Source organism: Pseudomonas paralactis (assembly GCF_001439735.1).
Lineage (GTDB): Bacteria > Pseudomonadota > Gammaproteobacteria > Pseudomonadales > Pseudomonadaceae > Aquipseudomonas > Aquipseudomonas paralactis.
The window spans coordinates 115344-171677 of sequence record NZ_JYLN01000001.1; the positions used below are offsets into that span (position 1 = coordinate 115344).

The window sequence follows — 56334 nt, forward strand, 5'->3', positions numbered from 1 at the left end:
TCGCGCAATTGCTGGAGAAACGCCCCATGTCGTCTGATCACAAACCCTCGCGCAAGCGTCTAATGCTGATGGGTGTCGGCGGCTTGACCCTGGCCGCCCTGCTGGTCGCCAGCGGCTTGCACGCCCGCACGCTGCACGAACGATCCGTCGCTGCCTGGACCGAAACGGCGGCCATTCCCCAAGTGATGGTGTTCCAACCCCAACAGAACACGGCCGGCGATACCCTGCGCTTGCCGGCACATCTGGAAGCCTGGAGCACGGCGCCGATCCATGCGCGGGTCAGCGGATACTTGAAAGACTGGAAAGTGGATATGGGCACGCAGGTCAAGGCCGGGCAAACCCTCGCCGAAATCGACAGCCCTGACCTCGACCAGCAACTGGCGCAGACCCACGCACGGCTGATCCAGCAACAGGCCAATGCGCGCCTGGCCGCCACCACCGCCACGCGCTGGCAGCACCTGCTGGCGAGCCATTCGGTGTCGCGTCAGGAGGCCGATGAAAAAACCTCGAATGCCGCTGCTGCCACCGCCAATGCCGAGGCTGCCGCCGCTGATTACGCGCGCTTGTCAGCATTGGAAGGCTACAAGACCTTGCGCGCGCCTTTCACCGGCACCATCACTGCGCGGCATACCGATATCGGTCAGTTGATCAAGGCCGACACCGACAGCGATCTGGCGCTGTTCACCCTTGCCGACACCCACCAGTTGCGCCTGTATGTGCCGGTGCCGCAGAACTACGCGGCGGTGATTCATCCAGGCCTGGAAGCCGAGTTGACCGTGCCCGAGCACCCCGGCAAACACTTCAAGGCGCGCCTGATCGGTGACTCCACCGCTATCGACCGCCGCTCCGGCACCCTGCTCGCCCAGTTCGTCGTCGACAACCCCAGCGGCGAACTGCTGCCGGGTGACTACGCCGAAGCCAGCCTGCCGATTCCGGCCGATACCCACGGCGTGAGCATCCCGGCCAGCGCTTTGATCTTCCGCGCCCAGGGCACGCAAGTGGCGGTATTGGATGGGCAGAATCACGTGCACCTACAAGCTATCCATATCGGCCTGGACCTGGGCGAGCGCCTGGTGATCGACCAGGGTTTGAAAGCCGCCGACCAGATCATCGACAACCCGCCCGATGCCCTGCGCGAAGGCGACCCGGTGCAACTGGCCGACGCCGCCGGAGGTGCCCATGCGCCCAAGGCTTAAACCGCTTGCGGTGGTGATGCTGCTGGCGTTGCAGGGTTGCTCCATGGCACCGACCTACACCGCGCCGGCGATTGGCCTGCCCGCTCACTACCGCGAGCAGACCAGCGACGGCCCATGGCACAGCGCGCAACCGTCGGATCAACTGGCGCCCCAATGGTGGCAGCTCTATAACGATCCAACCTTGGATAAGCTGCAACAGCAACTGCTCAACGACAACCCGGACCTGGCTGCAGCACTGGCGCACTTCGATGCGTCCCAGGCGTATGCCAGTCAGTTGCACGCTGGGCTGTTCCCGCAGATCAGCGCCAGCGCACAACCACTGCGCCAGCGCCAATCGGACGCGAGACCCTTGCGCGGTACGACGCAGCCGTCGGTTTACAACAGCAATACCGCCGGGTTTTCGTTGAGCTACGACCTGGACCTGTGGGGCAAGATCCGCAATCAGGTCGCAGCCGGCGACGCCCAGGCACAGGCGTCCAGCGATGATTTGGCGGTGGCGCGCCTGAGCCTGCAACGGCAGTTGGCGACGTTGTATGTGCAGCTCAATGGCCTGGATGCGCAGAGCCGGATACTCGACAGCTCACTGGCGGACTTCAGCCAGGCGCTGCAACTGACGCGCAGTCGCTACGAAGGCCAGATTGCCTCGGAGCTGGACCTGACCCGTGCACAAAATCAACTGGCAGAGGCAAAGGCGCAACTGGATGAAGTGCGCGGGCAACGCAACCTGACCGAGCACGCAATCGGCGCGTTGGTGGGCGTGGCGGCCAGCGATTTTTCATTGCCGCCCAGCCCGCAGTTGCTGGCCTTGCCCAGGATTCCCTCGCAGTTGCCAAGCCACTTGCTGCAACGTCGCCCGGACGTTGCCGCGGCTGAACGCCGGGTGTTTGCCGCCAACGCAAATATCGGCGTAGCCAAGGCAGCGTGGTACCCGGATTTCAGCCTGACCGGGTTGATAGGAGGGCAGACGCAAGGCGCAGGTAATCTGCTGTCAGCGAGTAATCGCTATTGGGCGTTGGGGCCGTTGGTGAACTTGCCGATCTTTGATGGCGGGCGGTTGAGTGCCAATGAGCGCCAAGCCAAGGCCGAGTTTGAAGAGGCGTCCGCGCAGTACCGTAGCCATGTGTTGCAAGCCGTGCGAGAGGTAGAAGACAACCTGGCGCAACTGAGGGACTTGCAGCAGCAAGCCCAGGATGAACAGGCGGCAGCGCAGGCGGCGCAACATACCCAGGCGTTGGCAATGAACAGCTACCAGGCGGGGGCGGTGAGTTATCTGGATGTGGTCACCGCACAGACAGCGGCGCTACAGGCGCAGCGGACATTACAGGCCGTGCAGACGCGGCAGTTGCTGGCGAGTGTGGGGCTTGTGACCGCACTCGGCGGTGGCTGGCAACCTGGCGCCTGAGCTCACCACCGCCATCGGGGGCAAGCCCCCTCCCACATTGGTTCTGCGCTAGACACATAATGTATGAACAACGCGGCCCCCTGTGGGAGGGGGCTTGCTCCCGATAGCGGCGGGTCAGCTACAGATAAATTGACTGACACACCGTCATCGGGAGCAAGCCCCCTCCCACATTTCAACCGCTGGCGATAGCTGCTGAAGCTGCCACCATGGCACGCAACAACACCGCACACCCCGCCGCCAGATCATCCGGCGCGGCATTTTCGATCTCGTTATGGCTGATGCCACCTTCACACGGCACGAAGATCATCCCCGCCGGGCCAAGCTCGGCGACGAAGATTGCGTCGTGCCCTGCCCCGCTGACAATATCCATGTTCGACAGGCCCAACCCATTGGCCGCATCGCGCACGGCGTCGACGCAGCCTTTGTCAAAGTACAGCGGCGGAAAGTCGGCGGTGGGTTCCATTTCGTAACTCAGGCCATGCTTGGCGCAGGTGTCTTCAATCACCTGGCGCACCTGGGCAATCATCGAGTCCAGTCGAGCCGGCTCCAAATGGCGGAAATCCAGGGTCATGCGTACCTCACCCGGAATCACGTTGCGCGATCCTGGATACGCCTGCAGGCAACCCACCGTGCCACAGGCGTGCGGCTGATGCCCCAGCGCCGCCGCATTCACCGCCGCCACCACAGCTGCCGCGCCCACCAGGGCATCCTTGCGCAGGTGCATAGGCGTTGGGCCTGCATGGGCTTCAACGCCGCGCAGTTTCAGGTCGAACCATTTCTGCCCGAGGGCGCCGAGGACCACGCCGATGGTTTTCTTTTCATCCTCAAGAATCGGCCCTTGCTCGATGTGCGCCTCGAAATAGGCGCCAACCTTATGCCCACTCTCGGGGCGCGTCCCGGCATAGCCGATGGCATTCAACGCATCACCGACGCTGACGCCGTCCGCATCGACCTTGGCCAGGGTATCGGCCAGGCTGAATTTTTCGGCGAACACCCCGGAACCCATCATGCACGGTGGAAACCGCGAGCCTTCTTCGTTGGTCCACACCACCACTTCCAGCGGCGCCTCGGTTTCAATCTTGAGATCGTTAAGGGTGCGCAGCACTTCCACACCGGCCAGTACACCGAAGCAACCGTCGAACTTGCCGCCGGTGGGCTGGGTATCGATATGACTGCCGGTCATCACCGGCGGCAGCTCCGCATTACGCCCGGGGCGACGGGCGAAGATATTGCCGATACCGTCGATGGTCACGGTGCAGCCGGCGTCCTCGCACCACTGCACGAAGAGATCACGGGCCTTGCGGTCAAGGTCGGTAAGCGCCAGGCGACACACCCCGCCCTTGGGGGTGGCGCCGAGCTTGGCCAGGTCCATCAGCGACTGCCACAGGCGGTCGCGGTTGATGTGCTGATGGGTCGATTGCAGAACGTCGAGGGCAGCGTTCATGGGGATCTCCTCAGGCTGTATTTCTTATGATTGGACTGTGTTCACAAGGATGATTTGGCAGCGACCGGGTTGATACCGCGCTTGGCATTGAGCCCGTAATACAACACCCCACCCAACGCCGAACCGGTAAACCAGCCATAGCTGTAGAACCAACTGAACGCATCGCTGCCCAGCGACAACAGGGTCAGTACCACCGGTACGCCAAAGGCGATAAACCCGCTCCAGTTCCACGCCGGGTACACGTCATCACGGTAAAGTCCTGCCAGGTCCAGTTGCTGTTTGCGGGTGATGAAGTAGTCCACCACCATGATCCCGGCAATCGGGCCCAGCAGGCTCGAATAGCCGAGCAACCAGTTGGAGTAGACGGTCTCCAGGCTGACATCGGAGACGATCAACCCAAGTTTTTTCAGCAGTTCATGGGCCATCAGCGCCAGCCCTACCAGGCCGGTCAGGATCACCGCGGTGGTGCGATTGATCAGCTTGGGCGCGATGTTCTGGAAATCGTTTGTGGGCGAAACGATGTTCGCCGCCGTATTGGTGGACAGGGTGGCGACGATGATCAGCGCCATCGCCACAGCTACCCACACCGGGCTCTGGATATGGCCAATGAGGGTCACCGGGTCGGAGACGCTGACGCCCACCAACTTCACCGAGGCGGCGGTCATGATCACGCCGAGGGCGGCGAACAAAAACATGGTCAACGGCAGGCCGAAGATCTGCCCCAGGATCTGATCTTTCTGGCTCTTGGCGTAGCGGCTGAAGTCGGGAATGTTCAGCGACAAGGTGGCCCAGAAGCCCACCATTGCGGTCAGGCCGGCCATGAAGTAGCCGGTGAGGCTTGCGCCTTCGGGGCGTTTGGGCGGGATCGCCATCAGTTCGCTGAGAGATACATTCGGCATCGCCCATACCAGCAGGCCAATGCCTACCGCCACCAACAACGGCGCCGACAGGGTTTCCAGGCGCTTGATCGACTCGGCACCGCGCAGCACCACCCACAGGTTCAGGCACCAGAAAATCATGAAGCCAATCACTTCACCGGTGCCGCCCAGCGACTTCCAGCCTTCGAAAATGGAGCCGAGAAACAGGTGAATCGCCAACCCGCCAAACATCGTCTGGATGCCAAACCAGCCGCAGGCCACCAGCGCGCGAATCAGGCACGGCACGTTGGAACCAAGAATGCCGAATGACGAGCGCAACAGCACCGGAAACGGGATGCCGTACTTGGTGCCGGGAAACGCGTTGAGCGTCAGCGGGATCAACACCACGATATTGGCCAGCAGGATCGCCATCAGCGCCTCGCCCACCGATAAGCCGAAATACGCGGTGAGTACCCCGCCCAGCGTGTAGGTCGGCACGCAGATCGACATGCCGACCCACAAGGCGGTGATGTGCCATTTGTTCCAGGTGCGCTCGTGCACCTTGGTGGGTGCCATGTCGTGGTTGTAGCGAGGGCTGTCGAGGACGTCGGGGCCGGCGTCGAGTTCGTACAGGCCGTTGCGCTCGATGACTTGCGATCTGTTCTGTTGCATGGCCGCTCCACGGTTTTTTAAAATTATTTTGCTCACCTGCACGCGGTGTGCAGGAGGCCGGAGTACCGCATAAACAACATGACATCTCGGGTTCCGACCCGTCGCCTTTGCACTCAATTACCGTGCCGACAACGGCGGCTGAACCCGCACCGCTTTTATAACGTGCTGATGTTTATCAGCTTTCCAAGTGAGCCTGAGTTAATGGCCGCGTTATTCAGGCGACCCATTGCGCAAGTTGCCTGAACCCTCAGGTCTCAATCTGGTGCAACACAATTATTTTTATTTTTCAGCGCCGTCAAGAGGCATATCTCAAGCGTCTGATTTGCAATAAGAAATGTTGCTCAAAAAGCGAAGCTGTCAAGTGCGTCAAAATGGTGAGCTACCGCTACATTTTGGTGATTTTGTTATTTTTACCTTTAAAATCAATAACTTGATTTAATTCAAAGCTTGAAAAAAATCTACTTGCCCAATCGAAAAACTCGGGCTAGTTTCTATTCCTGTCACCGATGACAGGAATTAATCAATCATCGACTGGCGGTATTACAACTTAGAACTGGCATAAGCCGGTCAAGCCTGTGAGGAACTCGACATGTCGCTGTTGATCCGTGGCGCAACCGTTATTACCCATGATGAAAGTTACCGCGCCGACGTGTTATGCGCAGGCGGTCTAATCCGGGCCATTGGCACGAATCTGGATATTCCCGCAGGCACTGAACTACTCGATGGCAGCGGCCAATACTTGATGCCGGGCGGCATCGATCCCCACACCCACATGCAACTGCCCTTCATGGGTACCGTGGCCAGCGAAGACTTTTTCAGTGGTACGGCCGCGGGCCTGGCCGGTGGTACCACTTCAATCATCGATTTTGTGATTCCCAACCCGCAGCAATCCTTGATGGAAGCCTTCCACCAGTGGCGCGGCTGGGCCGAAAAGTCCGCATCCGATTATGGCTTCCATGTGGCGATCACCTGGTGGAGCGAGCAGGTGCGCGAGGAAATGGCCGAGCTGGTCAGCCATCACGGCATCAACAGCTTCAAGCATTTCATGGCTTACAAGAACGCGATCATGGCCGCCGACGATACCCTGGTGGCCAGCTTCGAACGCTGCCTGGAACTGGGCGCGGTGCCCACCGTCCATGCGGAAAACGGCGAACTGGTGTATCACCTGCAACGCAAGCTGATGGCCCAGGGCATCACCGGGCCGGAAGCCCACCCGCTGTCGCGTCCGTCTCAGGTGGAAGGCGAAGCGGCCAGCCGCGCAATACGAATTGCCGAGACCATCGGCACGCCGCTGTACCTGGTGCATGTGTCGACCAAAGAAGCGCTGGATGAAATCACCTACGCCCGGGGCAAGGGCCAGGCGGTGTACGGTGAAGTACTCGCCGGCCACTTGCTGCTCGACGACAGTGTCTACCAGCATCCGGACTGGCAGACCGCCGCCGGCTACGTCATGAGCCCGCCGTTCCGTCCGCGCGGGCACCAGGAGGCCCTGTGGCACGGCCTGCAATCGGGCAACCTGCACACCACCGCCACCGACCACTGCTGCTTCTGCGCCGAGCAAAAAGCCGCCGGGCGTGACGACTTCAGCAAAATCCCCAACGGCACCGCCGGTATCGAAGACCGCATGGCGCTGCTGTGGCACGAAGGCGTCAACACCGGGCGCCTGTCGATGCAAGCGTTCGTTGCGCTGACCTCCACCAACACCGCGAAAATCTTCAACCTCTACCCCCGTAAAGGTGCGATTCGCGTCGGCGCCGATGCCGACCTGGTGCTCTGGGACCCTGACGGCACGCGAACCATTTCGGCCAAGACCCACCACCAGCAAGTCGACTTCAACATCTTTGAAGGCAAGACCGTACGCGGCGTGCCCAGCCACACCATCAGCCAGGGCAAGCTGGTCTGGGCCGATGGCGACCTGCGCGCCGAGCGAGGGGCCGGACGGTATGTGGAGCGGCCGGCGTATCCGTCGGTGTTCGAGCAGTTGAGCAAGCGGGCAGCGCTTTGCAAGCCAGTTGCCGTGAACAGGTAAAAAAAACCAATGCCCATCAGAGGCAGCCCCTCAATAACCGTGAGGCCAATACCGTGATCCAGACCCTGACCCACCTCCCCCACCCCCGTGATGATGCGGCCACCCTCGCCAGCCAGTTCACTGACCTGGCACCGCCGCTCAACGCCCGGCAAGCGCACCTGGAAGCCTCGCGCTGCCTGTACTGCTACGACGCGCCATGCGTGAATGCATGCCCCAGCGATATCGACATCCCATCGTTCATCCGCAATATCCACACCGAGAACGTGCAAGGCGCCGCGCAGAAAATCCTCTCGGCCAACATCCTCGGCGGCAGTTGCGCACGGGTTTGCCCCACGGAGATCCTGTGCCAGCAAGCTTGCGTGCGTAACAACGCCGAAGAATGCGCGCCGGTACTGATTGGCCTGTTGCAACGCTACGCCATCGACAACGCGCACTTCAGCGAACACCCGTTCCAGCGCGCCGCGCCCACCGGCAAACGCATCGCCGTGGTCGGCGCTGGGCCTGCGGGGTTGGCCTGCGCCCACCGCGCCGCCTTGCACGGCCATGACGTGGTGATTTTCGAAGCCCGGGAAAAAGCCGGCGGCCTGAATGAATACGGGATCGCCAAGTACAAGCTGGTGGATGATTTTGCCCAGCAGGAACTGGATTTCCTTTTGCAAATCGGCGGTATCGAAATCCGCCACGGCGAGCGCCTGGGCCACAACCTGACCTTGAGCGAACTGCACCAGCAATTCGATTCGGTGTTCCTCGGCCTCGGTCTGGCGGCCAGCAAACAACTGGGTCTGGCGCACGAAGACGCCCCCGGCCTGCTCGCCGCCACCGACTACATCCGCGAACTGCGCCAGGCCGATGACCTCACCCAATTGCCCCTGGCCGACCGCTGCATCGTGCTCGGCGCTGGCAATACCGCCATCGACATGGCCGTGCAAATGGCTCGCCTCGGTGCCCGCGATGTAAACCTTGTGTACCGCCGCGGCCTGACGGACATGGGCGCTACCCATCACGAACAAGACATTGCCAAGGCCAATCAAGTGCGGCTGCTGACCTGGGCCCAGCCCGACGAAGTGTTGCTCGATGAGCAGGGCCGTGTACGCGGTATGCGTTTCGCCCGCACCCACCTGGAACAGGGTCGTTTGCTACCGACGGGAGAAACCTTCGAACTGGCCGCCGATGCGATCTTCAAGGCCATCGGCCAAGGCTTCGGCAACGAGGCACTGCACGACCCGCTGGCTCAGCAACTGCACCGTGTGGGTGAGCGCATCTTTGTCGATGAACAGCTGCGCACCAGTATCCCCGGCGTGTATGCCGGCGGCGATTGCGTCAGCCTCGGCCAGGACCTCACCGTGCAAGCCGTGCAACATGGCAAGCTGGCCGCCGAGGCCATGCACGCCCAACTCATGCTGAATGTGGAGGCTGCGTAATGGCCGATCTCTCGATAGTCTTCGCCGGTATCAAAGCCCCCAACCCCTTCTGGCTGGCCTCCGCGCCGCCCACCGACAAAGCCTATAACGTGGTTCGCGCGTTCGAAGCCGGCTGGGGGGGCGTGGTGTGGAAAACCCTGGGTGAAGACCCGGCGGCAGTGAACGTGTCATCACGCTACTCTGCGCATTACGGGGCGAATCGTGAAGTGCTGGGCATCAACAATATCGAACTGATCACCGACCGCTCCCTGGAGATCAACCTGCGGGAAATCACCCAGGTGAAAAAGGACTGGCCCGACCGTGCCCTGATCGTATCGCTGATGGTGCCCTGCGTTGAGGAGTCCTGGAAAAACATCCTGCCCCTGGTGGAGGCGACCGGCTGCGATGGCATCGAGCTGAATTTCGGCTGCCCCCACGGGATGCCCGAACGTGGCATGGGCGCAGCGGTCGGCCAGGTACCGGAGTATGTGGAACAGGTGACACGCTGGTGCAAGACGTATTGCTCGCTGCCGGTGATCGTCAAGCTCACGCCCAACATCACCGACATCCGCGTGGCAGCAAGAGCAGCGTATCGCGGCGGTGCGGACGCAGTGTCGTTGATCAACACCATCAACTCCATCACCAGCGTAGACCTGGAGCGCATGGTCGCCCTGCCGGTGGTCGGCACTCAGAGCACCCACGGCGGTTACTGCGGTTCGGCGGTCAAGCCGATAGCACTGAACATGGTCGCCGAAATCGCCCGCGACCCACAGACCCAGGGCCTGCCGATTTGCGGCATCGGCGGTATCGGCAACTGGCGCGATGCCGCGGAATTCGTCGCCCTGGGCTGCGGCGCGGTGCAGGTGTGCACGGCGGCGATGCTGCATGGCTTCAGGATTGTGGACGAGATGAAGGACGGGCTGTCGCGTTGGATGGACAGCCAGGGTTACACCAGCCTGCAGGCATTTTCCGGGCGGGCTGTGGGTAACACCACAGACTGGAAGTACCTGGATATCAACTACCAGGTGATCGCCAGGATCGACCAGGCGGCGTGTATCGGCTGTGGGCGTTGCCACATTGCTTGTGAGGACACTTCGCACCAGGCGATCGCCAGTTTGAAGCAGGCGGATGGCACGCATAAGTACGAAGTAATTGATGATGAGTGCGTGGGCTGCAACCTGTGCCAGATCACCTGCCCGGTGGCGGACTGTATTGAGATGGTGCCGATGGACACGGGCAAGCCGTTTTTGAATTGGACGCAGGACCCACGCAATCCTTATCGCGAAGCTGTGTAGGCCTTTTAGACCGCCATCGCGGCATAGGTATCTAGCCGGACCTGTGGGAGGGGGCTTGCCCCCGATGGAGGCCTAAGAGCCGACCAGGATGCTGGATCAGACCGAGTACATATCCATTTCTGCGGTAACGGCCACTTAGGGTTCCGCTTTTACAGCGGGTCACTTTCGAAAGGCGCGAAAGTAACCAAAGCGCTCTTGCCCCACCACTCGGCACCTCGCTTAGGCTCGGTGTGCCCGTAATCCGCCATGGATCTGGGGGGCCGCCGCCCCGCGCCATCCATGGCGCGGGGCGGCTAAACCGGCATCCCTGCCGGTTTACCCCCCAAATCCCTGTCGAATTCCGGCCAGCGTGGTTTAACGGGGCGCCTAAGATCAAAAGCAGATCAAGAGCAAGAGCAAGAGCGGCTCGCTTCGCATCGTGGTTAGCGTCGGCAGTGGCTACAAAAGTTGTGTAGATACCCATGGCTATCGGGCGCAAGCCCCCTGCCACATTTGATCAGGTTCACATAGATCCACTGTGGGAGGGGGCTTGCCCCCGATGAGGCCCTCAGCCTCATTACAATATTCAAGGCTCCAACCCGATCCCCCGCAAAATCACACTGGTCACCGTCTGAATCGCTTTCTCGAACTGCATATCCGACAACGGCTGGTGATCATTCAAGATTTTCACCTGGTGATCAAAGTCGGCGTAGTGCTGGGTCGATGCCCAGATCATGTACAGCAGGCTCGACGGTTCCACCGGCAGGATGCGTTTGTCTTGCACCCATTGGCGAATCTTCGCTTCCTTCATCTTGGCCCAGTCGTACAGGCTTTCATCCAGGGCCTCACCGAGCGTGGGCGCGCCGTGGATGATTTCATTGGCCCAGACCTTCGAGCCGTAAGGGCGCGTGCGCGAGCGCTGCATCTTGGCGCGAATATAGCTGCTGAGCACCACCCGCGGGTCATCGAAGGTTTCGAAGCTCAAGGCGTCCTGCTTCCACAGCTCCAGCAGGTCGAACAGCACCGCGCTGTACAGCTCGCTTTTGGTGGTGAAGTAATAATGCAGGTTAGAGCGCGGCAGCTGCACCTCTTCGGCAATGTCGGCCATGGCGGTACTGCCATAGCCTTTTTCAGCGAAGACTTTTTCCGCGGCCAGCAGGATTTTTTCGACGTTGACCCGACGGATTCCGATCTTGTGATTGCCCATAAGGGCTCCCTGACAACAACACGGGTTAGAGACTACCACCAGCTCTAGATCGGGGCGACAGGCCGAGCCGAAACTTCGTACACTGCCGGTTCCTATCCTCTGATTGGTATTGAACAATGTTGATCAAGAAGTCCCTGACGGCTGCTGCCCTATTCACTGCCCTGCTTGGCGCCTCAACGGCGTTTGCCCATGCTCACCTCAAAAGTTCGACGCCTGCGCCTGACACCACCGTCGTTGCGCCCGCCGATCTGCGCCTGACCTTCAGCGAAGGTGTCGAAGCCACCTTCACCAAAGTCTCCCTGAGCAAGGACGGTACTGAAATCGCCATCAAGGGCCTGGAAACCCCGGACGCCGACAAGAAAGTCCTGGTTGTGACCCCTGCCGCACCGCTCGCGACCGGCAATTACAAGGTCGTGTGGAATGCGGTGTCGGTCGACACCCACAAGAGCAGCGGTGAATTCAACTTCAAGGTCGGCCAGTAACCCATGGCAACCCTGCTGGTGCTGTGCCGCTTCCTGCATTTTATCGTCGTACTGCTGATGTTCGGGGCTTGTGTGCTCAGGCCCTGGCTGCTCGGCGCCACAGTGCAGCCGGTGCTGGACCGGCAACTACTGCGCATCACCCGCGGCCTGGCCTGTGTGGGGCTGGTTTCCGGCGTAGTGTGGCTGCTGTTGATCACTGCCAGCATGGCCGGCAGCTGGGCCGCAGCACTGCAACCGGCCACCGTGCAATTGGTGCTGGGCAAGACCTTCTTCGGCCAGGTATGGGCCTGGCACCTGCTGCTGAATTTTCTGTTGGTGATCGTGCTGATCAAACCCTGGCCGGCCCTGCGCTTGCCGCTGACTGCCCTGCTGCTGGCGACCCTGGCGCCGGTAGGCCATGGCGCCATGCTCGACGGGCTGAATGGGCGATTGCTGATCCTCAACCAGGTAGTGCATCTGCTGTGCGTAGGGGCCTGGCTGGGTGGGTTGCTGGTGCTGGTTTTAATCCTGAGACACGCCCGGGAGCATCGCCTGGAGCCGATTCTGCGGCGCTTCAGCGGCGTAGGTTATGGCCTCGTCGCGGGCCTGCTGGTGACCGGCCTGATCAATGTGCGCGTGCTCACCGGGCAACTATGGCCTACGCCGCTGTTCGATGGGTTTGCCTTGATCCTGCTGATCAAGGTGGGGTTGGTGCTGGGTATGCTGGGGTTGGCATTGCTGAACCGGTTGCGTATCGAACGCTGCGAACAGCGCCTGGGCAGTTTGAAAGCCAGTGTGATGATGGAATGGCTGCTGGGTATTGCAGCCGTGGCCGCTGTGTCCCTGCTGGGCACCTTGCCACCAATGGTCATGGCTGGCTGAAAAGTACTTTGCAATTCAATTAATGTGGGAGAGGCCTTGCCCTCTGTAGGCGATGATCGCTTGACTGACTGGCATTAGGGCAAGCCCATACCCGGTCATCGTATAACTTATGCTTGACATGCCCGGAAAACCCCGCAAATATCCCGCTCAATGTTGTACGACGACGTATAACAAATAATAAAAACAACAAAAGAAAAGGGAGCCTCACTGTGAGTCAACTCGCCCGTCATTCCTGCTCGCGCCTTGGCCTTATCGGTCTAGGCAGCCTCGCCATCACCCTGCCTCTGGGCGCCAGCGCCGAAGGCTTTGTCGATGACGCCAAGGCCACGCTCAACTTGCGTAACGCCTATTTCAATCGAAACTTCACCAACCCCGCCAACTCCCAGGGCAAGGCCGAAGAGTGGACCCAGAACTTCATCCTCGACGCCAAATCCGGCTTTACCCAAGGCACCGTCGGGTTCGGGATTGATGTGTTGGGCCTGTATTCGCAAAAGCTCGATGGCGGTAAAGGCACGGCCGGCACCCAACTGCTGCCGGTGCATGACGACGGCCGCCCCGCCGACAATTTCGGACGCCTTGGGGTGGCGCTGAAAACCAGGCTGTCCAAGACCGAGCTGAAAGTTGGCGAGTGGATGCCGGTGCTGCCGATCTTGCGTTCCGACGATGGCCGCTCCCTGCCCCAGACCTTTCGCGGCGGTCAGGTCACGTCCAGCGAGATCGCCGGCCTGACCCTCTACGGCGGCCAGTTTCGCGGCAACAGCCCGCGCAACGATGCGAGCATGGAAGACATGTTCATGAACGGCAAAGCCGCATTCACGTCCGACCGGTTCAACTTCGGCGGGGGCGAATATACCTTCAACGACAAGCGCACCCAGGTCGGCCTGTGGTACGCCGAACTCACTGATATCTACCAGCAACAGTATCTGAACCTCACCCACAGCCAGCCGGTGGGCGACTGGACCCTGGGCGCCAACCTTGGTTTCTTCAACGGCAAGGAAGACGGCAGCGCCCTGGCCGGCGACCTCGACAACAAGACCCTGTTCGCCCTGCTCTCGGCCAAATACAACGGCCACACCTTTTACGTGGGCCTGCAAAAGCTCACCGGCGACAGTGTATGGATGCGCATCAACGGCACCAGCGGCGGCACGCTGGCCAACGACAGCTACAACTCCAGCTATGACAACGCCCGGGAAAAATCCTGGCAGGTGCGCCATGACTTCAACTTTGTGGTGCTCGGCGTTCCGGGGCTGACCCTGATGAACCGCTATATCAGCGGCAGTAACGTGCACACCGGCGCGATCACCGACGGCAAGGAATGGGGGCGTGAATCGGAATTGGCCTATACGGTGCAAAGCGGCGCACTGAAAAACCTCAATGTGAAGTGGCGCAACTCGACCATGCGCCGGGATTTCAGCAATAACGAGTTCGATGAGAACCGGATTTTTATCAGCTACCCGATTTCGTTGCTCTAAGTGTGGGAGGGCTTTTGTAGGAGCGAGCTTGCTCGCGAGAAACCCATGGGCGCCGCGTTTAATCAGGAACACGCGTTATCGTTGACGTTTTTCGCGAGCAAGCTCGCTCCTGCAGAGGAGCGGACGTTGACAACACAAGGAATCCCTAACACTATTTCTCTATAGTCATACGACAACCTACAACAAAAATCTGGAAAGCCCATGACCACTACTACCCCCGCTCCCTTCAACCGCCTGCTGCTCACTGGTGCCGCCGGCGGGCTGGGTAAAGTCTTGCGCGAACGTATGCGCCCTTACGCCAGGGTCCTGCGCCTGTCGGATATCGCCGACATGGCCCCCGCCATCGATACCCGCGAAGAAGTGCACACCTGTGACCTGTCCGACAAGCAAGCCGTGCACCAGTTGGTGGAAGGCGTCGACGCCATTCTGCATTTTGGCGGTGTGTCGGTAGAGCGCTCGTTTGAAGAAGTGCTCGGCGCCAACATCAGCGGCATCTTCCATATCTACGAGGCCGCCCGCCGCCATGGCGTAAAGCGTGTGATCTTCGCCAGCTCCAACCACGTGATTGGCTTCTATAAACAGGGTGAACAACTCGACGCCCACTCCCCGCGCCGTCCGGACAGCTACTACGGCCTGTCCAAGTCCTACGGCGAAGACATGGCAAGTTTTTACTTTGACCGTTATGGCATCCAGACCGTGAGCATCCGCATCGGCTCCTCGTTCCCGCAGCCGCAGAACCGCCGGATGATGCACACCTGGCTGAGTTTCGATGACCTGACCCAATTGCTCGAACGCGCGCTGTACACGCCCGACGTCGGCCATACCGTGGTCTACGGCATGTCGGCCAACCTCGACACCTGGTGGGATAACCGCTACGCCGCGCACCTGGGTTTTGCGCCCAAGGACAGCTCCGAAGTGTTCCGCGCCCAGGTCGAGGCCCAGCCGCCAGTCGCAGATGATGACCCGGCGAAGATTTATCAGGGCGGCGCGTTCTGCGCGGCAGGCCCATTCGGTGACTGAGTACAGCAACCCAAGGGAATGAGTGGCCATGACTGCAGAACTGATTGTCGATGCCCGCAACGCCGTGGGCGAATGCCCGGTGTGGGTGCCCGAAGAAAACGCCCTCTATTGGGTGGACATCCCCAACGGCGGCCTGCAACGTTGGGATGCCTCTACCGGGCACCTGAGCGCCTGGAAAGCCCCGCAGATGCTCGCCTGCATTGCACGCACCCAAGCAGGTAATTGGGTGGCCGGCATGCAAACCGGCTTCTTCCAACTCACACCCCACACTGACGGCAGCCTCGACACGACGCCCTTGGCCCACATCGAACACTCGCGCGCGGACATGCGTTTGAACGACGGCCGCTGCGATCGCCAGGGCCGCTTCTGGGCCGGCAGCATGGTGCTGAATATGGGTTTGAACGCGGCCGAAGGCGTGCTTTATCGCTATGCGTCTGGCGCCACGCCCCACGCGCAACTGGAGGGGTTTATGACCCTCAACGGCCTGGCCTTCAGCCCGGATGGCCGCACGATGTATGCCTCCGATTCCCACCCGTTGGTGCAGCAGATCTGGGCCTTCGACTACGACATCGACACCGGCACGCCGTCCAACCGTCGCGTGTTTGTCGACATGCATGACTTTCTCGGCAGGCCCGACGGTGCAGCGGTAGACGCCGATGGCTGCTACTGGATCTGCGCCAACGATGCCGGCCTGGTCCACCGCTTTACCCCGGACGGTCGACTCGACCAGTCCCTCACCGTACCGGTAAAAAAACCCACCATGTGCGCCTTTGGCGGCAGTCGCCTGGACACCCTGTACGTCACCTCCATTCGTGACGATCAGCGTGACAGTTCACTGTCCGGCGGCGTGTTTGCCCTCAACCCCGGCGTCAAGGGCTTGCCCGAACCCCAGTTCATCCTCTAGCTGCATCGCTGTGCCTTGAATACAACAATAACAAGACAGGAATACCGCCCATGGACTTCAAACGCACCTTGCTCGCCGCCACACTCGTGGCCCTCAGCAGCGCCGCCCACGCGCTGGAAATCAAGTTTGCCGACATCCACCCCGCCGGCTACCCCACCGTGGTCGCCGAAGAAAACATGGGCAAGGCCCTGACCCAGCAAAGCAACGGCGAACTGACCTTCAAGTACTTTCCCGGCGGTGTGCTCGGCTCCGAGAAAGAAGTCGTCGAACAGGCCCAGGTCGGCGCCGTGCAGATGACCCGCGTCAGCCTTGGCATCGTCGGCCCGGTGGTGCCGGATGTGAACGTGTTCAACCTGCCGTTCGTATTCCGCGATCAGGCGCATATGCGCAAGGTGATTGACGGCGAGATCGGCGATGAGATCCTCGCCAGGATCACTGATTCCGAATTCGGCCTGGTGGCCCTGGCCTGGATGGACGGCGGCACGCGTAACCTCTACACCAAGAAACCGGTGCGCAAGATCGAAGACCTCAAAGGCATGAAGATTCGCGTGCAAGGCAACCCGATCTTCATCGAAGCCTTCAACGCGATGGGCGCCAACGGCATCGCCATGGACACCGGTGAAATCTTCAGCGCCTTGCAGACCGGCGTGATCGACGGTGCAGAAAACAACCCGCCCACGCTTCTGGAACATAACCACTTCCAGAACGCCAAGTACTACACCCTCACCGAACACCTGATCCTGCCCGAGCCCATCGTGATGTCGAAAATCACCTGGAACAAGCTCAGCCCCGCGCAACAAGACATGGTCAAGAAAGCCGCCAAGGCCGCCCAGGCTGACGAGCGCGTGTTGTGGGATGCCAAGTCGGCCAGCAGTGAGGAGAAACTCAAAAAGGCCGGGGTCGAGTTCATCACCGTCGACAAAAAGCCCTTCTATGACGCCACCGCAGCGGTTCGCGCCAAGTACGGCGCACCTTACGCCGACATGATCAAGCGTATCGACGCCGTTCAATAACCTCCCCTGCTCCCTGCATAAGGCCCGGCGCGGTCGACATCGACGCGCCCGGTCACGGTGAACGCCATGAAGAATTTACTGCTGCGCTTCAATGACCGCCTGTACATGACTTGCATTTGGGTCGCCGGCCTTTCGGTATTGGGGGTGGCCCTGATCATTCCCTGGGGCATCTTCGCCCGGTACATCCTCGGCACCGGCGCAAGCTGGCCGGAGCCCACCGCCATCCTGCTGATGCTGGTGTTCACCTTCATCGGCGCGGCCGCCAGCTACCGCGCAGGGGCGCATATGTCAGTGGCGGCGGTAACCGATCGCTTGCCTGACGCTCAACGCCGCGTGGTCGGCATCGCCGCGCAACTGTTGATGGCGACCATCTGCCTGTTCATGGCCATCTGGGGCACCAGGCTGTGCCTGTCCACCTGGAACCAGTTCATGAGCGCCATCCCTACCCTGCGCGTGGGCATCACCTATATGCCGATCCCGATTGGCGGCTTGCTGACCCTGATATTCGTGCTGGAAAAACTCCTGCTGGGCGACCAGAGCCACCGGCGCGTGGTGCGTTTTGACCTGGTTGAAGAAAGCGAAGGGGCTGCCTGATATGGACGCATTGATTCTGCTGGGCAGCTTTATCGCCTTGATCCTGATCGGTATGCCGGTGGCCTACGCCCTGGGCTTGTCGGCGCTGATCGGCGCGTGGTGGATCGACATTCCGTTCCAGGCTCTGATGATCCAGGTGGCGGGCGGGGTGAACAAGTTTTCACTGATGGCGATTCCATTTTTCGTACTGGCCGGGGCGATCATGGCCGAGGGTGGCATGTCGCGGCGGCTGGTGGCATTTGCCGGTGTGCTGGTGGGCTTCGTGCGCGGCGGGCTGTCACTGGTCAACATCATGGCTTCGACGTTTTTCGGCGCGATCTCAGGCTCGTCGGTGGCCGATACCGCGTCCGTCGGTTCGGTGCTGATCCCGGAAATGGAACGCCGGGGTTACCCCCGCGAATTCGCCACCGCGGTCACCGTCAGCGGCTCGGTGCAGGCTTTGCTGACGCCACCGAGCCACAACTCCGTGCTCTACTCTCTGGCGGCCGGCGGCACGGTGTCCATCGCCTCGCTGTTCATGGCCGGCGTGGTGCCGGGCCTGTTGATGAGCGCCTGTTTGATGGTGCTGTGCCTGATCTTCGCGAAAAAACGCGACTACCCCAAAGGCGAAGTCATCCCCTTGAAGCAGGCCCTGAAGATCGCCGCTGATGCGCTCTGGGGCCTGATGGCCATGGTGATCATCCTCGGCGGCATTCTCTCGGGTATCTTCACCGCCACCGAATCCGCCGCGATCGCCGTGCTGTGGGCGTTTTTCGTGACGATGTTCATCTACCGCGACTACAAATGGCGCGAGCTGCCCAAGCTGATGCATCGTACGGTGCGCACCATTTCCATCGTGATGATCCTCATCGCCTTCGCTGCCAGCTTCGGCTACATCATGACCCTGATGCAGATCCCGGCGAAGATCACCACGCTGTTCCTGACCCTGTCGGACAACCGCTACGTGATCCTGATGTGCATCAACGTCATGCTGCTGTTGCTCGGCACGGTGATGGACATGGCGCCGCTGATTCTGATCCTGACGCCGATCCTGTTGCCGGTGGTTCTCGGCATCGGCGTCGACCCGGTGCACTTCGGCATGATCATGCTGGTCAATCTGGGCATCGGCCTGATCACCCCGCCGGTGGGTGCGGTACTGTTTGTGGGTGCGGCAGTGGGCAAGACCAGCATTGAGAAAACCGTGAAGGCGCTGCTGCCTTTTTATGCGGTGCTGTTTGTGGTGCTGATTGCCGTGACCTACATCCCGGCGTTGTCGCTGTGGTTGCCGAGCGTGGTGCTGTAAATCCAATTTCAGGAACAAATGCGCTTGAATGTGGGAGGGGGCAAGCCCCCTCCCACATTTTGCTCCCTGTTGTGTCAGTGTCAGGGCGGTGAGTTTTTCAGGCGCCCGGCAGTATCGATACTCACCACCACCGACAACCCCGGCCGCAACCGTTCGCTCTCGGCCTGGTTCGGATCCACGGTAATCCTCACCGGCACCCGCTGGGCAATCTTGACGAAGTTGCCGGTGGCGTTGTCCGCCTGCAACAGGCTGAACTCCGAGCCCGTTGCCGGAGAAATATGCTGCACCGTGCCATGAAATTTGCGGTGGTTCAGCGCGTCAACGGTGAAGGTCACCGGCTGGCCGACCTGCACATTAACCATCTGGGTTTCTTTCATATTGGCGATCACCCACAGTTGCTTGGGCACCAGGGCCATCAACTGTGCGCCGGAGTTAACGTACGCCCCCAGACGCACGCCGATCTGCCCCAACTGACCATCGCGGGGCGCGGTGATGCGGGTGTTGGACAAATCGATCCGCGCCAGCTCCACCGCGGCTTCGGCACTGGCGACCGCGGCTTCCAGAGAGCCGCGATTGACGATCACGGTTTGCAGGTCTTGCCGGGCAATTTCCAGGCTGGCCTGGGCCTGGGCCACGGCGGCGACCGTTTGGGCATTGGCGGCGCGGGTCACGTCCAGCTCACGCTTGGACACCGAGCCATCGCTGATCAGTTCTTCATTGCGGCGCAAGTCAGCGGTGCTTTTGCGCGCCTGGGCCTGGCTGTCGACCAACGCAGCCTGGCGCAGCTTGATGGTCGCTTCGGCGCTGTTGCGTTGCTGCACCACATTGGCCAGCGACGCTTTCTGCACCGCCAGTTGCGCCAGGGCCTGGTCCAGGCGCTGTTTGTAGATGCGGTCATCCAGGCGTACCAGCAGGTCGCCCGCTTTCACATACTGGAAGTCCTGTACCGGTACTTCGAACACATAGCCGCTAAGCTGCGGGCCGATAATCGTCACCTGCCCGCGCACCAGGGCGTTTTCGGTGGTTTCCACCGCACTGCTGAACGGCGGCAATTGCCAGGCGTACAACACGATCAGCACACCGATGATGGCAATCGCGGCAAAGCCCAGCGACGACATGATGCGTACGCGCAAAGGCCGCAACTCGGTCGGCACGGCGCCGGGTGGCGTGCTGCCTTCCGGCGTGGCGGCGATGGCGGTCGTGGTGGTGGTTGAAGGTTCAGTCATGAAGTTGCGCCGCTGGGTTGAACAGGAGGGATTGCCTTGGTGGTGCTCATCAACCACAGGCTGCGGGTAAAGATCCACAGCATGGTCAGAATCGCGATAATCGCGATCAGCATGAAGACATCGTTGTAAGCCATTACGTTCGCCTCTCGGGTCGCGGCCGTGGCCAGGCTACGAATACCCATGAGGTTGCGCAGTTCCGGGTCGGCGACGATCCCGCCATAGGCCGACCCGCCGCTCTGCACCCGCGCGGCCACGCGTGGGTCGATCAAGGTCAGGTGCTCGACGATCATGCTGGAGTGGTACTTCTCGCGCACGGTCTGGAAGGTGCCCAGCAACGCCGCGCCGATCAGGCCGCCGAGGTTCTGGCAAATGCCGAACATCACCGAGAAGCTCACCAGGTTGCGCGGGTTGGTCAACACGTTTTTGGTGCCCAGCACCATGGTCGGCCCGAGGAAGAACGTGCCGCCAAAGCCTAGCAGGAACTGGCTGATATAGAGGTTTTGCGGGCGGGTCAGGTTGCTGGAAAAACTGTCCATGACCGAACCGGTCGCCATCAGCGCCAGGGAAATCACCAGCGGCATCAACAGATGTGCCGGGTTGATCGTCAACGCGCTGACCACCAGCCCGGCAATCGCCCCGGCCAGCATCACCATGTACAGAGTGTGCATCTGCTGGTAGCTCATGTTCAGCATCTGCATGAACCCCACCGCCCCGGTGGATTGCTCCGACAGCACCATGCGAATCAGCACCACCGCCAAGGCCAGGCGAATCATCACGCCGCTGCCCAGCCAGCGCGTCATCAGCATCGGGTTGCTGCGGTTATGCTCGATGGCCAGCCCCGCCATGATCAGCACCAGCGAGCAGGCCGAGGCTACGCCGATCCACGGTGCTTCCAGCCACCAGTCGATACGCCCCAGAGACAGCACCGCACACAGTAAAGCCACGCCAGTGGCCAGGATGGCGAAGGTGAGGAAGTCGAGTTTTTCAAAGGTCTTGAAGCGATCACCGGGCGGCAGCTTGAGCAGGAACACGCAGCCCAGGCAGATCAGCGCCAGGCCCAGTTCAAACAGGTACAAGCCGCGCCACTCGGCAATTTGCAGCAAATCTTCGGAAAACAGCCGCGCCAGGGGCAGCGCCAATTGCGCGGTGCCCAGCCCCAGTACCAGGGCTTTCAAGCGCCACTTGGCCGGGAACGCCTGGATCATGTAGTACAAGCCCAGCGAACTCAGCGCCGCGCCGACCATGCCGTGGGCGGCCCTGACCGCGATGGCCGAGTTGAGGTCGTTGACGAACAAGTGGCCGAAGGTGACCAGCGCATATAACACCAGGAACACTTCGGTAAACGCACGCAGGCCGAACTGCTGGCGAAACTTCACCAGCAGCAGGTTCATGCACACGTTGGTCATGACATACGCGGCGGGCAGCCAGGCCATTTCCGCGGTGGTCGCGCCCAGGGCGCCTTGCAGGTATTGCAGGTTGGCGATGACCAGGGCATTGCCCAACCCGCCAGTGATTGCCACCAGCACCCCCACCAACGCGAACAGCCAGCGCTTGTGGGTGGGGTGCAATGGCGTCGACGGCGAACCGGGCAGGCTCGGCCGCTCGTGGGGCTGCCAGGTGTGAGGGGTGTATTTATCCATTCGGTGACCTTGATGAGCCGACGTGCAAGGCCGGTGAAGCCGTTACCCAGGGAACAGTAACCTGAGATACGCTTATCTCGCCATGTCTAAAGCGTACGCAGTCACAACTGTGGGAGGGGGCTTGCCCCCGATGGCGGTGGCTCATTCGACAAATATTCAAGTGTTTCATCGCCAAGCGCCCACTCCCACATAACTACCGCTTTGTATTGAGAGCGAAGTTCTTAAATTGACGATCCAGCCACCGGAAACTCACGAGCCAACGCCGCTTCGACTAATATCTGTGCCATTTCAACTGACTGCACCAGTGTCATCAATTGCTCGCGATGGAGCCCATGCATGTGTTCGGCCGCCTCATGTCCCGTTACGACAGCATTTTCAAGAATTTCACTAGCATTGCTCAGTGCCTCTTCGGTGCTTAGATCGGGACGAACGCAAAAGAGCGGATGACTGTGAGCCTGCTCAGGGGGATTTGGAGTAGGTTTTTTCATGTGAAGCTCCTGACATTAATGAAGCCATCACCCTCGTGACCAAACGAAAGGTGGTAGGCCGTACGCAGGTTGGTCAACCGGGATGTCAGGCACCCGGCGCACTCGAAAGTGCCCCGCGCACAGCCCACCATGAAGCATCCTTCCAAGCACAAAAAAGCGCCTGAAATACTTCGTTGGCGCTTGTGCGCCTGACATTGGACGGGTGACCAAACCCGGTCACTGATTTTGCAGTGACAGGGCGGATCATAGACGGAGGTATCAGGGTATGCAACTGATGTTTTTTGAGGCAAACGCTGAATAAACAGCTACCTTAATGGGATAAATTTCTAGTGCACTACCGGTACCAGCTAAAACTTATCACAGACACAAAGGAAAAAAGCAAATTGGAAAAAGTACATCGAACTCTGATACTCACAAACAACAAGGACAACTCCTTAATCTATGGTCACTGCATATCATGGACATTATCCGAACTCGACTATGTATTACCCGACTGGAAAACCTACAACACAGGAAACTTCTCAGCCCACTTTAAGGACTTAGAGAACATAGATGACCTGGAAAACAACTTAAATACCGGAACATTAGAAATAAACCTCGAAAGATTCATGCTAAAAGCAACACTACCTAACTTCGAAAACTTTTTTATTGAGCAAAGCCACGAAGAAAGCAATTTCAACCCTTTTATAAATTTATGTACTTTTAGCAAAGTCTATTTTGCCGACATCGGACAAAACGCTAAGAACCCAGTAGACTTCATAACAGCCTACCAGTCTGAATTTGAAGACTTTAAAGAAAAATTCCACGTCGACCTGTCACACAACCCGCACCTTATTGGAAGCTTTAGCTTTTTCACTCCAACTCGAATAGAAGAAAGCTTCAAGGGACACAACTCCCCAGAATTTTGCGGTTATGAAATCCACTTACATGACTATTTTCGCTCCTACACAGGCGCAACCGTACTGACAACTGCAGCTGCAGGTGAAAAAACCCACGAACAGTCATTCAACCTAGATGACAAATATAGAAAAATAGCTTGCGGGTTCGTTCCAGACAAGCAAACTACGATTGTAAAACTAGATGAAAACATCATTTATAAATCCAGCTTTTATTTATTAAAAAATATCAGCGTAAACACAAACATCGTAACTCATAAAAAAATCAAATCCAATGGCACAACAATAATCCAAGCAACATCTGACAAGAGCAAATTTGATGTCTAAATGGGCAGATCGAAGACAACAACTTAAGTCGGACTCGGATTACGACCCACTTACATCAATCCCGATGATGGAGCCAAATCAATTTGACATCACAAAGGCGAGACTTAGGATAACAAAAGCCTTCGACTCGGCAGGTGCAAAAAACATCACGATAATCGACCCATACTTACTAGAAAGTGACATTCAAACAATACTCCACTTATTTGCAACACAGTCAGAACGAAACATAACCGTAATCACATTCCTAAATAAATTTAAGACATGTGAGCAAAAATCAGCTCCTAAAATTGAAACCGCCAAAATTCTAAAATCAATCACTGACGATTTAAAAACAAAAGGAATATTTAGTTCATTCGAAATCATCGTAACTAACTTTGAGTTCCATGATAGATTCTTCATCTGCACGGATGATGACAAGGAAAGCATCGTAATCGCTTCAGGCGGGTCACTGAGCATGTTTTTAACCAAATACACCAGTCTAATAAGAGTAACAAACCGCACGTTCAAGCGTGCATTATTTGACTTCATCGGCTTAGCAAAATCAAAAGGAAGCAATTTGGCTGCGTACATCGGAGAAAAAGCATGAACTTTGAAGAAATGAAACAAGACGTCATAAAAAGAAGTTTTATAAAAAGCGACTCAACCTATTTCATTCCAACCGCTGACCCAAACAAGATTAACGCTTACATTGACTTAATAAAATACGGATCAGCACGAATAGCACATACCGTCATAACCACTAGCTTTCACGAGTCTTTCGCAAGCCTACAAATCGAACAAAAAGCTCAACTTTCAGAGCTTGACGAAGAATTAATTCTAGCCTCCTTAACAATTGAAAGCCTACTAGATGCAGGTTACAAAGATCATCTTCACAATAAAAACACTACGTTAAAAGACATGGCGACAGCCATCGCGATAGTATTTGAAGATGCGAACATACTCAAGGACGCCGACGAGAAAACACTTTACACTTATTTCGTCAACGCCAGAGTCCCACATGAAAACCTTGAACTCTTTTCAAACCCCCACTTCCTGTCGCTCACATTAGATAAACTCCTCAGTGAAGAGCGCGTCATATTCACCTGGATCATCCAAAACATCACACAAATGATTAGAGATTCCCTACTTGACCCAAGCGCACACAAAACATTCTTCAGCGAACTATTCAGAACTCAAAAGTACATCCAAGGAGAACATGCGACTCTATTTTTCGAGGCCATCACCGCATCACCCAAACTATTTGAAGACTTAGCGAAAACCAAGCTTGTCATTGACCCATTTAACAGACAGACAGACTTTTCACAATGGCTTCAGGACTCCGCCAAATTTTTATCATTAGCCAAACTGCGCGAAATAAGCAATATCAGAGAAACTAAAATCGTGCGAGCCTTTGACCAAAAGCTACGAGTTTTCCAAGAAATATATAAGCATGATCGCTCAATCATGCAAAGCTAATTATCAGCACAGAACTTGGCAACACTTAGACAACCACCTAGCATATAATCAGATACTCCGAAATCCAAACTCCTCGAAGCATCATCTTACGATGATGCTTTTACTCAGTTATTACTCATAAAGCCGATTCAGCATCCCTCGTGAAAACTAGCGTCTGCCGTAACAAGCAGGCCGCTGCACTTAAGGTGCAAGACCTGCCTTAAACAACATCCCGACAGCTACTACCATGCACAAACCGGCGAACCCCACTTGCAACACCCGAGCGGGGATGACCGAACATAGCCGTCTTCCCGCCAACATGCCGACGATACTTGCGCCGATAAACACCCAGCCCACCGGTTCGATGCTCACCCCTGCATGAAACGCCCCCACCACGCCGATCAGCGAAAGCAGGCTGACCACCATTAAGGACGTCGCGACGATCCCGCGCATTTGCACATCGGTCAGTTGCTTGAACGCCGGCACGATCAAGAAGCCGCCGCCCACGCCCAGCAAGCCCGATACAGCACCGGTCACGGCGCCCAATGCGGCCAGGGTGGCGCTGCACTTGGCGGTCCAGGAAAAGCGCCCGGTCTGTTGATCCAGCATGCAATTCTTTTGGCCCCATGAAGCGGCGCCATGGTCACTCGGCCCAACCTCGCGCCTTTCCCGTTGCAACATGCGCCAGGCCACCAGCACCATCAGCGCGCTAAACAGCCCCATCAGCACCGGTTCCGACAATTGGTGGGCAACAAATACCCCCAACGGCGAAAACAACGCGCCCAGCAAAGCGATCAGCAACGCCGCGCGGTAACGCACCAAGCCGTGGCGCAAGCCATCGATGGCCCCCACCGCCGCCGCCGCGCCCACCGCGAGCAATGACACCGGCGCGGCCTGGGTCATCGTCAACCCCAGCCCCAGCACCAACGCCGGCACCCCGAGGATGCCACCGCCCGCGCCGGTCAGGCCCATGACCAGGCCCATCAATACCCCCAACACACTGGCCAGCAGCATTCAGTCCACCTTGCTCAGACGGGTCAACCATTCGCGCCCCTTGAGCATGCCGTTCCAGTAGAACCACGGCAGCAACGTGGCCTTGAGGAACCACATTGAGCGGCGCGCCTGCGTCGGCTCCAGAGGAAAGGTCGGCAGCAGCTTGCCGCCGTAGCCGAACTCGGCGAGTACCACCTTGCCCTTCTCCACCGTCAGCGGGCAGGAGCCGTAGCCGTCGTACTTGAGCGGCAGCGGCGCTTGTTTGCGCAGGGCCAGCAGGTTCTCGGCCACTACCACGATCTGTTTGCGCACCGCCGCCGCCGTCTTGGCGTTGGTGGTGCCGCACACATCACCCAAGCCGAAGACGTGCGGGTAGCGCAGGTGTTGCAGGCTGTGGGGGTTCACTTCACACCAGCCCGCAGCATCGGCGAGCGCGCTTTCGCGAATGAAGTCTGGCGCGACCTGCGGCGGCACGACGTGGAGCATATCGAAGGCTTTCTCTTCAACCGTCACATTGCCCGCGGCGTCTTTGATCTCAAACCAGGCTTTGCGCGCCGGGCCGTCGACCTTTATCAGATTGGAATTGAACGCCAGGTGCGCGTTGTATTTCTCGACGTATTTCATCAACGGCGGCACGAAGGTCGGCACGCCGAACAGCGCAGCGCCGGCCAGGTTGAACTCCACCTCGATGTTTTTCAGTGCGCCCTGTTTTAGCCAGTGATCGCAGGACAGGTACAGGGCTTTTTGCGGCGCGCCCGCGCATTTGATCGGCATGGCCGGTTGGGTAAACAGCGCTTTGCCGCCCTTGAGTTGCTGTACCAACTGCCAGGTATACGCGGCGTGCTCGTAGCTGTAGTTGGAGGTCACGCCATGCTGGCCGAGGGTATCTTGCAGGCCTTCGATTTTTTCCCAGGCCAGTCGCAGGCCTGGGCAGACGATGAGGTTTTTCCAGGTGACGCGCTGGCCGCTGTCGAGCACCAGCGTGTTTTCATCGGGCAGCACTTCGCTGACGGCGGCCTGTACCCAGCTCACGCCATTGGGCAGCACCTCGGCCAGGGGCCGGCGGGTCTTGTACAGGTCGTAGGCACCGCCGCCGACCAGGGTCCAGGCCGGTTGGTAGCAGTGATAGTCGTTGGGTTCGATCAGGATGATGTTCAGCTGCGGGTCGCGCTTGAGCAGGCTGGCCAGCAGGCCGATGCCTGCCGAGCCGCCGCCGATGACTACGATATCGCCACTGATGGTGGGTCCCCAGTGTTGTTCGGTCATTGTCTACTGCCTTTTTGAGTCAATGCACACAAGGGTCGCTGCCGGATGGCGTCACGCCCAGCTTTTTATGACCGCGCCGCAATACAGCCCGGACAGGGTCTTCATCACTTGAATCACTTCATGGCTGGCCAGCCCGTAGAAAATGTATTTGCCTTCGCGGCGGGTGGCGACCAGCCCTTCATCGCGCAGGATGCCCAACTGTTGCGACAGCGTGGGCTGACGCACACCGGTCAGAGCCTCCAGCTCACCCACGTTGCGCTCGCCCTGGGTCAACTGGCACAGGATCAGCAACCGGTCTTCGTTGGCCAGGGCCTTGAGCAAGGAGCAGGCCTTGGACGCCGACGCACGCAACTGGGCGACTTCGCCCTCACTCAAGGTAGATTCCATTTGCTTCGGGTCCTTTATGTCACTTAAGCTCAAAACATTATGTGTAAACGTAAACTGATTGTAACCACTTTTTTCTTCATCGGGGACAGCCGCCATGCCAGCGTTGATTCAAGCCTTTCTGGATGACGCATCGTCGACCTATACCTACATCGTTTATGAGGCCGATGGCGGCCCCTGCGCCATTGTCGACTCGGTACTCAATTACGACCCGGCGTCGGGGCGTACCGATACCCGCCAGGCCGACAAGGTCATTGCGTTTGTGCGCGAACATGGCTTGCAGGTGCAGTGGTTGCTGGAAACCCACGCTCATGCCGACCATCTGTCCGCCGCGCCCTACCTGCGCCGCACCTTGGGCGGCAAGATCGCGATAGGCGAATCGATCAGCAAGGTGCAGGGTGTGTTCAAAAACCTGTTCAACCTGGAGCCGGAATTTCGCGTCGACGGTTCGCAGTTCGATCACCTGTTTGCGCCGGATGAGCTGTTTCACATCGGCAATTTGAAGGCCCAGGCCCTGCATGTGCCGGGGCATACTCCAGCGGACATGGCTTACCTGATCGACGGCCGCTTGATCCTGGTGGGTGACACGCTGTTCATGCCCGATGTCGGCACCGCCCGTTGCGACTTCCCCGGCGGCGATGCGCGGCAGTTGTACGCGTCGATGCGCAAGCTGTTGGCGTTCCCCTCCGATACCAGGCTGTATGTGTGTCATGACTATCCGCCTGAAGGCCGTGAGGCCAGGTACCAGACCACCGTGGCGGAACAACGGGCGGGCAATATTCATGTGCATGATGGGGTGGATGAAGCGGCGTTTGTAGCGATGCGCACCACCCGTGATGCCGGATTGGGGATGCCGACGCTGTTGTTGCCGGCGATCCAGGTGAATGTGCGAGCGGGGAATATGCCGCCGGCGGAAGAAAACGGCGTGATCTACCTGAAGATCCCACTCAACCAGCTTTGAAATACATAAAAAAACGTGGGAGGGGGCTTGCTCCCGATAGCAGTGGATCAGCTACACATAAGTTGACTGTCACACCGCCATCGGGGGCAAGCCCCCTCCCACATTTTTACCGCGTTGAGTCAGTTGCCCAGGCTGATGCCGTTGGCTGGCAGAGGCAGCGCCGTCTTGTAGCGCACTTGCTTCAAGGCAAAGCTGGAGCGAATGTTCGCCACCCCCGGCACCTTGGTCAGAAAGTCCATCATGAAACGCTCCAGCGACTGGATCGTCGGCACCAGCACCCTGATCAAATAATCCGGATCTCCCGCCATCAGGTAGCACTCCATCACCTCGGGCCGGTCCGAGATCGCCCCTTCGAACTGCTGCAACGCCAGCTCGTTCTGCTTCTCCAGGCTCACATGGATGAACACATTGACGTGCAGCCCCAGCAGGTCGGCATCCAGCAGCGTGACCTGGTCACGAATCAGGCCCAGTTCTTCCATCGCCTTGACCCGGTTGAAACACGGCGTGGGCGACAGGTTGACCGAGCGGGCCAGGTCGGCGTTGGTGATGCGGGCGTTCTCCTGCAGGGCGTTGAGAATGCCGATATCGGTACGGTCCAGTTTGCGCATGAGACAAAATCACCTGTTTATTATGTTTATGCAGTTTTTTTATCCGCAAATGACGGTGAGCGCAATGAAACACAGATAAATATTCTTCTACGCCACGCCTATGATTGTTGTAGGACAAGATTTCTTCCAACCCGAAGACTGACTGTCAGCTAGCGCGCCCACTACAAGAAATTCACAAGATAGAGCGTAGAAAGCCATGACCCAGCCGTATGCACCGCTGCGCCTGCACGTTCCCGAACCCTCGGGCCGCCCGGGCTGCAAGACCGACTTCACCTACCTGCGCCTGACCGACGCCGGCCTGGTACGCAAACCCGCCATCGACGTAGAACCCGCCGACACCGCCGACCTGGCCAAGGGCCTGATCCGCGTGCTCGACGACCAGGGCCAGGCGCTCGGGCCGTGGGCCGAGGGTGTCTCGGCAGACATCATGCGCAAAGGCATGCGCGCCATGCTCAAGACGCGCATCTTCGACAACCGCATGGTGGTCGCTCAACGCCAGAAAAAAATGTCGTTCTACATGCAAAGCCTCGGCGAAGAAGCCATCGGCAGCGCCCAGGCTCTGGCCTTGAACATCGACGACATGTGCTTCCCCACCTATCGCCAGCAAAGCATCCTGATGGCCCGCGACGTGCCGCTGGTGGACCTGATCTGCCAACTGTTGTCCAACGAACGCGACCCGCTCAAGGGTCGCCAGTTGCCGATCATGTACTCGGTCAAAGAGGCGGGTTTCTTCACTATTTCCGGCAACCTTGCCACCCAATTCGTGCAGGGCGTGGGCTGGGGTATGGCCTCGGCGATCAAGGGCGATACCAAAATCGCCTCGGCCTGGATCGGCGACGGCGCCACCGCTGAATCGGACTTCCACACCGCCCTCACCTTCGCCCACGTGTACCGCGCGCCGGTGATCCTCAACGTGGTCAACAACCAGTGGGCGATTTCCACCTTCCAGGCCATTGCTGGCGGTGAAGCCACCACCTTCGCCGGACGCGGCGTCGGTTGCGGCATCGCTTCCCTGCGCGTGGACGGCAACGACTTTATTGCGGTGTACGCCGCCTCGGCCTGGGCTGCCGAACGCGCACGGCGCAACCTGGGGCCAACGCTGATCGAGTGGGTCACCTACCGCGCCGGCCCGCATTCCACCTCCGATGACCCATCCAAATATCGACCCGCCGACGACTGGAGCCACTTCCCGTTGGGCGATCCGATTGCCCGCCTCAAGCAGCACCTGATCAAGATTGGCCAGTGGTCCGAAGAGGAACACGCGGCGGTCAGTGCCGAACTTGAAGCCGAAGTGGTCAAGGCGCAGAAGGAAGCCGAACAGTACGGCACCCTCGCCGGCGGCCAGATTCCAAGCGCCGCGACCATGTTCGAGGATGTCTATAAAGAGATGCCGGAGCACCTGAAGCGCCAGCGTCAAGAGTTGGGGGTGTGACATGAACGACCACAACAACAGCATCGAACTGGAAACCGCCATGACCACCACCACCATGACCATGATCCAGGCCCTGCGCTCGGCCATGGATGTGATGCTCGAACGTGACGACAACGTGGTGGTGTTCGGCCAGGACGTCGGCTACTTCGGCGGCGTATTCCGTTGCACCGAAGGTTTGCAGACCAAATACGGCAGCTCACGGGTGTTTGACGCACCGATCTCGGAAAGCGGCATCGTCGGCGTAGCCGTGGGCATGGGCGCGTATGGCCTGCGCCCGGTGGCGGAAATCCAGTTCGCCGACTACGTCTACCCCGCCACCGACCAGATCATTTCCGAAGCGGCGCGCCTGCGTTATCGCTCGGCCGGCCAGTTCACCGCGCCCTTGACCATGCGTATGCCCTGCGGCGGCGGCATCTACGGCGGCCAGACCCACAGCCAGAGTATCGAAGCGGTGTTCACCCAGGTCTGCGGCCTGCGCACGGTGATGCCATCCAACCCCTACGACGCCAAGGGCCTGCTGATCGCCTCCATCGAGAACGATGACCCGGTGATCTTCCTGGAACCCAAGCGCCTGTATAACGGCCCGTTCGACGGCCACCACGATCGCCCGGTAACGCCGTGGTCAAAACACCCGCAAGCGCAGGTTCCGGACGGTTACTACACCGTTCCCCTGGACGTGGCCGCCATCGTGCGCCCAGGTTCGGCTGTGACGGTGCTGACCTATGGCACCACCGTGTATGTGTCGCAAGTTGCCGCCGAAGAAACCGGCATCGACGCCGAAGTCATCGATCTGCGCAGCCTGTGGCCGCTGGATTTGGAAACCATCGTCAAGTCGGTGAAAAAGACCGGCCGTTGCGTGGTGGTGCATGAAGCCACGCGCACCTGCGGCTTTGGCGCCGAACTGGTATCGCTGGTGCAAGAGCACTGCTTCCACCACCTGGAAGCGCCGATCGAGCGCGTCACCGGTTGGGATACGCCCTACCCGCACGCGCAGGAGTGGGCGTATTTCCCAGGGCCGTCCCGAGTGGGCGCGGCGTTGAAACGGGTCATGGAGGTCTGAATGGGCACGCACGTTATCAAGATGCCGGACATTGGCGAAGGCATCGCGGAAGTTGAACTGTCGGTGTGGCATGTGAAGGTCGGCGACCTGGTGGTTGAAGACCAGGTGCTGGCGGATGTGATGACCGACAAGGCGATGGTGGATATTCCCTCGCCCGTCCACGGCAAGGTGATTTCCCTGGGCGGCGAGCCGGGTGAAGTCATGGCGGTGGGCAGTATTTTGATCAGCATTGAAGTGGAAGGCGCAGGCAACACCAAGGATGTGCCGGTGGCTGCCGAACCGATGAAGACCGCGCCTGTCGTTGAAGCCAAACCGGTCACGGCACCCGTTCAAAGCAAACCGGCTCCAGCCGTGAACGCGCCACCAGCGCCCGTGGCCCGCGAAGCCAGCGAGCGCCCGTTGGCCTCCCCTGCCGTGCGCAAACATGCGCTGGATGCCGGGATTCAACTGCGCCTGGTCCATGGCACAGGGCCTGCGGGCCGGATTCTGCACGAAGACCTGGAGGCGTACCTGCACCAGGGGCCGGCCACCAGCGCCAGCGCCGCCAACCCTTACGCCGAGCGCAATGATGAACACCAGATCCCGGTGATCGGTATGCGCCGCAAGATCGCCCAGCGTATGCAGGACGCCACCCGGCGCGCCGCGCATTTCAGCTACGTGGAAGAAATCGACGTCACCGCCCTCGACGAGTTGCGCGTGCATCTCAACGAAAAGCACGGTGCGACACGCGGCAAGCTGACCCTGCTGCCGTTTATCGTACGGGCCATGGTGGTGGCGCTGCGCGACTTCCCGCAGATCAACGCTCGCTACGACGACGAAGCCCAGGTCATTACCCGCCTCGGCGCGGTACATGTGGGCGTCGCCACGCAAAGCGACGTGGGCCTGATGGTGCCGGTGGTGCGTCACGCCGAAGCCCGCAGCCTGTGGGGCACTGCCGAAGAAATCGTGCGCCTGGCCAACGCCGCACGCACAGGCAAGGCCAGCCGTGAAGAGCTGTCCGGCTCGACCATCACCCTGACCAGCCTGGGCGCCCTGGGCGGCATCGTCAGCACGCCGGTGCTGAACCTGCCGGAAGTGGCCATCGTTGGCGTCAACCGCATCGTCGAACGGCCCATGGTGATCAAGGGCCAGATCGTGGTGCGCAAGATGATGAACCTCTCCAGCTCCTTCGATCACCGCGTGGTCGACGGCATGGACGCGGCGCAATTCATCCAGGCCATTCGCGGCCTGCTCGAACAACCCGCCAGCCTGTTCCTGGAGTAAGGGCATGACTCAGACATTGCACACCACGCTGCTGATTATCGGCGGCGGCCCCGGCGGCTATGTGGCGGCGATTCGCGCCGGTCAGCTGGGCATCCCCACCATACTGGTGGAAGGCCAGGCACTGGGCGGCACCTGCCTGAACATCGGCTGCATTCCGTCCAAGGCGCTGATCCATGTAGCCGAGCAGTTCCAGCAGACCGTGCATCACAGCCAGGGCTCACAACTGGGCATTGAAGTGGATGTGCCGACTCTGGACATCCGCAAAAGCGTGGAATGGAAAGACGGCATCGTCGATCGCCTGACCACGGGTGTCGCCGCGCTGCTGAAAAAACACAAGGTGCAGGTCGTTCACGGTTGGGCCAAGGTTATCGACGGCAAGACTGTCGAGGTGGGCGACCAGCGCATCCAGTGCGAACACCTGCTGCTGGCCACCGGTTCGAAAAGTGTCAACCTGCCGATGCTGCCGATTGGTGGGCCGATCATCTCGTCCACCGAAGCCTTGGCACCGACCCGCGTGCCCAAGCGCCTGATTGTGGTGGGCGGCGGTTATATCGGCCTGGAACTGGGTATCGCCTATCGCAAGCTCGGTGCCGAGGTCAGTGTGGTCGAGGCCCAGGAACATATCCTGCCCGCCTACGATGCCGAGCTGACCTTACCGGTGGCCGAGTCCCTGAAGAAACTCGGGGTGAAGCTGTACCTTGGGCACAGTGTCACCGGCTTTGCCGACAACAAGCTGCAAGTGCGTGCGCCCAATGGCGACACCTTGGCGCTGGACACCGACCAGGTGCTGGTAGCCGTTGGGCGCAAACCCAACACCCAAGGCTGGAACCTCGAAGCGCTGAACCTGGACATGAACGGCGCGGCGGTCAAGATCGACAGCCGCTGCCAGACGAGCATGCGCAATGTGTACGCCATCGGCGACCTCAGCGGCGAGCCGATGCTGGCGCACCGGGCCATGGCCCAGGGCGAAATGGTGGCTGAACTGATCAGCGGCAAGACCCGCGAATTCAACCCGGCCGCGATTCCAGCGGTGTGCTTTACCGACCCGGAACTGGTAGTGGTCGGCAAGACGCCGGACGAAGCCAAGGCTGCCGGCCTGGATTGCATCGTGTCGAGCTTCCCGTTCGCCGCCAATGGCCGGGCCATGACGCTTGAGTCCAAGGCTGGCTTCGTGCGGGTCGTGGCGCGGCGCGACAACCACCTGATTGTCGGCTGGCAAGCGGTGGGGGCTGGGGTGTCCGAACTGTCTACCGCGTTCGGCCTGAGCCTGGAAATGGGCTCGCGCCTGGAAGATGTGGCCGGCACCATTCACGCTCACCCGACCCTGGGCGAAGCCGTGCAGGAAGCGGCGTTGCGGGCATTGGGGCACGCGTTGCATCTGTGAAACTGCGGTGACGCTATCGCAGGCAAGCCAGCTCCCACATTTGGAATGCAGTCAAATGTGGGAGCCGGGCTTGCCCGCGATGACGGTGGACCAGCCAGTACAAAGGCTCAATGGTCCACCCACCCGCTCCCACACAAGCCAAGAATGCAGTATTGTTGCTCCCATCCAGAAAAAAATCCGACTTGACCAGAGATAGAGGGTGTCATGGGTAACGAAAGCATCAATTGGGACAAGCTGGGTTTTGACTACATCAAGACCGACAAGCGGTTTCTCCAGGTCTGGAAAAACGGCGAATGGCAGGAAGGCACCCTGACCGACGACAACGTGCTGCACATCAGCGAGGGCTCCACCGCCCTGCACTATGGCCAGCAATGCTTCGAAGGCCTGAAGGCCTATCGCTGCAAGGACGGTTCGATCAACCTGTTCCGCCCGGACCAGAACGCTGCACGTATGCAACGCAGCTGTGCCCGCCTGCTGATGCCGCATGTGTCGACCGAAGACTTCATCGACGCCTGCAAACAAGTAGTCAAGGCCAACGAGCGTTTCATCCCGCCGTATGGCAGTGGCGGCGCGCTGTACCTGCGCCCGTTCGTGATCGGCACCGGTGAGAATATCGGCGTACGCTCTGCGCCGGAGTTCATCTTCTCGGTGTTCGCTATCCCGGTCGGGGCCTACTTCAAAGGCGGCCTGGTGCCACATAACTTCCAGATCTCCACCTTCGACCGTGCTGCGCCGCAGGGCACCGGTGCCGCCAAGGTCGGTGGCAACTACGCCGCCAGCCTGATGCCGGGCTCTGAAGCGAGGAAATCCGGCTTCGCCGACGCGATCTACCTGGACCCGATGACTCACTCGAAAATCGAAGAAGTCGGCTCGGCCAACTTCTTCGGCATCACCCACGACAACCAGTTCATCACGCCGAAGTCGCCTTCGGTGCTGCCAGGCATCACCCGCCTGTCGCTGATGGAACTGGCCCAGACCCGCCTGGGCCTGGACGTGGTCGAGGGCGAAGTGTTCATCGACAAACTGGACCAGTTCAAGGAAGCCGGCGCCTGCGGTACCGCTGCGGTGATTTCACCGATCGGCGGCATTCAGCACAACGGCAAGATGCACGTGTTCCACAGCGAAACCGAAGTCGGCCCGATCACCCAGAAGCTCTACAAAGAGCTGACCGGTGTGCAGACCGGTGACGTTGAAGCACCAGCGGGCTGGATCGTCAAGGTCTAAGCCAGCAACACCGCACTACCCTGTGGGAGGGGTCAAGGCCCCTCCCACATTTTGATCTCCAGTATTTTCAGGATTGAGGGATATTCCCGGCAATCTTCTTGCCCATACTGATCCTCGGCTCCACCCCGTACCCCAACGCCTCATAAAACCCCACCACGACGTCATTGCCGCCGGTGATCTGCAGGTTGATCTTCATGCAGCCCAAGGCCGTCAGCGCCTGCTCGGCATGGCGCACCAGCGACGATCCCAAACCATGGCGACGATAGTCGGCATGCACCGCCACCGAGTACAACCAGCCACGATGGCCGTCATAGCCGGCGAGAATCGTACCGATCACGGCTTTCTTGTCGGTGGCTACGAAGAACAACCCATCGTTGACCGCCAGCTTCTTGTCAATCGCCAGGCTCGGCAGGTTATGCGCGGTGTCATAGCCAAACGCCTGCTGCCATAACTCAATCACTTGGGCGCGATGCTGCCGGTCGCGGTAGGCGCCGATGGGATGCCGCGACAACAACGTCTTTTCCATCACCAGCGTGCGCTCATTGCCATGGTAAACATCGCGTACGGTGTGAAAACCGAGCTTGCTGTAAAACGGCTCGGCGGTCAGTGAGGACGGCACACTCAACACCGTCACCCCGGCTTCGCGGGCACGCAGTTCGATCTCGATCATCAACAAACGGCCAATGCCCTGCCCTTGCAGCTCGGGATTGACGAACACCGAGCGCACCACGTTGGCATCGAGGGCAGCGGTGGCGACGATTAACTCATCCTGGATCGCCACCAGCACAATGCGACGATTGAGCAGTTCAAGAACCGCATCGGGCGTGAAGTGAGTGGCGACGCGAGCAATCACATCCGCGGGGTAATCCCGTGCGTTGCTGCTGTGCAAGGCCGCCAGAATCACCTGACTGATGCCCTGGGCATCGGCTGCTTGGGCGAGACGAACAACGGTCGACATGACTCCTCCTGGCTGGCGCGACTAAACGAACACCCCACTATCAATGTGCAAGGCAGCTTGCTCCGGATAGGAGTGGATCAGCTAAAGATAAGCTATACGCCTCGTTGATGCCCTGGGTATCCATCATTTTCACCGCCGAGACAACGCCATACTCGGCGCAGAAATGGACATCGCCGAGCAAGGAACCGCTATGAATGCCGGCAAAGCCATTGACGCTGAACCGTTCAACCAAGCACGCCCATACAATCGGCGTCACCGCCCTCCCCCTAAGCTTTTGACTTTCTTAAAAGCGCTGGAGAGTAGGCATGTACAGAAAAGTGAGGGCGGTAACCCTGGCGGTGACATTGCTCGCCGGGGCCATGGCGAGCAGTGCCTGGGCGGCCACGCCGGGTGTAGCGGTGGCGCCGCAATACGACACCAGCCATGTGTATGTAGCACCCGCTGATGTAGAGCGTTTTGCCCAAAGCTTCCTGGCCACGTTCGGGGGCAAAAGCACGCCTCAGGTGGTGGTCAATGTGCTGCCGGTGCCGAGCAGCACCACCTCGCAATTGTTGCAGACCCCGGCCGGTACGGTGTCGCTGTTCGGCTTCACCACACCCATTCCCCATCCATTTGGCCAGGAGCGCAATGGTTATCTGGTCAAGGACATGGACGTGGCCCTGAAGGCCGCTCGGGATAACGGCGCTGCGGTGATCGTCAGCGACTTTCCCGACCCCATCGGCCGCGATGCGGTGGTGCAGTGGCCGGGCGGCGTGAACATGCAGCTGTATTGGCACACCAAGAGCCCGGATTACGCCGCCTTCCAGACCGTACCGGAAAACCGCGTGTACCTCAGCGCCGATCGTGCCGATCGCTTTATCAAGGCGTTCCTGGGCTTCTCCCACGGCAAAGTGGTCGCCGATGACAAGCACGCACCCGCTGTGGAGGTGGGTCAGGCCAGCGGCACTTACCGACGCGTCGAGATCACCTCGCCCTTTGGGCGCATGGCGGTACTGGTGACCAACGGCCAACTGCCCTACCCCTTTGGCCATGAAACCACCGGCTACGAAGTAGCCGACCTGGCGGCCACCCTGGGCAAAGCCACGGGCTCGGGCGCTACCGTACTGGTGCCGAGCTTCGACAGCAAAAGTCGTCGCAGCGCGTTGGTGCAGTTCCCCGGCGGTTACGTCGCGGAAATTCACCAACTCATCGCGGCAAAATGATCCGTCGTACAGGCTGGGGCCTGGCCGTGCTGTGGCCGCTGGTGGTGGGCAGCGTACATGCCGACAATCAACCGACCCGCCCGGCCATCAAGGCCAATCGCTGGCAGGAAGACTGGTCTGTGCTCAAGGATCCGGCATTGCGCACGCAACCGTTGGACAACCTCAAGTACATCCCGCTGTCCGCCGCCAACCCGTTCACTCACCTGTCCCTGGGTGCGACACTGCGCGAACGCTTCGAAATGAACGATGCCAGTGGCTTCGGCGTGCGCGATGTAGCGCGTGATCGCTACCTGATCCAGCGCTTTCAGGTACACGCCGACTTGCACCTCAACGAACACTGGCGGCTGTTCACCCAGTTGGAAGATGTGCGGGCCTATGACAAAACCACCCTCGGCGGCGCCGACCAGAACCGCGTCGACCTGCGCCTGGCCTTTGCCGAATACGTAAAGACCTTCAGCGCCGGCACCTTCAAGGCTCGGGCGGGTCGCCAGGACTTTGCCTTCGACTTGCAGCGCTTTATTTCGTCGCGCGATGGCCCGAATGTGCGCCAGTCTTTCGACGCGCTGTGGGCCGATTGGGAAACGCCCCAATGGCGTTTTATCGGGATCGCCAGCCAACCGGTGCAGTACCAGGATGGCCGGCACTTCGACGACAAATCCAACCGTGATGCGCGCTTCCATATGCTACGGGTCGAGCGACTGGTGGGCGGCAGCAATGAGCTGTCGGCCTATTACGGCGTTTACGAGCGCCGTGCCGCCCATTACCTGGACGCCGACGGCAACGAGACCCGCCAGTTGCTCGACGCACGCCTGGGCGGCGCGGCCCGGGGTTTTGACTGGGATATCGAAGCCATGCTGCAAAGGGGTTCGGTGGGCAGCCAGGCGATCCGCGCCTGGGCCGGCGGCAGCCGTACCGGCTACACCTTCGACACCCTGGCCTGGACACCGCGCCTGGGCCTGCAAGTGGATGTCGCCTCCGGTGACCGCAAGCGCGGTGATGGCCGCGTCGGCACCTTCAACCCGCTGTTCCCCAACGGCTACTACTTTTCCCTGGCCGGTTATACGGGCTACAGCAACCTGATCCACGTCAAGCCGTCGATCACCGTCAAGCCCTTCGCCAAGCTGAGCGTGCAAACCGCTGTCGGCCTGTTGTGGCGGCAGACCACCGCAGACGCGGTTTACACCCAACCCAACCTCGCCGTCGCCGGCACCGCTGGCCAAGGCGAGCGCTGGACCGGTGCCTACGGCCAAGTGCGCACCGACTACGCGTTTACCTCCAACCTCAGCGGCGCAATCGAGGCCGTGCACTACGCGGCTGGCCAGACCCTGCGCGATGCCGGCGGGCACGACAGCAACTACCTGGGCATGGAACTCAAATTCAGTTGGTAACCCTGAGCAAGCACACCCATACAAGCCTGGGTCCAGATTTACGGCAATAGTGATGCGGTTTTTCACCGCCCTTTTTAACTCAAGCAAGGAGATTCAGATGAGCACCTTCGTTGCCAAAGACGGCACCCAGATCTACTTCAAGGACTGGGGCAGCGGCAAGCCCGTCCTGTTCAGCCACGGCTGGCCTCTGGATGCCGACATGTGGGAATACCAGATGGAGTACCTGAGCAGCCGCGGCTTTCGCACTATCGCGTTCGACCGCCGAGGCTTTGGCCGCTCGGACCAACCCTGGACCGGTAACGACTACGACACCTTCGCTGACGATATCGCGCAGTTGATCGAACATCTGGACCTGAAGGACGTGACCCTGGTGGGCTTTTCCATGGGCGGCGGTGATGTGGCGCGCTACATCGCGCGACATGGCAATGCGCGGGTCGCAGGCCTGGTGTTGCTGGGCGCCGTGACGCCGATCTTCGGCCAGAAACCCGACTATCCCCAGGGCGTCCCTACCGAGGTGTTCGATGGTATCAAGGCCGGGCTGTTGAAGGATCGCGCGCAATTCATCAGCGATTTCAATACGCCGTTCTTCGGTATCAACAAGGGCCAGCAAGTCTCCGAGGGTGTGCTCAGCCAAACCCTGCAGATCGCCATGCTTGCCTCGCTCAAGTCGACCGTGGATTGCGTCAGCGCCTTCTCCGAAACCGACTTCCGCCCGGACATGGGCACAATCGAGGTGCCGACCCTGGTGATCCACGGCGACGGCGATCAGATCGTGCCGTTCGAAACCACCGGCAAGGTGGCGGCCGAAATGATCAAGGGCGCGCAACTGAAGGTCTACAAGGATGCACCTCACGGGTTTGCCGTAACCCACGCCCAGCAGCTCAATGAAGACCTGTTGGCGTTCCTCAGCCGCTGAACCGCTTGCAACCTCCTCTCCTTGTTTGGCCGGGTTCGCCCGGCCTTTTTTTGCTCAGGCAAAGCGCTGAACCACTACCAGCCGCCCCGGCCCGGCAATGAGGATGCTGGTAAAGATGATCAACAGCAGCCAGCCGAACTGCCCCTCCAACAGCGTCCACTCTGGATGCACCACCAGCAAAGCGATGACCAGCACCGCCAGGATCGGCACGCACGCCAGGCGCACCAGCACGCCCGCGATGATCAGCAATGGGCACAGCACTTCGGCAAAGATCGCCAGCAGCAAGGTGACCTGGCCCCCCAGGTGAAACGGGTCTTCGATCAGCTTCAACTGTTCGCCGTAGTTGAGCAGCTTGGGCAACCCATGCACACACAGCAGGAACACCGCCCCGCTGACCCGCAGGAACAACAGTCCGGTATCCTGATTTCTCGCTTCGTTCATACGCCACCTGTGTCCGTCAATAATGATCGACGGCCAGTGTGTCCAAAGCCGCGCCGACGCACTTGCAGGCTTGTGCTGAAATCCTGCGGTTGCCCCAGGCGGTTGCATTGCCGAAAGAACCCGGCATGATCTTGCTGAACTGCCGACCCCGCGCTACGGTCCCAACCCATACGCTCATCGCCACAGGAACTGTTCCATGACGCTCCCCCAAGAAATGACCCTGATCGAAATCACCACCCCTGGCGGTCCGGAAGTCTTGCAGCCACGGCGCGCCGACGTGCCGGTGGCCGGGCCTGGCGAGATTCTGATTCGCGTGCACGCCGCCGGGGTCAACCGCCCAGACGCCTTGCAACGCGCCGGCAAGTACCCGATGAAACCCGGCATGAGCCCGATTCCAGGCCTGGAAGTGGCCGGTGAAGTGGTGGCGTTGGGCACTGGCGTTACTGAATACAGCTTGGGCGACAAGGTGTGTGCCCTGACCAATGGCGGTGGCTATGCGCAGTTTTGCGCGGTGCCGGCCAGCCAGACGCTGCCGGTTCCGGCGGGTATGGACTGGATTCAGGCCGCTGCCGTGCCGGAAACTTTCTTCACCGTCTGGGCCAACCTGTTCGGCCTGGGCGGCGCCCATAAAGGCCAGCGCGTTTTGATCCACGGCGGCACCAGTGGCATCGGCACCACCGCGTTGATGCTCTGCCAGGAGTTCGGTATCCAGGCATTCGCCACCGCCGGCAGCGCCGACAAATGTGCCGCGATTGCCAAGCTGGGCGCCGAACCGATCAACTACCGCGAACAGGAGTTTGCCGAGGTCATAGCCAAGCAGACCGATGGCAAAGGCGTCGATGTGATTCTCGACATCATGGGTGCCTCGTACCTGAACAACAACCTCAAGGCCCTGGGCATGGACGGTCACCTGGTGATGCTCGGTTTTCTCGGGGGCGGCAAGGCCCATGACGTCGACCTGCTGACCATCCTCGCCAAACGCGCAGTGATCACCGGCTCACTGCTGCGCGCCCGCACCCGCGAAGAAAAGGCCGCGATTGCCGAACAACTGCGCGACTACGTGTGGCCGGTGCTCAGCGCCGGGCGCTGCCTGCCGATCATCGACAAGGTCTACCCCTACACCGACGCCGCCCTGGCCCATGCGCGCATGGAAGGTGGGGATCATATCGGCAAGATTGTGTTGCGGGTGGAGTGAGGCGCTTTCCTCAATCCTTGGCGACCGGCTTAAGCGTACATCGCCCTCTGTAGGAGCGAGCTTGCTCGCGAAAAACGTCAACGATCACGCGTGCTTGCTGAATGAATGCGGCGCCTGTGAGTTTTTCGCGAGCAAGCTCGCTCCTACAAAAAGCCCGGCATTAGGGCTTGCCCGCGAATCGGGGCAAGCCCTCTCCCATATAGCGTGTGTCATTCCGGTTCGGCATACACCGGATAATCCACATACCCCGCCTGCGTCCCCCCATACAAACCCTCCGCCTTCAACGCATTCAGCGGCCAGCCATTGAAAATCCGCTGGGGCAGGTCCGGGTTGGCAATGAACGGCCGTCCGAAGGCGATCAGGTCCGCCAGCCCTGCCTCTACCAGCCGCGCACCACGCTCGGCAGTGTACCGGCCGGCATAGATGATCCTGCCGCTGAAGGTGTGGCGCACAGCCTGGCGGAATGTCTCAGGCAAGTCGGGCGCGTTTTCCCAGTCGGCTTCGGCGATCGACACATAGGCGATGCCCGACGCTTCCAGCACTTTGATCGCTTCGATATAGGTGTGGTGCGGATCTTCTTCTACAAGGCCAATGTAGACCCGGTCCTGGTCGGTGCCACTGAACAGCGGCGAAAAGCGTACGCCCAGGCGTTCCGGCCCCACCACCTTGCACACCGCTTCGACAACCTCGCGCAGCAAGCGCAGGCGATTATCCAGCGAACCACCGTATTCATCCTCACGAATGTTGGAATGGGCCGAGATGAACTGATTGATCAAATAGCCGTTGGCCGCATGGATTTCCACGCCATCAAACCCGGCGTCCAGGGCATTGCGAGCAGCCTGGGCGTAATGCCCGACCAACTCATCGATTTCCAGCGTGCTCAAGGCGCGTGGCACGGGTGGCTGCACCAGTTCACCCATACCTGGGCCGGTTTCGATAAAGGCTTTGGCCTGCAGCGCCGGCAGTGCAGACGGCCCTACCGGTGCAGCGCCGCCAGGTTGCAAGGCGTTATGAGACACCCGCCCCACATGCCATAACTGGGCAAAGATCACCCCACCCTCGGCATGTACCGCTGCGGTGACTTTGCGCCAACCCTCGATCTGCGCCGGTGTATGGATACCCGGCGTCCATGCATAACCCTGGCCACGCGGCTCGATCTGCGTGCCCTCGCTGACCATGAAGCCGGCACTGGCACGCTGGCGGTAATATTCGGCCATCATGTCAGTGGCGATATTGCCTGGCTGGGCGCTGCGCTGGCGTGTCAGCGGCGGCAGCACAACGCGATTGTTCAAGCGGTGATGCCCCAGCTTTATCGGGGTGTTAAAGATGCAGTCAGGCATGGGGATATTCCAAATTCAGGACGAACGAAAACCCTGGCGACTCCTGAGAATCGCCAGTGTGTACCTCGGTTGATTAATTTAAGCGTTGAGTGTCAGCAGGGCCTTGGCCACTTCGCTGGAGCTGCCGGGGTTCTGCCCTGTCACCAGCAAGCCATCGACGATCACAAAGGATTGCCAGTCGGCACCCTTCTCATACTTGCCGCCCAGCTTTTTGAATTCATCTTCAATCAGGAACGGCACAACATCAGTCAACTGCACGGCGGCTTCCTCCGAGTTGGAGAACCCGGTCACACGGCGCCCTTTGATCAACGGCTCACCGTTGACCGCCTTGACGTGGCGCAAGGCGCCCGGTGCATGGCAGACAAAACCGATGGGCTTGCCGGCCCGCTCGAACGCCTCGATCAGCGCGATGGACACAGGCGATTCCGCCAAGTCCCACAACGGGCCGTGGCCGCCTGGGTAGAACACGGTGTCGAAGTCGGCGGCGTTGACCGTGTCCAGCTTCACCGTGGTAGCCAGGGCTTGCTGCGCAGCCGGGTCGGCGGCGAAGCGCTCGGTCTGCTCGGTTTGCGCATCCGGCTCATCGCTCTTGGGGTCCAACGGCGGCTGGCCGCCGGCCGGGGAAGCCAGCACCACGTCGGCGCCAGCATCCTTGAACGCGTAATAAGGGGCGGCAAACTCTTCGAGCCAGAAGCCGGTCTTGCGCCCGGTATCGCCAAGCTGGTCGTGAGAGGTCAGTACCATTAATACTTTCATTTTCCAGTGCCTCGATCGATGTGAGTAGCAGGGTTTTCAGAGCCGCCCAACAACTGTTGGGTCAGCAACAGCGCCTCGCAGAACGGCGCGGTGGTACGGGTGATCTTGCCCATGACGCTGGTTCCCAGCCACAGCGCGTACAAGCGCTTGGCCAGGCTTTGCGGGGCGTGCTCGAACCTGAGCGAACCGTCTTCAACGCCGCGCTCCAGAGCCAGCGCGAGTACCTCGATGGTTCGGGAAGTACCGCGTTGCAACGCCAGTCGCATCGGTTCCGACAGGTCGGAGACTTCAGCCCCCAGCTTGACGGCCAGGCACTTGCCGGTATCGGTGCAGCCCGTGTGGTTGTCGATCCAGCTTTGCCAATAGCGCATCAACCGGGCGTGGTGGGTTAGACCCGGCTGATCGAACAGCTGCTGCATGCCATCGACGTACTGGTCGAAATAGGTGTCGAGTAACACCACGCCAAACGCATCCTTGGAATCGAAGTAGTGATAAAACGAGCCCTTGGGCACGTGTGCGGCGTGCAGGATCTCGTTCAAGCCCACCGCGGAAAAACCCTTGGCGCCGACAATGGATTGGGCACGTTCAAGAATCGCTTGCCGTGCACTGCTGCTTGCGTTGCTCATGCTTGCCTCCGCGCGATTAGACCAGTCGTCTAGTTCGTTGGGGCCATGTTAGGCAGCGAGGCAATCGCTCACAATGTCATATCCGCAAGGATTTCGGACATGGGCCAAAGTCGGTTGCCGTTTAGCTGGCACACGCCGACAATCCCTTCTCCCCTGCCCGTTGGAGAGATGCAATGCACAGCGTTGCGCTGCTGGTTTACCCGAATTTCCAGTCGTTGAGCCTTAGCCTTGGCTCGGTGTTCGAGTGCGCCAACCTGCTGCGCGGTGAGCCGGCCTACGAGTTTCACCTGGTCTCGCAAGGCGGTGGTGCGGTGATGACCTCCCAGGGGTTTTCGGTGAATACCAGCGCTATACGGCCTGAGGGTTATGACACCCTGATCGTCAGCGGCTATCTGGAGTTTCGCCTGCCGGAGGCCAACCTGCTCGAACGGGTCAAGGCAGCGTCAGCGCAGTCGCGGCGAGTGGCCTCGTTATGCACGGGCATCTTTGTGCTGGCCGAAGCCGGTTTGCTGGAAGGCAAACGCACCACGACCCACTGGATCCACGCGCCGGCGTTTCGCAAACGCTACCCGGATATCCGTCTGGAGGAAGACAAGTTGTTCGTGGTGGACGGCCAGGTGTGGACCGGCGCCGGCATGAGCGCCGGGGTCGACCTGGCCCTGGCGATGGTGGAGAACGACCTGGGCAGCGACCTCGCGCGCCGCATCGCACGCAAGCTGGTGATAGCCCAACGCCGCGGCAGCGAGCAATCGCAATTGTCGGCCTTGCTGGAACTGGACCCCAAATCCGACCGCGTGCAACTGGCCCTGGCCTATGCCCGCGAAAACCTCACCCAGGATTTATCGGTGGACGCCCTGGCCGACGTCGCCCGACTCAGCCCGCGCCAGTTCAGCCGGGTTTTTCGCGAAGAAACCGGGCAAACCCCGGCCAAGGCCATCGAAGCCCTACGGGTCGAAGCGGCACGGGCGATGATGGAAACCAGCCGCCACCCGGTGGAAGTGGTGGCCCGCGAAACCGGGTTCGGTGATCGCGAACGCATGCGTCAGGCGTTTCTGCGGGCCTTCGGACAGCCTCCTCAGGCGATGCAACAGGTGTTGTTCAATCCAGGCTAGGCCCTATGGGAAGGGATTTGCCCCCGATAGCCCATAAATATCTACACAACTTTGCAGTTGCCAACAGTAACTACGATGCGAAGCGAGCCGCTCTTGATCTTGATCTGCTTTTGATCTTAGGCGCCCCGTTAAACCACGCTGGCCGGAATTCGACAGGGATTTGGGGGGTAAACCGGCAGGGATGCCGGTTTAGCCGCCCCGCGCCATGGATGGCGCGTGGCGGCGGCCCCCAAAATCCATGGCGGATTACGGGCACACCGAGCCTAAGCGAGGTGCCGAGTGGTGGGGCAAGAGCCTTTTGGTTACTTTTGGGCTCTTTCAAAAGTGACCCGCTGTAAAAGCGGAACCAATAGCAGCCGTGACCCAAACAACGGATATGCACTCGATCAAAGTCCAGCATCCTGGTCGGCTATCAGGCCGCCATCGGGGGCAAGCCCCCTCCCACATTTACCCCTCCCTCATTCGGATCACCGGTCATCAGTGCAATGACGCCCGGGTAATCAGGTAGCTCACCAACTGCGGCTCATCCTCCAGCTCAATCATCTGCACCGGACGCGGCAGGTTATCCAACACAGTGCGCCAGAACGCCTGAGACACCTCGTCCTGATCATAAAACCGCACCAGCCAATTAGCCGCGCCGCTGCACAGCACCTGGCTGGCGATGGCGCGGCCGATGCCCTTGCGGCGGTAGCGCTTGAGAATGAACAGGTCGGCCAGCTCCAACGCGTCGATGCACGGCAGTTCGCTGCCTTCGATCAGCAGGAAACCGGCGATATAGCCATCGACCAGCAACAGGTTGGCGCTCCACTGCGGGTCTTGCCAATAGCGGGCCAGGTGCTCGTCATGGATGTAGAAACGGCCATCGGCCTCGACATCTTCCTGTTCCCAGTCCGAAGACTCGTAGGCGTAGTACTGGTACAGATTGCGGATCAACTCGGCATCTTCAGGGCCGGTCTGGATCAATTCAACGGTGGTTTCAGGCATGGGGCTCTCGGTGGAAAAACGCAGGGCGCCATTGTTCACAAAAGTGCCTGTCAGGCCAATGGCTTGTCGAATCCTTTCTATTGGCTGAACCGATTGCAAATAGCGGTTGCCCTGGCCAAATTCCTGAAACATTTAGAATAAACTTCGCCGGTTTCCACCTTTCGCTCAAGGACACGTATTGTGACCAACGTCTGTACCGCCGGCCTGGATGTGGGCTTTGCTTCCCTGGATTACCTGCAGATTTTTATCCTGGGTGTGGTCCAGGGCATTACCGAATTGCTGCCGGTGTCGTCCACCGCCCACATGCGTGTGGTGCCCGCCCTGCTCGGCTGGCAAGACCCGGGCTCGGCGTTTTCGGCGGCCATGCAATTGGCGGCGCTGGCGGCGGTGGTCAGTTACTTCTGGCGAGATGTGCGCCAGGTCACCACCGGCAGCATCAGTGCGGTGCGCCGCGGCGACTACAACGACCGGTGGTTCAAGCTGGCGGTGGCCATCGTGCTGGCGACTATCCCGATTGGCATTGCCGGGTTGGCGCTGTCTTCGACCTTGAATGCCTGCAACTCACCCTTGCGCGGGCTGATGGTGATCGGTATTTCCTGCGTGGTGATGGCGGTGTTGCTGGCGCTGGCCGAAGTACGCGCCCGCCATACCCGCGACGTGAGCCAGATGCGTTTGCGCGATGCATTGATCGTGGGGGTGGCGCAAATTGGCGCGTTGATTCCCGGTGTATCGCGCTCGGGATCCACACTGACCGCCGCGCTGTTCCTGAACTTCAAACGTGAGGAAGCGGCGCGCTTTTCTTTCCTGCTGGGCCTGCCGGCCATTGCCCTGGCCGGTTTGAAAGAGCTGTGGGTGCTGCTGCGCGCCGACCTGCCTGCCCACGCCTGGCCGCACTTGATCTTCGGCCTGGTGGTGGCAAGCATCTCGGCGTTCTTTGCGATCTGGGGCCTGATGAAGTTCCTGGAGCGCTTCTCCACGTGGCCGTTCGTGATCTACCGTGCGCTGTTGGGAGTCTTCCTGATTGTGGCGGTCAGCACCGGGTTGTTGAGTTAAGCCGTCGGTTCGCGGTCGGCCAGTTCTTCGAGCAGGTCGGCCGAAGGCACGAAAAACAGGCCGCCGGTCACCGCCGTGCTGAAGTCGAGCAAGCGGTCGTAGTTGCCGACCGGGCGGCCGACAAACATGTTTTCCAACATTTGCTCCAGGGGCTGCGGCGAGCGTGCGTAGCCGATGAAGTAGGTGCCGAACTCGCCGGCGCCTGGGCGGCCAAAGGGCATGTTGTCGCGCAGGATCTTCACTTCCTCGCCGTCCTGATCAGTGATGACGGTCAGGGCGCTGTGGGAATTGCTCGGCTTGGCGTCTTCGTCCAGTTCGATGTCCGACAATTTGGTACGCCCGATCACCTTCTCCTGGGCCTCTACGGTCAAGCCATTCCACGCCGTCATGTTGTGCAGGTATTTCTGCACCAACACATAGCTGCCGCCTTCGAACTCCGGGTCTTCGTCACCCACCAGGGTAAAGGCTTCAGCCTTGCGCCCCACCGGGTTCTCGGTGCCGTCGACAAAACCGATAATGCTGCGCATATCGAAGTAACGGAACCCCTGGACCTCATCGACCACCTTCACGCTATCGCCCAGGGCGGCCATCAAGTGGGTCGCCAGTTCGAAACACAGGTCCATCTGCTCGGCGCGGATATGCAGCAGGATATCGCCGGGAGTCGACACCGCCATGCGCCCCTCCACGCCAAACTCGCGAAACGGATGCAAGGCCGCTGGGCGCGGCGCACCGAACAGGCGGTCCCAGGCATCCGAGCCAAACCCACAAACGCAGGTCAGGTTGCCCGACGGCACACGCTTGCCCACCGAGCGCACCAACCCTGCGATGTCGGCGCACCAGGCACGCACATTTTCGACCGCATCGGGGGCCAGGGTGGCGACCATGAAAATCGCACTGCTGGTGATCGGGTGGCACACCGATTGCGGTTCAAGCGGTGGCCGGACGGGGCAGGTTTTCATCAGGGAGTTCCACAGGCTGAGGGCGGTTTGAACCCGCGCAGATTAGCAGATCATCGGTGGTAACTGGCCCACACTTGACCCATCTGCGCTTTAAGCTTGAGCGCCTCGGCCCGCCGCCCCCCTGATTTCCTGCTCCGCCCACGCTTTAGCGCATAACCTTCAGTCCAAGTCGCTCGCATCATGGCGCTCGGCCAACTGTTCATGGGGCTCGCCCGACACCCGATTCACCCGCCGCCCGCGCTGCACCGCAGGCCGTGCGTCAATCGCGTCGGCCCAGCGCTGCACGTGCTTGTACTCATGCACCGACAGGAACTCCGCCGAGTCGCCATACAAGCGGCCTTTGACCAGCCCGCCGTACCAGGGCCAGATCGCGATATCGGCAATGCTGTACTCATCACCGGCAATGTACTCACTCACCGCCAGGCGTTTATCCAGCACATCCAGCTGGCGTTTGGTTTCCATGGCAAAACGGTTGATCGGGTACTCCATTTTGCTGGGGGCATAGGCATAGAAATGCCCGAAGCCGCCGCCCAGGTACGGCGCGCTGCCCATTTGCCAGAACAGCCACGACAGGCATTCAGCCCGAGCCGCAGGTTCGGTGGGCAAGAACGCGCCGAATTTCTCGGCCAGGTACTGCAGGATCGCGCCCGACTCGAACACCCGGATCGGCGTGGCGCCGCTGCGGTCCATCAGGGCCGGAATCTTTGAGTTGGGGTTCACCGCGACGAAGCCACTGCCGAACTGGTCGCCATCGCCAATCTTGATCAGCCAGGCATCGTATTCGGCGCCGGTGTGACCCAGGGCCAGCAACTCTTCGAGCAGGATCGTGACCTTCTGCCCGTTGGGCGTAGCCAGGGAATACAGTTGCAGCGGATGTTTGCCGATCGGCAGCTCTTTATCGTGGGTAGCACCGGCGACAGGCCGGTTGATGCTGGCGAAGGTGCCGCCGCTTTCGGTTTCCCAGGTCCAGACTCGGGGTGGGACATAAGTGGACGAATCGGTCATGCTCACTGCTCCTGAGGTGCTTGGATCAACGCATTCAAAGTGCATATTACCGACTGTTTCAAATTCAGATACCCCCTATGACCGACCGCCTCGGCGATATCCTCACCGACCAGCTTGATGTAGTGTTCTGCGGCATCAACCCCGGCAAGGGCTCCGCCGCCCTCGGTGCGCCGCGCTTCGTGGCGTTTCTGGGCAAACCAGGCTATAGCGCGTTGAGCGACCAGCGCCAGATCGCCTGGGGTTTGCAGCCGCAGTCACTGGGCGCCGCCGCGGTGTGGGTGTTGCCCAACCCCTGCTGGCGCCCTTACTCTCTTGAGCCAAACATCCTGTAGGCAATGGAGGCTGCATGAAACTGATCGGAATGCTGGACTCGCCTTACGTACGCCGCGTGGCGATTTCCCTGGACTTGTACGGGGTGGATTTTGCGCATGAACCGCTGTCGGTGTTCAGCACCTACGCGCAATTTGCCCAAATCAACCCCGTGGTCAAAGCCCCCTCGCTGGTGCTGGACGACGGGACGGTGTTGATGGATTCGAGCCTGATCCTCGATTACCTGGAAGCCCTGGCGCCGGCTGACAAGAAGCTGCTCCCCCAGCAACCGACAGCACGCGCCCACGACCTGCAACTGCTCGGACTGGCCCTGGCCGCCTGTGAAAAGAGTGTGCAGATCGTCTATGAACACAACCTGCGCCCAGCCGAAAAGTTGCATGCACCGTGGATCGAACGCGTCAGTGGGCAATTGCTGGCGGCTTATACCCTGTTGGACAAGCAACTGGCAGACAGTCAAGCGCTGACCCAGGCATCCATTACAGCGGCGGTCGCCTGGTCGTTCAGCCAGTTCACCGTGGCCTCGGTGGTGAAGGCGGATGCGTTCCCCAACCTGAAGCGCCATGCTGAACGCCTGGAACAGCACCCGGCGTTCAAGCGTTACCCCATCGCCTAAGCACCGCAGCCCTAATACCCGTCAATTAAAGCTTTTTGTAGGAGCGAGCTTGCTCGCGAAAAACGCACAGGCGCCGCGTTTAATCAGGAAACACGCGTTATCGTTGACGTCTTTCGCGAGCAAGCTCGCGCCTACACAGGCGATGTCGGCTTAAACCCAGCCACCATCCACGATGAAATTCTGCGCCGAGCACATCGCCGAGGCATCAGAGGCCAGAAACAGGGCCATATTGGCGATGTGTTCCGGCATCACACTGCCAGGCAGGCACTGGCTACGGGCGATCAACTCCCGAGCCGCGTCATCCACCCACATGGCCAGTTGTTTTTCCGTCATCACCCAGCCCGGCACCAGCGTGTTGACGCGGATATGGCTCGGCCCCAACTCCCGCGCCAGGCCTCGGGTCATGCCGTGGGCGGCGGCCTTGCTGGCGGCGTACACCGGGTAGCCGGCAGAAGCCATCATCCAGCCGACCGAACCCAGGTTGATGATTGAGCCGCCACCCGCCTCTTTCATCATTGGCACCACCGCCTTCGCAGCAAAGAAGGCGTGCTTGAGGTTGACAGCGATCAACCGGTCGAACATTTGCGAGTCGATTTCTTCCAGGCTGTGGCGCACATCATTTGCCGCGTTATTTACCAGCACCGTGATCGGCCCGAGGGAATGCTCGAAGCGCCGGATTGCCGCGCCGTAGCCAATCTCATCGGTAATATCGCAGCACTCGAACTCAACGATGTGGCCCTTGGAGTTCAACAGCGCCGCCAAGCGTTCACCCTGGCTTTGCGCGCGATCCACAAACGCCACTTTGGCACCCTGGGCGGCAAAGGCCCGCACCATGAATTCGCCAATCCCTGACGCCCCGCCGGAGATCAATACGCTCTTGCCCTTGAGGTCAGGATAAATGGCGTGCTCAGTACTCATAACGTAGTGCCTCGATCAATTAGTCTTATTTTATTTTACGAAATCGGCGTTAAAGGCTATAAATTCGCTGGGTAGCCGGTGAAATATCTCACATTAGTAGAACTATTCAACCCAAAAACAACAAAAGGATGTTCGACCATGAAGCACCCTCGATACCTGTTGTCCGGTCTGGCGCTGGCCATGCTGATCACCAGCGGCGGCGCGCACGCCGCCGGCCTTACCAGCGAGCACAAGCCCTTCGGTAAAACCAATGACGGCACCGCCGTCGAACAGTACGTGTTGCGCAATAGCCATGGCATGCAAGCCACGGTAATTACCTACGGCGGTGTCTTGCAGTCGCTGATGGTGCCGGACAAAAACGGCAAGCTCGACGACGTCGTGCTGGGCTTCGATGATGTGCAAGGCTATCAAGGCGGTACTGCATTTTTCGGCGCAACCATCGGCCGCTTCGGCAACCGCCTGGCCGGCGGTGCCTTTGAACTCGACGGCAAACGCTACCAGGTGCCGCTCAACGACGGCCCCAACTCGCTGCACGGCGGCGCTCAGGGCTTCGACAAACAGGTGTGGCACGCCGAACCGGTCAAGGACAAGGATTCGGTGGGCGTCACCCTCACCTACCTGTCCAGGGACGGTGAAATGGGGTTTCCCGGCAACCTGAAAACCGAAGTCACTTACCGCCTCAACGATAAGAACGAACTGCACATCGACTACAAGGCCACCACCGACAAACCGACGGTACTCAACCTCACCAACCACAGCTACTTCAACCTCGCCGGCGCGGGTAACGGCGACATTCTCAAGCAGGTCGCCACCTTGCACGCCAGCCACTACACGCCGGTGAATGCCACCTTGATCCCCACCGGTGAGCTGGCGCCGGTGAAAGGCACACCGATGGACTTCCTCAAGCCCACGCCCATTGGCCAACACATCAAGGCGGACCATCCGCAGCTCAAATTTGCCGAGCCGAAACAAGGCGGGTTCGACTTCAACTGGGCTCTGGATACCAAGGGTGACGTGAAGCAGCTTGCTGCCCAGGTGCATGACCCTGAGTCGGGGCGGCGCTTGCAGCTTTACACCAGTGAGCCTGGAGTGCAGTTCTACACCAGCAATTTCCTGGATGGTTCGGTGAAGGGCAAAGGGGGCAAGACGTACCAGCACTGGAGCGGGTTTACCCTGGAGACCCAACACTTCCCGGATGCGCCTAACCAACCCGGCTTTGCCTCAACTCGCTTGAATCCCGGGCAAACCTATACCCAAAACACCATCTTCAAATTCACCACCGATTAAACGGTGGGAGGGTTACCCCCGACGAAGGCGTTTCAGTCTGCACAGCACAGCTGATTGACTCGCCGCCATCGGGGCATGGGTATCTACACAACTTTTGTAGCCACTGCCAACCGTAACCACGATGCGAAGCGAGCCGCTCTTGCTCTGCTTTTGATCTTAGGCGCCCCGTCAAACCACGCTGGCCGGAATTCGACAGGGATTTGGGGGGTAAACCGGCAGGGATGCCGGTTTAGCCGCCCCGCGCCATGGATGGCGCGTGGCGGCGGCCCCCCAAATTCATGGCGGATTACGGGCACACCGAGCCTAAGCGAGGTGCCGAGTGGTGGGGCAAGAGCCTTTTGGTTACTTTTGGGCTCTTTTCAAAAGTGACCCGCTGTAAAAGCGGAACCAATAGCAGCCGTGACCCAAATAAAGGATATGTACTCGGTCTGATCCAACATCCTGGTCAGCTATCAGGCCGCCATCGGGAGCAAGCCCCCGGTAAAAACTCGCACATTCCTCCCCACCCACTAAGCTCAGTCTCGAACAAAAACAACGAGCAACCCGCCATGCCCGATCTCACCGAAACGTTCCGCAGCCGCTACCGCGCCAATGTGAGCCGCCATTACAACCCCTGGTTACACGCCGCGTTCGTCCTCGGCTACGGCATTACCTGCATCACGCTGGCCTGGTCTTCCACCGCAGAGATCACCGCGCTGCAGTGGCTGACGGTGCCCTTGACCCTGGTGTTCTTCAACCTGTGCATCTATCTCGTGCACCGCCACCTCGGCCATCACAAACACCCATTCGCCCGGCTGTTCTACGCACGCCACACCGGCGACCACCACAGTTTCTTCACGCCAGGCCATATGACCTACGACAGCCCACGGGACTGGCGCGTCATCCTGTTCCCTGCCTGGTTGATCATGCTGCACAGCCTGGCCATTACCCTCCCCGCCTGGTGGCTGCTCAAGCAACTGAGCCCCAACGTGGCGGGGTTGTTTGCCGGGTGCATGATCCTCGGCTACCTGCTCTACGAGGTGTTCCACGCCTGCGAACACTTGCCCGCTGAACACCCGGTGGCACGCCTGCCGTGGATTCGCCACATGCATCGCCTGCACGCCCTGCATCATCGTCGCGAGCTGATGCAGGGGCGTAATTTCAATATCGTGTTGCCATTGATGGATTACCTGTTTGGCACGCTGCATTGGGAGCCGGCCACAAAAAAAGGGAGCAGCCCAAATGGACTGCCCCCTGCTTCACACTCGTAGATCAATCAGCGCACGATGGTCTGGCTGCAAATGTGCCCCAGGCTGACGTATTGGGTGATATTGCCGCCTACGCCCACGCCCGGAAACTCCTTGAGCTCGATGCGCCAGCCACCTTCGTTGAACCAGGTTTCCCAGTTGTAAGTCTGGCCCGACGAGCTGTCCGGGTACCGCACCTTGTAGTCGCCGGAGCAAGTGCCCAGGGCGACATTGCCCGAGGCTGCCCCCGTGATGCCGGTCTTGGCTTCATAGTTGACCCAGTTATAAGTGGCGCCAAAGTGCTTGTCGACCCGCAGCACTGGTGTGACCCCGCGCAATGGCTCACCGGTGCTGTCCGACCATTGGGTGCTCCAACTCAGATTGCGGGCTGCCTGGGTGGCCAGCTGGAAGATTGAGCTGGGAATGCGCACTACGTTGTCGCCGTTCACGTTGTGCTGGTTCAAGCGAGGCGCCGAGCCCAGGGTCAATTGGTACTGCGCCTGAGTGTTCAACGCTACCGCCGGGTTCGCCCGTACACGTACCTTGACCGTATAGCCAGGAGTCAGGTTCGGATAGGTGGAGGTGGAATCCGGCTGAATCACTACCCAGTTATTACCGTCGAAACGCTCGAAGATCCACTGGTTGCGCGTACCCGCACCGTCATCACCCAGGAACATGCCGACACCCTGCCCGCGCAGCGACGTGAACGAGAAATAGTCCACATCATTGACGCTGTCGAGGTTACCGCTCACCTGGTTCAGCGCATCCGGCAGGGCAAACGCGGTTTGCTCGGTATCGTTGGGCTCGTAGGCATCGATGTTGCTGTCTACCGCCACGCCGAAGCTGAACTGCGAGTTGCTCGCGGCATTGGCCACCATGAACCAGTAGTAGTCACCGGCCGGCAACACACCATTGAGGTACTCATCGGCATTGCCAGCGTTATCAGAGGTGCCCAACGGGGTCAGATTACCTTGGCCGTCATCATGGAACAGCGTCAACGACATGTCAGTGCCGACGCTCTGATTCAACAACTGCACCTGAATTCGCGCATTCTTCGGCAGGTTGAAGTGGTAGGCGATCTGCGCGCCAGTCTCCACCCCGGTGACCGTGTAGAGGGTGTTGATATCCAGGGTTGGGAACAGCGGAGTGAAGGCAGCAACCGCCGCTTCCTTGAGTTTCGCCTGATCGGGCTTAACCAACTGACCCACCTTGGCATCAACCACCGCATTATTGGCGGCGGCCTTGGCGGCTGACACTTTGGGCTTGCCGGCCTTGGCTGCATCAAGCTTTTGCTTGAATGCGTCCGAGACAATGGCCTTCTCCACTGTGCCACCTTGTTTCAACGCTTTGTCCACGGCCTGCTTGACCGTCTGCGCACTGAGCTTGGGAGGGGTTTGCTCGGCCAGGGCAAAGGCCGAAACAAAGCAGGAGGCCATCATGGCCGCGCCTAGCATAAGGGCTTTTTTCGATTTCATTTTTTATCCATCCATAGCTAAAAAATTGAAGCTCAGGTGACCGGTGACATCCGGTCACCTGGGATGGACTGTAGGACAATACTGTATTTATGTACAGTATTTTTTTACAACGTATGTGCTCCTGGTTTTCTGCGAGTGAGCGCCCTTTCTATGGAATTGGGATATCGAACCACTTATGCCAAACAACCCAAACGATCATCGCGATAATCCAGATAGTAGAAAGACGATAGGGCCACAAAGCCCAACGTTTGAGCGCCAAGGGAATAGAAGCCAGCTCAGCCTCGGTCACGAGCCCTGCTTCCAGGTATCGTTTGGGCATTGAAAGGATGTCAATTATCAGACCCATGCGATGGAATCTGTCGATCCGCTGATTTTTTCTCCAGATGCGCTTATGTCTTTGAACCTTTTCGTTTTCACTGAAGTGGCTCTCCAACTCATCTAGCTTTGTATACTCGGCAAATAGCATGAGTCCTAACAAGACGAGTACACCAGCAGACAGAACAATCGTGTAGGCAGTAAATAACCACATCGTTAAGTGCCCTCAGGCTGGAACATCAAATCACCACCCTCCACGGCAATAATTTTTCCACCCAGGAAAGCTCCCTGTTCACCCAAAACAATGCCACCGGCATATCCTGCCGAGGCGCTGCCGATAACTGCGCACATAACCTGACCGCCACTCTTCATGGAAATACCCATAAATACGTGGCACGCGCGACGAGCTGATTTTGCCCCCGTGTAACCACCCCAAGCAGCTCCCGTCACGCCAGCCACCAACCTCCCCGCCTCCACATACTTCGCCCGCCGACACTGCGCCTCCCTTCCCACCACACACGCCTCCCTGATTTCCAAACC

At 59.7% G+C, this 56334-nt stretch carries 56 protein-coding genes (2 of these 56 running past the window's edge); 33 read left to right on the forward strand and 23 right to left on the reverse strand.

Features of this window, described 5'->3' with window-relative positions; genetic code table 11:
• The 3 genes in view from TX23_RS00465 to TX23_RS00475 are tightly spaced (each overlapping or abutting the next) and all read left to right on the forward strand, a layout consistent with a single transcriptional unit that may run on beyond the window.
• Positions 1–37 carry the 3' end of an efflux RND transporter permease subunit gene (locus tag TX23_RS00465; protein ID WP_057700544.1) on the forward strand. It extends 3185 nt beyond the left edge of the window, so the window shows 37 of its 3222 coding nt (coding positions 3186–3222); its start codon lies off the left edge, out of view; the stop codon is at positions 35–37.
• Entirely contained in the window at positions 27–1196 is a 1170-nt protein-coding gene (locus TX23_RS00470) for an efflux RND transporter periplasmic adaptor subunit (protein WP_057700545.1), read from the forward strand. The genes TX23_RS00465 and TX23_RS00470 overlap by 11 nt, the downstream gene beginning before the upstream one ends.
• A complete protein-coding gene (locus tag TX23_RS00475; RefSeq protein WP_057700546.1) occupies positions 1180–2598 on the forward strand; it encodes an efflux transporter outer membrane subunit in 1419 nt (472 codons plus the stop codon). The genes TX23_RS00470 and TX23_RS00475 overlap by 17 nt, the downstream gene beginning before the upstream one ends.
• 172 nt (positions 2599–2770) lie before the next feature.
• On the opposite strand, the gene TX23_RS00480 is transcribed toward TX23_RS00475, so the two are convergent.
• On the reverse strand, positions 2771–4042 hold the full coding sequence (locus TX23_RS00480; RefSeq protein ID WP_057700547.1) for a Zn-dependent hydrolase: 1272 nt from the start codon (positions 4040–4042) through the stop codon (positions 2771–2773).
• A 41-nt stretch (positions 4043–4083) separates the two neighbouring features.
• A complete protein-coding gene (locus tag TX23_RS00485; protein ID WP_057700548.1) occupies positions 4084–5571 on the reverse strand; it encodes an NCS1 family nucleobase:cation symporter-1 in 1488 nt (495 codons plus the stop codon).
• A 589-nt stretch (positions 5572–6160) separates the two neighbouring features.
• Here TX23_RS00485 and hydA point away from each other — a divergent pair.
• The 3 genes from hydA to preA are packed head-to-tail and all read left to right on the forward strand — an operon-like array spanning position 6161 to position 10295.
• Positions 6161–7600 carry a dihydropyrimidinase gene (hydA, locus tag TX23_RS00490; RefSeq protein ID WP_057700549.1) on the forward strand — a complete coding sequence of 480 codons (1440 nt, stop codon included), beginning with the start codon at positions 6161–6163 and terminating at the stop codon, positions 7598–7600.
• 53 nt (positions 7601–7653) lie between these two features.
• Positions 7654–9021 carry an NAD(P)-dependent oxidoreductase gene (locus TX23_RS00495; protein WP_057701124.1) on the forward strand — a complete coding sequence of 456 codons (1368 nt, stop codon included), beginning with the start codon at positions 7654–7656 and terminating at the stop codon, positions 9019–9021.
• On the forward strand, positions 9021–10295 hold the full coding sequence (gene preA, locus TX23_RS00500; protein ID WP_057700550.1) for an NAD-dependent dihydropyrimidine dehydrogenase subunit PreA: 1275 nt from the start codon (positions 9021–9023) through the stop codon (positions 10293–10295). The genes TX23_RS00495 and preA overlap by 1 nt, the downstream gene beginning before the upstream one ends.
• A gap of 565 nt (positions 10296–10860) precedes the next feature.
• On the opposite strand, the gene TX23_RS00505 is transcribed toward preA, so the two are convergent.
• Entirely contained in the window at positions 10861–11481 is a 621-nt protein-coding gene (locus tag TX23_RS00505) for a TetR/AcrR family transcriptional regulator (RefSeq protein WP_005789320.1), read from the reverse strand.
• A 116-nt stretch (positions 11482–11597) separates the two neighbouring features.
• On the opposite strand from TX23_RS00505, the gene copC reads away from it, so the two are divergent.
• The 8 genes from copC (at position 11598) to TX23_RS00545 (ending at position 19109) form a co-directional block, all read left to right on the forward strand.
• Entirely contained in the window at positions 11598–11963 is a 366-nt protein-coding gene (gene copC / locus TX23_RS00510) for a copper homeostasis periplasmic binding protein CopC (RefSeq protein ID WP_057700551.1), read from the forward strand.
• 3 nt (positions 11964–11966) lie between these two features.
• On the forward strand, positions 11967–12824 hold the full coding sequence (gene copD / locus TX23_RS00515) for a copper homeostasis membrane protein CopD (RefSeq protein ID WP_057700552.1): 858 nt from the start codon (positions 11967–11969) through the stop codon (positions 12822–12824).
• A 209-nt stretch (positions 12825–13033) separates the two neighbouring features.
• A complete protein-coding gene (locus tag TX23_RS00520; RefSeq protein WP_057700553.1) occupies positions 13034–14296 on the forward strand; it encodes an OprD family porin in 1263 nt (420 codons plus the stop codon).
• A gap of 201 nt (positions 14297–14497) precedes the next feature.
• A complete protein-coding gene (locus TX23_RS00525) occupies positions 14498–15316 on the forward strand; it encodes an NAD-dependent epimerase/dehydratase family protein (RefSeq protein WP_057700554.1) in 819 nt (272 codons plus the stop codon).
• Positions 15317–15344: 28 nt separating this feature from the next.
• Positions 15345–16220: an SMP-30/gluconolactonase/LRE family protein gene (locus tag TX23_RS00530; RefSeq protein ID WP_057700555.1), complete on the forward strand. Its 876-nt coding sequence runs from the start codon at positions 15345–15347 to the stop codon at positions 16218–16220.
• A 50-nt stretch (positions 16221–16270) separates the two neighbouring features.
• Positions 16271–17233, forward strand: coding sequence for a TRAP transporter substrate-binding protein (locus TX23_RS00535; RefSeq protein ID WP_057700556.1), 963 nt, complete (start codon positions 16271–16273; stop codon positions 17231–17233).
• Positions 17234–17299: 66 nt separating this feature from the next.
• Positions 17300–17827 carry a TRAP transporter small permease gene (locus tag TX23_RS00540; RefSeq protein ID WP_057700557.1) on the forward strand — a complete coding sequence of 176 codons (528 nt, stop codon included), beginning with the start codon at positions 17300–17302 and terminating at the stop codon, positions 17825–17827.
• A 1-nt stretch (position 17828) separates the two neighbouring features.
• Positions 17829–19109, forward strand: coding sequence for a TRAP transporter large permease (locus TX23_RS00545; RefSeq protein WP_057700558.1), 1281 nt, complete (start codon positions 17829–17831; stop codon positions 19107–19109).
• Positions 19110–19189: 80 nt separating this feature from the next.
• On the opposite strand, the gene TX23_RS00550 is transcribed toward TX23_RS00545, so the two are convergent.
• The 3 genes from TX23_RS00550 to TX23_RS00560 form a co-directional block, all read right to left on the reverse strand.
• Positions 19190–20335, reverse strand: a complete 1146-nt coding sequence (locus TX23_RS00550) for an HlyD family secretion protein (protein WP_057700559.1) — start codon at positions 20333–20335, stop codon at positions 19190–19192.
• Complete coding sequence (locus TX23_RS00555) at positions 20332–21975, reverse strand: MFS transporter (protein WP_057700560.1); 1644 nt, start codon at positions 21973–21975, stop codon at positions 20332–20334. The genes TX23_RS00550 and TX23_RS00555 overlap by 4 nt, the downstream gene beginning before the upstream one ends.
• 221 nt (positions 21976–22196) lie before the next feature.
• Positions 22197–22463 (reverse strand): DUF6124 family protein, encoded by a 267-nt coding sequence (locus TX23_RS00560; RefSeq protein WP_057700561.1) that lies wholly within the window; start codon positions 22461–22463, stop codon positions 22197–22199.
• Between the two features lie 383 nt (positions 22464–22846).
• Here TX23_RS00560 and TX23_RS00565 point away from each other — a divergent pair, with 383 nt between their 5' ends.
• Genes TX23_RS00565 through TX23_RS00575 form a run of 3 tightly spaced genes read left to right on the forward strand, consistent with a single transcriptional unit; the run spans position 22847 to position 25141 of the window.
• Positions 22847–23686: a hypothetical protein gene (locus tag TX23_RS00565; protein ID WP_057700562.1), complete on the forward strand. Its 840-nt coding sequence runs from the start codon at positions 22847–22849 to the stop codon at positions 23684–23686.
• Complete coding sequence (locus tag TX23_RS00570; RefSeq protein WP_057700563.1) at positions 23679–24272, forward strand: hypothetical protein; 594 nt, start codon at positions 23679–23681, stop codon at positions 24270–24272. The genes TX23_RS00565 and TX23_RS00570 overlap by 8 nt, the downstream gene beginning before the upstream one ends.
• A complete protein-coding gene (locus TX23_RS00575; protein WP_057700564.1) occupies positions 24269–25141 on the forward strand; it encodes a hypothetical protein in 873 nt (290 codons plus the stop codon). Before TX23_RS00570 ends, TX23_RS00575 begins: the two co-directional genes overlap by 4 nt.
• A gap of 180 nt (positions 25142–25321) precedes the next feature.
• On the opposite strand, the gene TX23_RS00580 is transcribed toward TX23_RS00575, so the two are convergent.
• From TX23_RS00580 to TX23_RS00590, 3 genes are read right to left on the reverse strand one after another with little or no spacing between them, the layout of a single operon-like run.
• Positions 25322–26134 carry a sulfite exporter TauE/SafE family protein gene (locus TX23_RS00580; RefSeq protein ID WP_057700565.1) on the reverse strand — a complete coding sequence of 271 codons (813 nt, stop codon included), beginning with the start codon at positions 26132–26134 and terminating at the stop codon, positions 25322–25324.
• A complete protein-coding gene (locus TX23_RS00585; RefSeq protein WP_057700566.1) occupies positions 26135–27379 on the reverse strand; it encodes an NAD(P)/FAD-dependent oxidoreductase in 1245 nt (414 codons plus the stop codon). It abuts the gene before it with no gap.
• Between the two features lie 51 nt (positions 27380–27430).
• Positions 27431–27766 carry an ArsR/SmtB family transcription factor gene (locus TX23_RS00590; RefSeq protein WP_005789341.1) on the reverse strand — a complete coding sequence of 112 codons (336 nt, stop codon included), beginning with the start codon at positions 27764–27766 and terminating at the stop codon, positions 27431–27433.
• A gap of 94 nt (positions 27767–27860) precedes the next feature.
• On the opposite strand from TX23_RS00590, the gene TX23_RS00595 reads away from it, so the two are divergent.
• Complete coding sequence (locus tag TX23_RS00595) at positions 27861–28724, forward strand: MBL fold metallo-hydrolase (protein ID WP_057700567.1); 864 nt, start codon at positions 27861–27863, stop codon at positions 28722–28724.
• Positions 28725–28843: 119 nt separating this feature from the next.
• Here the strand turns inward: TX23_RS00595 and bkdR are convergent, their stop codons facing one another.
• Entirely contained in the window at positions 28844–29332 is a 489-nt protein-coding gene (gene bkdR / locus TX23_RS00600; RefSeq protein WP_056861361.1) for a Bkd operon transcriptional regulator BkdR, read from the reverse strand.
• Positions 29333–29528: 196 nt separating this feature from the next.
• On the opposite strand from bkdR, the gene TX23_RS00605 reads away from it, so the two are divergent.
• The 5 genes from TX23_RS00605 (at position 29529) to TX23_RS00625 (ending at position 35695) form a co-directional block, all read left to right on the forward strand.
• On the forward strand, positions 29529–30764 hold the full coding sequence (locus TX23_RS00605) for a 3-methyl-2-oxobutanoate dehydrogenase (2-methylpropanoyl-transferring) subunit alpha (protein ID WP_057700568.1): 1236 nt from the start codon (positions 29529–29531) through the stop codon (positions 30762–30764).
• Position 30765: 1 nt separating this feature from the next.
• Positions 30766–31824, forward strand: a complete 1059-nt coding sequence (locus TX23_RS00610; RefSeq protein ID WP_005789444.1) for an alpha-ketoacid dehydrogenase subunit beta — start codon at positions 30766–30768, stop codon at positions 31822–31824.
• The gene (locus TX23_RS00615) at positions 31825–33087 is read left to right on the forward strand and encodes a dihydrolipoamide acetyltransferase family protein (RefSeq protein ID WP_057700569.1); all 1263 of its coding nucleotides are present in this window, start codon (positions 31825–31827) and stop codon (positions 33085–33087) included.
• Between the two features lie 4 nt (positions 33088–33091).
• Entirely contained in the window at positions 33092–34471 is a 1380-nt protein-coding gene (gene lpdA, locus TX23_RS00620) for a dihydrolipoyl dehydrogenase (RefSeq protein WP_032880474.1), read from the forward strand.
• A gap of 204 nt (positions 34472–34675) precedes the next feature.
• On the forward strand, positions 34676–35695 hold the full coding sequence (locus TX23_RS00625; RefSeq protein ID WP_057700570.1) for a branched-chain amino acid aminotransferase: 1020 nt from the start codon (positions 34676–34678) through the stop codon (positions 35693–35695).
• Between the two features lie 67 nt (positions 35696–35762).
• Here the strand turns inward: TX23_RS00625 and TX23_RS26690 are convergent, their stop codons facing one another.
• Together TX23_RS26690 and TX23_RS27915 are read right to left on the reverse strand one after the other, a co-directional pair.
• Positions 35763–36653, reverse strand: a complete 891-nt coding sequence (locus TX23_RS26690) for a GNAT family acetyltransferase (RefSeq protein WP_082629533.1) — start codon at positions 36651–36653, stop codon at positions 35763–35765.
• A 40-nt stretch (positions 36654–36693) separates the two neighbouring features.
• Complete coding sequence (locus tag TX23_RS27915; protein ID WP_157243885.1) at positions 36694–36909, reverse strand: hypothetical protein; 216 nt, start codon at positions 36907–36909, stop codon at positions 36694–36696.
• Between the two features lie 49 nt (positions 36910–36958).
• Here TX23_RS27915 and TX23_RS00640 point away from each other — a divergent pair, with 49 nt between their 5' ends.
• From TX23_RS00640 to TX23_RS00650, 3 genes are all read left to right on the forward strand, one after another.
• Positions 36959–37855, forward strand: a complete 897-nt coding sequence (locus TX23_RS00640; protein ID WP_057700571.1) for a VOC family protein — start codon at positions 36959–36961, stop codon at positions 37853–37855.
• Positions 37852–39243: an alginate export family protein gene (locus TX23_RS00645; protein WP_057700572.1), complete on the forward strand. Its 1392-nt coding sequence runs from the start codon at positions 37852–37854 to the stop codon at positions 39241–39243. The genes TX23_RS00640 and TX23_RS00645 overlap by 4 nt, the downstream gene beginning before the upstream one ends.
• Positions 39244–39340: 97 nt before the next feature.
• Positions 39341–40159: an alpha/beta fold hydrolase gene (locus TX23_RS00650; RefSeq protein WP_057700573.1), complete on the forward strand. Its 819-nt coding sequence runs from the start codon at positions 39341–39343 to the stop codon at positions 40157–40159.
• 54 nt (positions 40160–40213) lie between these two features.
• Here the strand turns inward: TX23_RS00650 and TX23_RS00655 are convergent, their stop codons facing one another.
• On the reverse strand, positions 40214–40600 hold the full coding sequence (locus TX23_RS00655) for a DoxX family protein (protein WP_057700574.1): 387 nt from the start codon (positions 40598–40600) through the stop codon (positions 40214–40216).
• A 196-nt stretch (positions 40601–40796) separates the two neighbouring features.
• Here TX23_RS00655 and TX23_RS00660 point away from each other — a divergent pair, with 196 nt between their 5' ends.
• Positions 40797–41795: an NAD(P)H-quinone oxidoreductase gene (locus tag TX23_RS00660; protein ID WP_057700575.1), complete on the forward strand. Its 999-nt coding sequence runs from the start codon at positions 40797–40799 to the stop codon at positions 41793–41795.
• 209 nt (positions 41796–42004) lie between these two features.
• On the opposite strand, the gene TX23_RS00665 is transcribed toward TX23_RS00660, so the two are convergent.
• The 3 genes from TX23_RS00665 to TX23_RS00675 form a co-directional block, all read right to left on the reverse strand.
• The gene (locus tag TX23_RS00665) at positions 42005–43135 is read right to left on the reverse strand and encodes an alkene reductase (RefSeq protein WP_057700576.1); all 1131 of its coding nucleotides are present in this window, start codon (positions 43133–43135) and stop codon (positions 42005–42007) included.
• Between the two features lie 78 nt (positions 43136–43213).
• Positions 43214–43891, reverse strand: a complete 678-nt coding sequence (locus tag TX23_RS00670; protein WP_057700577.1) for a type 1 glutamine amidotransferase domain-containing protein — start codon at positions 43889–43891, stop codon at positions 43214–43216.
• Entirely contained in the window at positions 43888–44517 is a 630-nt protein-coding gene (locus TX23_RS00675) for a TetR/AcrR family transcriptional regulator (RefSeq protein WP_057700578.1), read from the reverse strand. Before TX23_RS00675 ends, TX23_RS00670 begins: the two co-directional genes overlap by 4 nt.
• Positions 44518–44690: 173 nt before the next feature.
• Here TX23_RS00675 and TX23_RS00680 point away from each other — a divergent pair, with 173 nt between their 5' ends.
• Entirely contained in the window at positions 44691–45629 is a 939-nt protein-coding gene (locus tag TX23_RS00680) for a GlxA family transcriptional regulator (RefSeq protein WP_057700579.1), read from the forward strand.
• Between the two features lie 477 nt (positions 45630–46106).
• On the opposite strand, the gene TX23_RS00685 is transcribed toward TX23_RS00680, so the two are convergent.
• On the reverse strand, positions 46107–46613 hold the full coding sequence (locus TX23_RS00685) for a GNAT family N-acetyltransferase (RefSeq protein ID WP_233102191.1): 507 nt from the start codon (positions 46611–46613) through the stop codon (positions 46107–46109).
• Between the two features lie 180 nt (positions 46614–46793).
• Here TX23_RS00685 and TX23_RS00690 point away from each other — a divergent pair, with 180 nt between their 5' ends.
• Positions 46794–47666 (forward strand): undecaprenyl-diphosphate phosphatase, encoded by an 873-nt coding sequence (locus TX23_RS00690; protein ID WP_057700581.1) that lies wholly within the window; start codon positions 46794–46796, stop codon positions 47664–47666.
• Here the strand turns inward: TX23_RS00690 and TX23_RS00695 are convergent.
• Positions 47663–48625 carry a Dyp-type peroxidase gene (locus TX23_RS00695; protein WP_057700582.1) on the reverse strand — a complete coding sequence of 321 codons (963 nt, stop codon included), beginning with the start codon at positions 48623–48625 and terminating at the stop codon, positions 47663–47665. The genes TX23_RS00690 and TX23_RS00695 overlap by 4 nt on opposite strands.
• A 159-nt stretch (positions 48626–48784) precedes the next feature.
• Entirely contained in the window at positions 48785–49630 is an 846-nt protein-coding gene (yghU, locus tag TX23_RS00700; protein ID WP_057700583.1) for a glutathione-dependent disulfide-bond oxidoreductase, read from the reverse strand.
• 77 nt (positions 49631–49707) lie between these two features.
• On the opposite strand from yghU, the gene TX23_RS00705 reads away from it, so the two are divergent.
• A complete protein-coding gene (locus tag TX23_RS00705; protein ID WP_057700584.1) occupies positions 49708–49962 on the forward strand; it encodes a uracil-DNA glycosylase family protein in 255 nt (84 codons plus the stop codon).
• Between the two features lie 14 nt (positions 49963–49976).
• The gene (locus TX23_RS00710; RefSeq protein WP_057700585.1) at positions 49977–50573 is read left to right on the forward strand and encodes a glutathione S-transferase family protein; all 597 of its coding nucleotides are present in this window, start codon (positions 49977–49979) and stop codon (positions 50571–50573) included.
• A 150-nt stretch (positions 50574–50723) separates the two neighbouring features.
• Here TX23_RS00710 and TX23_RS00715 read toward each other — a convergent pair whose 3' ends face one another.
• Complete coding sequence (locus TX23_RS00715) at positions 50724–51491, reverse strand: SDR family NAD(P)-dependent oxidoreductase (protein WP_057700586.1); 768 nt, start codon at positions 51489–51491, stop codon at positions 50724–50726.
• Positions 51492–51629: 138 nt separating this feature from the next.
• Here TX23_RS00715 and TX23_RS00720 point away from each other — a divergent pair, with 138 nt between their 5' ends.
• Both TX23_RS00720 and TX23_RS00725 read left to right on the forward strand, forming a co-directional pair.
• Positions 51630–52778 (forward strand): aldose epimerase family protein, encoded by a 1149-nt coding sequence (locus TX23_RS00720; RefSeq protein ID WP_057700587.1) that lies wholly within the window; start codon positions 51630–51632, stop codon positions 52776–52778.
• Between the two features lie 548 nt (positions 52779–53326).
• Positions 53327–54028 (forward strand): sterol desaturase family protein, encoded by a 702-nt coding sequence (locus tag TX23_RS00725; protein ID WP_057700588.1) that lies wholly within the window; start codon positions 53327–53329, stop codon positions 54026–54028.
• Positions 54029–54033: 5 nt separating this feature from the next.
• Here the strand turns inward: TX23_RS00725 and TX23_RS00730 are convergent, their stop codons facing one another.
• The 3 genes from TX23_RS00730 to TX23_RS00740 form a co-directional block, all read right to left on the reverse strand.
• Entirely contained in the window at positions 54034–55479 is a 1446-nt protein-coding gene (locus TX23_RS00730; protein ID WP_057700589.1) for a hypothetical protein, read from the reverse strand.
• 148 nt (positions 55480–55627) lie between these two features.
• Positions 55628–56008: a hypothetical protein gene (locus tag TX23_RS00735; RefSeq protein WP_057700590.1), complete on the reverse strand. Its 381-nt coding sequence runs from the start codon at positions 56006–56008 to the stop codon at positions 55628–55630.
• 2 nt (positions 56009–56010) lie between these two features.
• On the reverse strand, positions 56011–56334 hold the 3' portion of the coding sequence (locus TX23_RS00740; RefSeq protein ID WP_057700591.1) for a hypothetical protein. 672 nt of this gene lie beyond the right edge of the window; the window shows 324 of its 996 coding nt (coding positions 673–996); the start codon falls outside the window, past its right edge; it ends in the stop codon at positions 56011–56013.

Bases quoted from the DNA above. Each gene is read 5' to 3' on its own strand.
- TX23_RS00470 (WP_057700545.1), top strand. From the start codon at position 27: ATGTCGTCTGATCACAAACCCTCGCGCAAGCGTCTAATGCTGATGGGT.
- TX23_RS00475 (WP_057700546.1), top strand. From the start codon at position 1,180: ATGCGCCCAAGGCTTAAACCGCTTGCGGTGGTGATGCTGCTGGCGTTG.
- TX23_RS00480 (WP_057700547.1), bottom strand. From the start codon at position 4,042: ATGAACGCTGCCCTCGACGTTCTGCAATCGACCCATCAGCACATCAAC.
- TX23_RS00485 (WP_057700548.1), bottom strand. From the start codon at position 5,571: ATGCAACAGAACAGATCGCAAGTCATCGAGCGCAACGGCCTGTACGAA.
- hydA (WP_057700549.1), top strand. From the start codon at position 6,161: ATGTCGCTGTTGATCCGTGGCGCAACCGTTATTACCCATGATGAAAGT.
- preA (WP_057700550.1), top strand. From the start codon at position 9,021: ATGGCCGATCTCTCGATAGTCTTCGCCGGTATCAAAGCCCCCAACCCC.
- TX23_RS00505 (WP_005789320.1), bottom strand. From the start codon at position 11,481: ATGGGCAATCACAAGATCGGAATCCGTCGGGTCAACGTCGAAAAAATC.
- copC (WP_057700551.1), top strand. From the start codon at position 11,598: ATGTTGATCAAGAAGTCCCTGACGGCTGCTGCCCTATTCACTGCCCTG.
- copD (WP_057700552.1), top strand. From the start codon at position 11,967: ATGGCAACCCTGCTGGTGCTGTGCCGCTTCCTGCATTTTATCGTCGTA.
- TX23_RS00525 (WP_057700554.1), top strand. From the start codon at position 14,498: ATGACCACTACTACCCCCGCTCCCTTCAACCGCCTGCTGCTCACTGGT.
- TX23_RS00530 (WP_057700555.1), top strand. From the start codon at position 15,345: ATGACTGCAGAACTGATTGTCGATGCCCGCAACGCCGTGGGCGAATGC.
- TX23_RS00535 (WP_057700556.1), top strand. From the start codon at position 16,271: ATGGACTTCAAACGCACCTTGCTCGCCGCCACACTCGTGGCCCTCAGC.
- TX23_RS00540 (WP_057700557.1), top strand. From the start codon at position 17,300: ATGAAGAATTTACTGCTGCGCTTCAATGACCGCCTGTACATGACTTGC.
- TX23_RS00545 (WP_057700558.1), top strand. From the start codon at position 17,829: ATGGACGCATTGATTCTGCTGGGCAGCTTTATCGCCTTGATCCTGATC.
- TX23_RS00550 (WP_057700559.1), bottom strand. From the start codon at position 20,335: ATGACTGAACCTTCAACCACCACCACGACCGCCATCGCCGCCACGCCG.
- TX23_RS00555 (WP_057700560.1), bottom strand. From the start codon at position 21,975: ATGGATAAATACACCCCTCACACCTGGCAGCCCCACGAGCGGCCGAGC.
- TX23_RS00560 (WP_057700561.1), bottom strand. From the start codon at position 22,463: ATGAAAAAACCTACTCCAAATCCCCCTGAGCAGGCTCACAGTCATCCG.
- TX23_RS00570 (WP_057700563.1), top strand. From the start codon at position 23,679: ATGTCTAAATGGGCAGATCGAAGACAACAACTTAAGTCGGACTCGGAT.
- TX23_RS00575 (WP_057700564.1), top strand. From the start codon at position 24,269: ATGAACTTTGAAGAAATGAAACAAGACGTCATAAAAAGAAGTTTTATA.
- TX23_RS00580 (WP_057700565.1), bottom strand. From the start codon at position 26,134: ATGCTGCTGGCCAGTGTGTTGGGGGTATTGATGGGCCTGGTCATGGGC.
- TX23_RS00585 (WP_057700566.1), bottom strand. From the start codon at position 27,379: ATGACCGAACAACACTGGGGACCCACCATCAGTGGCGATATCGTAGTC.
- TX23_RS00590 (WP_005789341.1), bottom strand. From the start codon at position 27,766: ATGGAATCTACCTTGAGTGAGGGCGAAGTCGCCCAGTTGCGTGCGTCG.
- TX23_RS00595 (WP_057700567.1), top strand. From the start codon at position 27,861: ATGCCAGCGTTGATTCAAGCCTTTCTGGATGACGCATCGTCGACCTAT.
- bkdR (WP_056861361.1), bottom strand. From the start codon at position 29,332: ATGCGCAAACTGGACCGTACCGATATCGGCATTCTCAACGCCCTGCAG.
- TX23_RS00605 (WP_057700568.1), top strand. From the start codon at position 29,529: ATGACCCAGCCGTATGCACCGCTGCGCCTGCACGTTCCCGAACCCTCG.
- TX23_RS00610 (WP_005789444.1), top strand. From the start codon at position 30,766: ATGAACGACCACAACAACAGCATCGAACTGGAAACCGCCATGACCACC.
- TX23_RS00615 (WP_057700569.1), top strand. From the start codon at position 31,825: ATGGGCACGCACGTTATCAAGATGCCGGACATTGGCGAAGGCATCGCG.
- lpdA (WP_032880474.1), top strand. From the start codon at position 33,092: ATGACTCAGACATTGCACACCACGCTGCTGATTATCGGCGGCGGCCCC.
- TX23_RS00625 (WP_057700570.1), top strand. From the start codon at position 34,676: ATGGGTAACGAAAGCATCAATTGGGACAAGCTGGGTTTTGACTACATC.
- TX23_RS26690 (WP_082629533.1), bottom strand. From the start codon at position 36,653: ATGTCGACCGTTGTTCGTCTCGCCCAAGCAGCCGATGCCCAGGGCATC.
- TX23_RS00640 (WP_057700571.1), top strand. From the start codon at position 36,959: ATGTACAGAAAAGTGAGGGCGGTAACCCTGGCGGTGACATTGCTCGCC.
- TX23_RS00645 (WP_057700572.1), top strand. From the start codon at position 37,852: ATGATCCGTCGTACAGGCTGGGGCCTGGCCGTGCTGTGGCCGCTGGTG.
- TX23_RS00650 (WP_057700573.1), top strand. From the start codon at position 39,341: ATGAGCACCTTCGTTGCCAAAGACGGCACCCAGATCTACTTCAAGGAC.
- TX23_RS00655 (WP_057700574.1), bottom strand. From the start codon at position 40,600: ATGAACGAAGCGAGAAATCAGGATACCGGACTGTTGTTCCTGCGGGTC.
- TX23_RS00660 (WP_057700575.1), top strand. From the start codon at position 40,797: ATGACGCTCCCCCAAGAAATGACCCTGATCGAAATCACCACCCCTGGC.
- TX23_RS00665 (WP_057700576.1), bottom strand. From the start codon at position 43,135: ATGCCTGACTGCATCTTTAACACCCCGATAAAGCTGGGGCATCACCGC.
- TX23_RS00670 (WP_057700577.1), bottom strand. From the start codon at position 43,891: ATGAAAGTATTAATGGTACTGACCTCTCACGACCAGCTTGGCGATACC.
- TX23_RS00675 (WP_057700578.1), bottom strand. From the start codon at position 44,517: ATGAGCAACGCAAGCAGCAGTGCACGGCAAGCGATTCTTGAACGTGCC.
- TX23_RS00680 (WP_057700579.1), top strand. From the start codon at position 44,691: ATGCACAGCGTTGCGCTGCTGGTTTACCCGAATTTCCAGTCGTTGAGC.
- TX23_RS00685 (WP_233102191.1), bottom strand. From the start codon at position 46,613: ATGCCTGAAACCACCGTTGAATTGATCCAGACCGGCCCTGAAGATGCC.
- TX23_RS00695 (WP_057700582.1), bottom strand. From the start codon at position 48,625: ATGAAAACCTGCCCCGTCCGGCCACCGCTTGAACCGCAATCGGTGTGC.
- yghU (WP_057700583.1), bottom strand. From the start codon at position 49,630: ATGACCGATTCGTCCACTTATGTCCCACCCCGAGTCTGGACCTGGGAA.
- TX23_RS00705 (WP_057700584.1), top strand. From the start codon at position 49,708: ATGACCGACCGCCTCGGCGATATCCTCACCGACCAGCTTGATGTAGTG.
- TX23_RS00710 (WP_057700585.1), top strand. From the start codon at position 49,977: ATGAAACTGATCGGAATGCTGGACTCGCCTTACGTACGCCGCGTGGCG.
- TX23_RS00715 (WP_057700586.1), bottom strand. From the start codon at position 51,491: ATGAGTACTGAGCACGCCATTTATCCTGACCTCAAGGGCAAGAGCGTA.
- TX23_RS00720 (WP_057700587.1), top strand. From the start codon at position 51,630: ATGAAGCACCCTCGATACCTGTTGTCCGGTCTGGCGCTGGCCATGCTG.
- TX23_RS00725 (WP_057700588.1), top strand. From the start codon at position 53,327: ATGCCCGATCTCACCGAAACGTTCCGCAGCCGCTACCGCGCCAATGTG.
- TX23_RS00730 (WP_057700589.1), bottom strand. From the start codon at position 55,479: ATGAAATCGAAAAAAGCCCTTATGCTAGGCGCGGCCATGATGGCCTCC.
- TX23_RS00735 (WP_057700590.1), bottom strand. From the start codon at position 56,008: ATGTGGTTATTTACTGCCTACACGATTGTTCTGTCTGCTGGTGTACTC.